The organism is Blochmannia endosymbiont of Camponotus sp. (assembly GCF_023586085.1).
Lineage (GTDB): Bacteria > Pseudomonadota > Gammaproteobacteria > Enterobacterales > Enterobacteriaceae > Blochmanniella.
The window spans coordinates 173,014-230,684 of sequence record NZ_CP097757.1; the positions used below are offsets into that span (position 1 = coordinate 173,014).

Consider the following 57,671-nt stretch of genomic DNA (forward strand, 5'->3'; position numbering starts at 1 on the left):
AATATTTTTATATACGTATTGTACAAAATAAATTGTATTTTTAAATACTAAAAATATGTAACTATTTCTTATTAAAATATAAAAATAGTTAGACATTGTAAAGATTATGCGGAATAATTTTAAAAAAATTTAATACTATTATTAATAGTTTTGGTGATGATTAATAAAAGATTAAAATTAATATTTTATTAATATAAATATATTTGTTTTAATATTTATATGCGCAATGTAACACGGCAATTCCACAAGTCATGTTAAAATATGTAACGTTATTAAATCCTGTTTGTATCATCATATTTTTCAAAGTTTCTTGATCTGGATGCATGCGAATAGATTCTACAAGATAACGATAACTATTAGCGTCTTGAGCTATTAATTCACCCATTTTGGGTAAGACATGAAACGAATATAAATCATATATTGTATTTAATATTTTAAAGATAGGCACTCCAAAGTCTAAAATTAGTAATTGGCCTTTAGGTTTTAGAACTCTATGTATTGAAAATAATGCTTGTTCCTTGTTTGTAAAATTACGTAAACCAAAAGACACAGCGACACAATCAAAAGTATTTTCAGGGAAAGGTAAAGCTTCAGCATCAGCTTGTATATATATTACATTATTTAATATACCTAGATTGCGCAATTTTTTTTGCCCTATATCTATCATAGAATCATTGATATCTACTAATACTACTATTCCTGAATTACCAACTAATCGTGAAAATTTAATACTTAAATCTCCAGTACCTCCGGCTAGATCTAGGACTTTTTGTCCAGTATGCACTGCGCTGTGATAAATCATAAATTGTTTCCATATTCTATGTATGCCGAAAGACATTAAGTCATTCATTAAATCATACTTTGATGCTATAGTATGGAAGATTTTAGATACTAGTAATGTTTTTTTGTTTTTGGGGACTTTTTGAAAGCCAAAATGAGTCGTAATTTTTTTGTGTTTATTATTCATATTTGTTTGTTATTGCAATACCTTTCATTAGATTTTTATTTATTGAAAATTTAATGAAATGAGTATTTGGATTTTACTGATTTACATATTTTAAATGTTGCTTTATTAAGAATTTATTCAAGATTCATGACATGTATTTTGGGTTATATTATCTTCAAAATTGGATGGATCGTAAGAATTACTTTGTTTATCGCATAAAAATATAGAATGAGGGGCAATTTCATTAGTAATAATTGGTTGTTTTATTTGCACCCCAAGTGCTCTAAAACTTTCTGCTTGACTTATAATATTCCCTTTTCCTTCAGAAAATTTATTTTTTGCTGCATTATAAATAACTTCTGCTTTATTTAGATATAGACCAATTTTGTTTAAGTCATCCATAAACAGTCGTAGTTTATCATATAAGCGCCCTGCTTTATCAGCAATTTTTTTCGAGTGACAATTTTGATACTCATAGCGCCATAGATTATTAATAGTACGCAAAGCGATCAACAACGTTGTAGGACTAATCAACATGATATTATATCGCATGGCATCGGTTAATAATGATGCTTCTTTTTCAATAGCTAACATAAAAGCAGATTCAATAGGAACAAACATTAAAATATAATCTAATGTGTTCAATCCAAATAATTTTTGGTAATCTTTTTTACTTAATGATTTTATATGTGCACGCAATGAGTGTACATGGTCAGCAATAGCTAGCTGTCGATCTTCTTCATTATTGCTATTGAAATAACGTTCATAGGCTACTAAAGATATTTTGGAATCAATTACTACATCTTTACCTTGGGGTAAATGGATGATGACATCAGGTTGCGATCTATGCCCATTTGTTTGTTTTATACTAACTTGTATATGAAATTCATGACCTTCGCGCATACCAGAAGCTTCTAATGCACGAGTTAAAATTACTTCTCCCCAGCTCCCTTGAGTTTTATTATTTCCCTTTAACGCTTGTGTTAAATTAATAGTTTCTTGAGTGATTTGTGCGTTTAATTGATGTAAATTACGAATTTCATACGTTAGAGTATGCCTTGCTTGTTCTTCTTTTTCAAAGTTGTTTTGTATTTGATTTTTAAAACTCTCTAATTGTTCCTTCAATGGATATAGTATTCTATCAAGGGTTATTCGATTTTGTTTATCTATCTTGTATCCGTTCTGTTCAAAAATACGATTCGCTAAATTTTCAAATTGCATAGTTAATCGATGTTCACTATCAATAAATAACTTTTGCTTCTCTTCTGTTGCAAGCTTATATTCTTCTAAGCGAATGTTTAATTCTTGCAGTTTTAATTCTTGAGTATGATTTAAATTCAATTGTACATGTAATTCATGATTTAATTGCTCAGATTTTTGGTGATAGTAATCTAATGATTTTAAACGTTCCTCGGTAGTAGATAATTTCCCATGTAGTTCATATATTATTTGTAATTTTTTTTGTAATTTTTGTTCAATGTCATGTCGTAAATCAGATTCATTTTTTAAATTTTGTTTAATTATACACAAGGCATTCTCGTGATCTATACAGTCATTTTTATATCTTTGAATACAACGTTTTTCTATAATTTTACAGAATATTCCAGTGATTAAGGAACCTACTAACATACCAATTATAGTAGATAAGCAAAATGGGACAATTGTCATATATTCTCAATTATAAAATATAACCATAAAAATATTATGGTAGTTACTTGTTACTAGCTATTATATATGATGTTTAAATAATTTCAGGATCAAAATTACCCAGTATTATACTATGTTGTAAAATATATTATTTATAATAATATAAAACATTTTCTCATATGAAAGTACTTTTATTTTAAAATAAATGATATGCTAGTTCTTTTATGCTAAAATAGCATGTTTATTAAAATTTTTAAAATCAATTAAATCAAAAGTTTAAATAATAATGAATGATAGTTAATATTATTAAATAAATTAATTATACGGAGTTATCGTCTTCATTAAGAAGAATATGAGCTCCTTCAATTACAACTTTGATTGCCATATATTCAGCATTGCGCATACAAATAACATTTGGAATTTCTTGTTGTATTCGATTCACAATAATACCAGTTACAACTCCTGCCCGTAGTCCCTGAGTTACACACATGGTCAACAGCGTTGCAGATTCCATCTCGTAGCTCATAACTCCCATACTTTTCCATTCTTCCATAGAACCACGTAATTTTTTAATAATTCGGCCAGAATATGTGTCTTTTCTTTCTTGTCCGGGATAGAATGTATCTGAAGACACAGTTATACCATAATGTGATTTAATGCCAATTTTTTTAGCGGCTTTAATTAACGCCATACTACATGATAAGTCTGCTATTGCTGGAAATGCTAATGGAGCAAAATGTTGGCTGGCTCCATCACAACGGACAGCAGCAGTTACAATTAATACATCACCTATTTTTATATATTCTTGGATAGTACCCGCAGTACCTACGCGTAAGAATGTACGTATACCTAATTGGGACAATTCCTCTATTACAATAGAAGTGGATGGACCACCTATTCCTGTGGAACAAACGATTATTGTATTTTCATTAATTTTTGCAGACCAAGTAGTAAATTCTCGATAGCTAGAAATATATTTTGGATTATTCATAAGCAATGCAATTTTCTTAACTCTGTTAGGATCCCCTGGAAGAATAGCTAAAGTTGCCCCTTGGAGATCACTAATTTTTAAACCTAAATGAAATACGTTAGTTATAGACATAAAATTTATTACTTAACTATGCTTAGTGTGATTACACGTCTGTTTTGTAGTTAAAAATTAATTATTATTTTTTCAGAGTTCATTGATTGTTATGAATATAAATAATATTAATTTAAATTTATTTGACCGATTATTTTTTAAACTAAAATTCACAGATATACTTTATAATAATATCACAGACTAAGTTATTTTATTGTGATGTTTATTGTTCAATCGTTAAAAAATTATTAGTTATAATTCATGAGTACTGTTTACGCAATACTTTTACCGCAGATACCATATTATTTAATGATTGTTTAGTTTCAGGCCATGATCTTGTTTTTAATCCACAATCAGGATTAATCCATAAACGGTTTTTTGGAATATATTTTAATAATTGATTAATTTTTTCGACAAGATCATTCTGAGTTGGTTCATTTGTAGAATGAATATCATATATACCTGGGCCAATTTCATTTAAGTTTATTACTACATTTTGTATGGTCTCTAATATTTTTTCGTCTGACCTAGATGCTTCTATGCTGATTACGTCTGCATCTAATTCTATAATTGCATGAATAATATCACTAAATTCGGAATAGCACATATGAGTATGAATCTGGGTATCATCTTTTACTGATGACGTAGTTATTCTAAATACGTTGATTGCCCATTCTAAATATTGTTTTTGATCAGAATATTTTAAAGGTAATCCTTCCCGTAAAGCTGGTTCATCAATTTGTATTATTCGAATTCCAGATTTTTCTAAATCTATTACTTCATCACGTATTGATAGCGCTAATTGCAACGCTATTGTTTTACGTTGTATATCTTCACGTAGAAATGACCAAGACATGATAGTCACAGGTCCAGTTAATATACCTTTTATTGGTTTATTAGTTAATGATTGAGCATAACTTATCCATTTTGTAGTAATAGGTTTTGAACGATTAATATCTCCAATAATTACCGGAGGTTTCACACAACGAGAACCATAACTTTGCACCCATCCATTTTGAGTAAATATAAATCCATTCAAGTTTTCTCCAAAGTATTCTACCATATCATTTCTTTCTGGCTCTCCGTGAACTAAAACATCTAAATCTAATTTTTCTTGTTCCACAATGATTTTTTTAATATAATTTTTAATGCCAACGTAATAATCCTTTTTCTCAATTTGGTTATTTTTAAAGTTTGCACGAAGTTTACGAATTTCTTCAGTTTGAGGAAATGAACCGATAGTAGTTGTTGGAAATAATGGTAAATTAAGATTTTTATGTTGTAATATAACCCGTGCTGTGTATGGAGAGCATCGAGAGTGTGGAATTTTATTAATATGTTCGAGTCTTTTTTTAACTTGTATATTATGAATAGTAGTGGAGTGAGATCTTAAACTACTGGTAATATAATATTTATTAAGTATATCTTCATATGTTGAGTCATTTTTATTTTTAGAATTTAAAGCAGTGCATAACATTTTTATTTCAGCACATTTTTGTAATGCAAAAGCAAACCATTCTGTGATATGTTTATCTAATTTCTTTTCCATATTTAGATCAATAGGGCTGTGCAATAAAGAACAAGAGGAGCCTATCCATATTTTACGCTCTCCTACTAAAGGGGAGAGTTTTTTGAACCAATTATGCAAATTAGTTTTCCATATATTACGTCCGTTAATTACTCCTGCTGATAATATCCAATTTTTTGGTATTTGTGTGTGAATCAAAGGCACATTATCAGGACTAGAAACTAGATCTACATGTAGACCATCTACTTTAAGTTGTTTGATGATATTTAGATGATGATATATACTGTCGAAATAAGTAGTTAGTAATAATTTAACTTTACCATGAAGTTGTTCATACGTATTCAAATATGCTTCTAACCATTTTGATGGAAGCTCTAACACTAATATGGGCTCGTCAATTTGTACCCAATCAATGTTTTTTTTTGAAAAAATATTCAATATATTTTGATATACTGATAATACAGCAGGTAGCAATGATAATCGATCAAATTTTTTCCCCTTTACTTTTCCTAACCAAAGATAACTAATTGGCCCAAGAAGTATTGGCTTGATTTTATGTTTTAGTGATAAAGCTTCATCTATTTCATCAAATAATTGAGTCCAATTTAATTTGAATTCTTGAGTTTGGATAAATTCAGGTACAATATAATGATAATTTGTATTGAACCATTTTTTCATTTCTGAAGGAGGTATCAGCTTGTTATTTAAAGAATAACCTCGGCTTACTTTAAATAATGTATTCAAAGTAATTTTTTCCTGAAAAACGCGATGTCTATTTGGAACATTATTAAGCATTAAACTGGTAGTTAGAACATGATCATACCATGCAAAATCACCTACTGGGATCCAGTCCATACCAGAATCTTTTTGTTGTTTCCAATGACGCATACGTAGTGTACGGCCTATTTCTAATAATTTATCTTCTTGTATTTTTCCGTTCCAATAATTTTCTAGAGCGTACTTTAGTTCTCTATATAAGCCAATACGAGGAAATCCTAATGTATGACCGACAATTGTCATAATTTACTCCATGATTTATCTTTAGTTATATATAGTGGGTTTTAAGAATGAAAATAAAAAATATTTTAAAAGATTATTATTGATATCAACAGTTAACTCAATGGCTATTAAATTAATTTAAATAAACTAATATTTGATTACATATAGTATTTATAATTAGTTACTAAGTTATTATATCTAATACTAGATAATTTGAATGTTTTATCTACGAGAATAATATCAAATAATTATGTATACAGTCAAGTAACTAAAATTCTATAAATATATGTTTAATAGTTTGTGTTTTTTATAAATACCATTTATAAAAATTAATTAGTTCTGTATTATTAATTTCATTTTCTTCATGGCATTTTTTTCTAATTGACGTACTCGTTCAGCAGAAACACCATATTGATTGGCCAGTTCTTGTAATGTACTTTTATTATTATCTACGTTCAGCCATCGTGCACGAATAATATGTTGACTGCGTTTATCCAGGGTATTTATAGCTATATTTAGTTTGTCACTAACTTGATCAATCCATTCATTTTCCTCGTTAGAAGTAATTATTTTATCTTGTAAATATAGTATAGGTGCAATTACTCCTCGATTATCTTCATCTGAAGATTGTTCAAAAGTCATATCTTGTGCTGCCATACGAGATTCCATTTCGCGCACGTCTTTACTAGTTACGTTTAATGCTTTTGCAACTATTTCTATTTCTCCTGCATTAAACCAACCTAAACGCTGTTTAGTTTTTCTTAAATTAAAAAATAGCTTGCGTTGTGCTTTAGTAGTAGCTATTTTTACAATACGCCAGTTTTTTAGAACATATTCATGGATTTCTGATTTAATCCAGTGTACAGCAAATGATACTAAACGAACGTCTAACTCCGGATTAAATCGACGTACAGCTTTCATCAAGCCGATATTACCTTCTTGTATTAAATCAGCTTGTGGTAATCCATAGCCGGAATAATTGCGAGCTACGTGAATGACGAATCTTAAATGTGACACAATAAGTTTTTTCGCTGATTCTAAATCTCCGTGATAATATAATTGTTCAGCCAGCGCTCGTTCTTCTTCTGAAGTTAGAAGAGTATAGGAATTGGCTGCTCTTACATATGTTTCCAAAGTTCCTTGGGGAACTAAAGTAACACTGTGTTGCGTATTTTTAGGCATTTATTCTCCTAAAATGATCACATATGTGCAGATGATTATACCATGCCTGTATGGGATATACATGAAACTAAGTATAAAATAATTCTGTTATATTAAAAGGAGTATCTATGCAATAAGATAGAACAGCACATTTATAATAGAACCACCATTAATTTTATTGTTAATTTAATGACATTAAATTACCATAAAGTTATTTATTATCAATAAATAATCATCGTTCCTAATGAAATCATATGGTCTACAGCTAGTCGTAGTAAGAAATATAAATCTTTTAAGTTAATGTCGATAATGATGTATATTTTACATTTAGCGTAAAAATTTTATACACACATATTAGCGGATTTATTTATTTAATTATTGTGAGTATGTGATGATTCTTGTAGTTTTAATTTTATTCTTTTATTAATTCCCTAGCGTACGTTAAAACTTTGATTCAAATCAATTGTAACTAGTATTTTATTTTTTAAAAATAGAATAATTTTTAGAAAACATTCACGAAAGTACTACAGATGTAGATAACATTATTTTGCAATAATTATCTGTAAAGAAATTATTGTTATTTAATATAAACATTTTATTTTAAATAAATATTTATGTAAATTGGACACAGTTTTTTATTATTAAGATTATTTTTTAAAAATAGCTTCAACAAAATTATGTGGTTCAAATGGTTGAAAGTCGTCTATATTTGGTCCTATTCCAATATATCGTATTGGAATAGAAAAATGATCAGCAATAGATAAGAGAGTACCTCCTTTAGCACTGCCGTCCAATTTAGTCATAATTATTCCTGTAATTTTAATTGCGTTATTAAACATACGCACTTGATTAATAGAATTTTGCCCGATATTAGCATCAAGAACTAATATAGTTTCATGAGGTGCTTTTATATCAATTTTTTTTATAACTCTAATAATTTTTTTTAATTCTTCCATTGCATGGATCTTATTTTGTAACCTACCCGCAGTGTCAATAATAAGTAGATCAATAAGCTTCATTTTAGCCGTTTTAACGGCATCAAAAATTACTGAAGCAGAATCAGAAGTGGTGTTATTTTTTATTACTGCAACACAACCACTATATTTTCCTATAATTTCCAATTGATCTATTGCTGCTACTCTACTGGTATCTCCTGCCGCTAACATTACAGTTTTATTTTTTAATCGGTAATGATACGCTAATTTTCCAATAGTAGTAGTTTTTCCGACACCATTGACTCCTACCGTTAATATGACAAATGGATTTTTTTCTTGTATAAGTAATGGTTGATCGACAGGTATAAGTATATTTAATATTTCATTGCGCAGTATATCATAAAAAGATTTGTTATTGTAATCAGCATGAAGGTTAATATAATTTCTTAAATTACTAATAATTTTTTGAGTAGTTTGTGTGCTTATATCTGCGACCAATAATTTATGTTCGATATTATTTAGTATATCAATATCAATGTTTTTATTACGAATTAATTTTATTATGTTATCGCCCAATTTTTTTCGAGTATTCAATAAACTCTGTTTTAGTCTATCAAACAAATTATGTTCATAATTCATGTGCACTGACCTCATCACTATTGTCAATGTATTAAATGTTACTTTTTTTATATTTTTTTATGTAATACTTACAATTAATCAATAATCACTTATGTAAGCAATAGAAATATATTTCAGTCTTATAGAACATTTATAGATAATTAATTATTTATGTAGATAGGATATTTTATGTTGTTCTTCATGAGAAGACAATATATTTAACATTATTGATCAATTACAAGTATCAAATACGATTAGCTGATAATATAACAAATTATAAGTTGTGGATATATAAAAACATTAAATCATTATACGTTATAATTATAAATATAATCTATAATATTTTATAACGTGTAGAATGTATGAATCCATGTCTAAATAGTTAGACTTTATTGGAGGAATATAAAAGTTGGTATTGTTTTTGACAGTAGATATTTGTACGTTAAAAGATTAGAATTACTATGAGTTACTTATTTTATCGTGTAAGAGATACAATATGTATAAAAATAAACTACGATGCAGTGCTGTTGGGAAAGTTAGAATTATTGGAGGCAAATGGAAGGGACGTAAAATACCTATTATTCGGTGCGCTAATATACGTCCAACTACTAATCGCATGCGTGAAATTTTATTTAGTTGGCTTAGTCCTATTATTTATGGTGCTATCTGTTTAGATTGCTTTGCTGGAAGCGGTGCATTAGGATTAGAATCATTGTCTAGAGGAGCTAATAAAGTAACTTTTTTAGATAATAGATATATGTGTATCACAGCATTGATGAAAATTATGCAGTCTTTTTTGGTGTACAATAGTGAAATAATATATACTGATTGTCGTTCTTGGTTAAGACGGGCAATTGCTACTTATGATGTGATTTTTCTAGACCCTCCCTTTCAAGATAACGTTATACCTGAGGTCGTTTTTTTATTAGAACGGTATAATCTTTTTAAAAAAGAATCTTGGATTTATATAGAAACTCCAAAAAATAAAAATATTTTTAATATTAAAATAATCCCTAGTTATTGGTTTTTATATCGAAAAAAAATTACTCAAAGTATCATATGTTATCTTTTTGTAAGAAAATAATAAAATTTATAGATAAAACAAAAACCAAATAAAATGCCAGTTAGAGTCAAAAAGTATCTCATTATTTAATAATTATATATAATTTCTGTTATAATTGGTCTGTTTACAAATGTACGAATAGCGAATGAATAGGTGATTTTATAATGAAAGAATTATATTAATTACACCAGGATTTGTAATAATTGATTAAACCATGAGTCGAGCTGTCTTGGTTATTAGGAATAACATTTCCGCATTTTAATTCTGATAAAATGCTATCAGCTAGTTGTTTTCCTAGTTCTACTCCCCATTGATCAAAGGGGTAAATATTAAAGATAACGCCTTGCGTAAATATTTTATGTTCGTATAAAGCAATTAAAGCTCCTAAAGTATAAGGAGTAATTTTTCTAACTAAAATGGAGTTGCTGGGGTTATTTCCTTTACATGTTTTAAACGGAACCAGATGTTGTTTGGATTTATAATCTTTGTTAGATGTTTCAGATTCTTGTAATATTTTTTCATGCGTGTTCCCAAAAGCTAGTGCTTTAGTTTGAGCAAGAAAATTTGATATTAATTTTTCATGATGATCAGATATAGGATTATGACTTATTACTGGTGCTATAAAATCACATGGAACCATTTTAGTGCCTTGATGAAGCAGTTGATAAAACGAATGTTGTCCATTAGTTCCAGGTTCTCCCCATATGATAGGACCAGTTTGATATGTAATAGGGCATCCATTACGATCTATACATTTTCCATTAGATTCCATGTTTACTTGTTGTAAATATTCTGTAAAACGATGCATATATTGATCATAAGCAAAAATTGCTTCGGTTTCTACTTGAAAAAAATTATTATACCAAATACCAATAAGTGCTAAGATTACCGGCAGGTTTTTATCTAGAGGTGTGTGATAAAAATGCATATCCATAGCATGGGCTCCGGTCAGTAACAATTCAAAATTATTAACCCCCAATGATAGCATTATAGATAAGCCAATGGATGACCATAATGAATAACGGCCGCCTACCCAATCCCAAAGCTCAAACATGTTTTCTGATGGATCAATACCGAATTCACAAACTTCAATAGTATTTGTAGATAATGCTATAAAATGTTTAGATATATGTTGTTTATTAGGAGTAGCTTTACAAAACCAACTGCGTGCACTACGTGCATTAGTCATAGTCTCTTGAGTGGTAAAAGTTTTTGATGCTATTATAAATAATGTATTTTCTGGATTTAAATATTTTAGTGTTTCAAAAATATGAGTTCCGTCTATATTAGAAATAAAATGCATATTCAAATGATTTTTATATGGTTTTAATGCTTCAGTTACCATATAAGGCCCAAGATTGGAACCTCCAATTCCTATATTAACAATATCTGTTATTGTTTTATTTGTATATCCAGTCCAACTACCTTGAATAATACGATTACAAAATTGTTTCATTTTTTCTAACACTGCGTTTATTTGTGGCATCACATCCAGTCTATTTACTAAAATGGGCGTATTTTTTCTGTTCCTCAAAGCTATATGTAATACAGCACGATTTTCACTATAATTAATTTTTTCACCGTGAAACATATCTGAGATAGCACCTACAAGATCACATTCTATAGCCAAAGATATTAGTTTAATAATGGTTTTGTTTGTGATTAAGTTTTTTGAATAATCAATTAAAATTTCATTATCAAATGTCTTAGAGAAATGTGTAAATCTGTATTTATCTTGATTAAATAAATCACTGATTGATATATTCTGCATGTCGTAAAAATGTTGTTTTAGGTGCTTCCAGGCTTGTGTATGAGTAGGATTTATATTTTTCATAATTCATTTCGCGTTTTATTGTAAAAATAAGTAAATAGAAATAGAAGTCTAGAATCAACTTTCAATTAAAAATTTATGATTGTTATCATTGTGTTGCGTGCAACACAATGATAACAATCATATCATATTTAATATATATCAACATAATTAAAGTTTATAATTATGGAGATTAAAACATATTAAATAATTATTTATTTTTAAATCAAATTTATATGTATTTATATTTAATTGAATTATCTTTTTTTATCTTCATGAAAATATATTTTGGAAAAATATGTTATTAGTGAAGTTATATGCATCAGGAATGTGTGTATTAATTACGATTTATTAAATTATGATAAACAATCTAAAACTTAGCTTTTGTAAAATAAATAGTTTAAAATAGGAATTATTATTCGTTCATTTATTTTATTCCAATAAAATAAAATATTTTATGACATTTTATATACATAATGATTTAACCAATTGGAGAATAACAAATATGCATGACTTCTCCAATTTATTTTAGGAATTAAATTAGGGTTACTTTTAGGAAAATAATGATCTGGTAACATTGGATTTAGTCCTAATTTTATATCTCTATAATATTCTTGAGATAGAGTAAGCGCATCATATTCTGGATGTCCCGTAACAAATATTAAACGTTTGTCTTGACTAATAAGTAAATATACCCCAGCTTCATCAGATTCTGCTAAGATTTCTAAATCTGTGTTTTGATAAATTAAATTTTTTGGAAAATCTGAATAACGAGAATGAGGTGCTGCAAATATTTCGTCAAATCCTTTTGTTAAAAGTACATGAGAATTTATAGTGTTATGTTGATAGATTCCTACTAATTTTTTTTTTCGGATGAATTTAGGAAGATTGTATAATACTTTCAAAGCCGCCTGTGTGGCCCAACAAATAAATAATGTTGAAGTAATATGTTCTTTTGCCCATAAGAATAATTGCTCGATTTGTGGCCAAAAGGTTATGTCTGTAAAATCAATTAATCCTAAAGGAGCTCCAGTTACAATTAGACCATCAAAATTTTGATGTTGAATATCTGTAAAACTACAATAAAAATTATTTAAATGTTCAACAGGTGTATTTTTAGGAATTCGGTCGTCTATGCGTAGTAATTGGACATCGATTTGTAAAGGAGAATTTGATAATAATCGTAAGAATTGGTTTTCTGTTTCAACTTTTTTTGGCATTAAATTAAGAATTAATATTTTTAAAGAATGGAGTTCTTGAAAAATATCTTGCGATTTTTGCATAATAAAAATATCTTCGTTTTGCAAAAACTTTACCGCAGGCAATTTATCTAATACCCGAACTGGCATAGCGTTATGATCTTTAATATATACGTACAAAATTTATCTAATTTTATATGGTTTATTATCTTGTCTATATAGACAAAACCTAATTTTCATCTTTTGTCATAAGAATAGAACAAGTTTTGATAAAAATTAAATTTTTTCACGCATATGCATAGAATACAGACATTAAGTTATAGTTAAGAACGGTTGATGTTGTGTCAGTAAATATGACTGTGCATATAGCTATATTTAAAAGCGGAATTAGTACTGATAAATGTCTATTATTATATGTAGAGTAAAAACCAATACTATTAATTTTTACCAGATTTATTTATATAGTAAATGAATGTCTCTGTATTTTTAACAAAATAAAAACCTGATAAAGTAACCTATCAACAATGATAGGCCTGAGTGGAATTGAACCACCGTCCTCACCCTTATCAGGGGTGCGCTCTAACCGCCTGAGCTACAAGCCTGTAATATATAGCGTGAAACCATATCATTCTTTATAACTTCAACCACAATAATATAATGCAAATATTAATACTTTGTTATTGAAACCGTTCGTTGTTATTAACATAATGCGTGATCAAGTACACAGACTAACGATTCTTATATAAGATAAACTATTTTACCACAATAACATGATTAGGAATGCTGATTCAAGCATTTCTGTGTATTTACATACCAATCAAAAGAATTATTAAATAATAGTAAATATTCAACTTTTTTATTTTTATGATATGTGTGATACTAATTATCAATGTTGTAATTTTTAATTTTCCGTAACAATATATACCATAATTCAAATAATTATCGTGTAATTACCAAACAGTAATACCGATTCAATTGATGTGAAAATGAATAATTAATCTATTCTTTGTAGTTGAATTTCTTAATCTTTTTTATTACAATTATTGTAATAGTATTATTGAATGAACAAATTAAATATCAGTGTGTAGTAATGTATTTGCTGAAATAAAGGGTTATTACATTATGATGTGTATATTTGTGGCACATATATGGATGCAATTTGTTGTTGTTCCGTCCTTGCATAAGTACTTAGATAGTGAAATATTACTGAAAAATTTTTGTCAATACGAAATCGTTCTTCCAATAAAATAAGTATTATTTGCGCGCTGAGGTTAATGTATGTTTTATTCGACTCATTTTGATGTTATTGTTGTTGGAGGAGGTCATGCTGGAACAGAAGCGGCGTTAGCTGCTGCTAGAATGAAATGTAATACTTTATTAATTACGCATAATATCGATACACTTGGTCAAATGTCTTGTAATCCAGCTATTGGTGGTATAGGCAAAGGACATTTAGTAAAAGAAATTGACTCAATGGGTGGAGCGATGGCATGTGCTATAGATAACGCAGGAATTCAGTTTAGAATACTTAATAGAAGTAAAGGAGCTGCTGTTAGAGGAACACGCGCGCAGGCAGACAAGATATTATATCGTCAAATAATACGTAATACTCTTGAATATCAAGATTTTTTATTAATTATTCAGGCTTCAGTAGAGGATTTAATAATTAATAAAAATAAAATTGTTGGAGTTTTTATTCCAAAGATAGGAATAAAAATTAGTGCTACATCTGTTGTATTGACAACAGGAACATTTCTTAATGGTAAGATCCATATTGGAATGAATAATTTCAGAGGTGGTCGTGCTGGAGACGTAGAATCATCCTCGTTGTTATCTAAACGATTAAAAGAATTTTCTTTGAGAGTCGGTCGTTTGAAAACAGGTACCTCTCCTCGTGTACATAGTAAAGGGATCAACTTTGGTTCTTTACAATCACAATATAGCGATAGTCCTGTTCCTGTGTTTTCATTTATAGGATCTGAAAAACAGCATCCTAAACAAATTCCTTGTTATATTACATATACCAACGATAAAACACATGAAATAATTAGATCAAATTTAAATCAAAGTCCCATGCACGCAGGATTAATAGAAGGGATTTCACCCCGTTATTGCCCATCTATAGAAGATAAGATAACTCGTTTTTCAGATCGTAATGCTCATCAAATTTTCTTAGAACCCGAAGGACTAACAACGCCTGAAATATACCTTAATGGCATTTCTACTAGTTTGCCATTTTATGTACAAATACAAATTATTAAGTCAATTCAAGGATTAGAAAATACTCATATAATTAGACCGGGATATGCAATTGAATACGATTTTTTTGATCCTCGTGATTTAAAGTTAACATTAGAAAGTAAATTTATTTCTGGTTTGTTTTTTTCTGGACAAATTAATGGTACTACAGGCTATGAAGAGGCAGCTGCCCAAGGGTTATTAGCAGGAATAAATGCTGCTAGATTTTCTCAAAATAAAGAAGGATGGTATCCTAGAAGAGATCAAGCATACTTAGGAGTACTTGTAGATGATTTGTGTACGCATGGAACAGAAGAACCTTATCGTATGTTTACGTCACGTGCTGAATATCGTTTGTCTTTACGAGAGGATAACGCTGATTTAAGATTAACTTCAATTGCGCGACAACTAGGTTTAGTAGATGAGTTACGTTGGAAAAATTTTTGTTTAAAAAAAGAAAGTATTGAAAAAGAACGTCAGAGATTACGTAATACTTATATTTTTCCATATAGTACAGATGCCAAGCAGTTAAATAATTTTCTTAAGACACCTTTAATATATGAAGTTAATGGGGAAGAGTTATTAAGAAGACCAGAAATTAATTATACAAATTTATCTAAGTTAAGAGTTTTTAGTTCGTTTATATTGGATCGCCAGGTATTTGAACAAATTGAAATTCAAATAAAATATGAGGGTTATATTCGTCATCAACAAAAGGAAATAGAGAGGTTCATTTGTAATGAGCATATATTATTACCAACTGATATAGATTTTAATGTTGTTTCTGGATTATCTAAAGAAGTAATCGATAAACTTAATGATTATAAGCCTTGTTCAATTGGACAGGCTTCTAGAATTTCTGGTATAACTCCTGCAGCTATCTCTAATTTATTAATTTGGTTGAAAAAAAAAGGTTTGTTAGGTCATAATATGTGTTAGTGATGTTAAATGATGACAACGTATATCAACATAAGTACTACTATTCGTGAATTTTAGATAATTAATATTCCTATCGTATAGCGATTAGGTGAAAATGACGATATATGTTTTTATAAATTATTTTATAGAGAGATGATGCTGGCATATATGGTTTGAGTTAATCTCATTATATTTAGATATTTAAAAAGAAAGGGGATTATACTGGGATTTATTTGATGCGATAGTAGGTTTTTGGTTTTGTATAATCTACAGAAAATAAAAATGTATATTAATATTTGTGAATGGAGGAATTATATTGTTCAGTATTTGTCTTTTTTGATACGTGTATAGTGTATTATTATAAATAGGTAAATTAGTTTAATGTATTGTGTACAACTGATTTCGGTATGTCGACGATCATGGATTTATTCAAGTAAGTTGGTGTTTGTGGTTGTTTGTGGGCATTTAGTTTTGTATAAAAATTGAATCTAGATATTTTATTTTAAATAGTAAACGTTTTATAAGATCATTTTTTAGTATGTTATATATTGTTATAATTGGTTATGTATCACAAGATCCAATTAGTATTAGATAAGAGTATCATAAAACTTTATGATATATGGTAAGTAATGTTTTTGACAGGTGGTTTATGTTAGAAGTAAAAAACACTTCTCAGGAATATATTGGACATCATTTGCATCATCTACAACTTGATTTAAATACTTTTTTATGGATGGATGCAGAAAAGATTTCCTCTTTTTGGGTGTTAAATGTAGATTCTATATTTTTCTCAACGCTATTAGCCGTTTTGTTTTTATTAATCTTTGGGCGCGTTGCTAAAATGGCAACTTGTGGTGTTCCCACAAAAATACAAACGTTTATGGAACTGATAATATTATTTGTTGATAGTAATGTAAAAGATATTTTTCATGGTAAAAACAAATTAATCGCGCCGTTGTCTATGACTATTTTTGTTTGGGTTTGCTTAATGAATACTATGGATTTGTTTCCTGTAGATTTATTACCTTATATGGCAAAACTTACATTTGGATTACCTTTTTTGCGTGTTGTGCCGTCTGCTGATATAAACATCACTTCTTCAATAGCTTTGAATGTGTTTATACTTATTGTATATTATAACATTTATACTAATGGTATGCGTGGATTTATTAAAGGATTAACATACCATCCATTTAATTATCCATTATGTATTCCTGTTAATTTAATTCTTGAAATTATTAGTTTATTATCTAAACCAGTATCACTTAGTCTTAGATTATTCGGCAATATGTATTCTGGGGAGTTGATTTTTATTTTGATATCTGGGTTGTTACCATGGTGGGGCCAATGGGTATTAAGTTTGCCTTGGGCTGTTTTTCACATTTTAATTATTATATTACAAGCTTTTATTTTTATGGTATTGACAGTAATTTATTTGTCTACAGCTCATGATCCGTGTTGAAATAGATGCTAATAACAATTATTATAACACAAAAGATTGTAGATAGGAGGTTTTATGGAACATTTAAGTTTTGATATGTTGTATATAGCTGCGGCAATAATGATGGGATTAGCATCAATTGGAGCGGCCATTGGTATTGGTATTTTGGGTTGTAAATTTTTAGAAGGTGCTGCGCGTCAGCCAGATCTTATTCCTATTCTTCGTGCTCAATTTTTTATTGTTATGGGATTAGTTGATGCAATACCTATGATTACCGTAGGCCTTGGTTTGTATGTAATGTTTTCTGCGGTTTAACAATTAAAATCTATGGATGTATTATTTGTTATTGATTATTAGATGTTGGGATTGGTACTGTGAATATTAATGCAACAATATTGGGTCAATCTATTTCGTTTGTTTTATTTGTTTGGTTTTGTATGAAATATGTATGGTATCCATTTATGTCTACTATTGAAAAACGTCAAAAAGAAATTTCTGATAATTTAACTTCTGCCAATCATACTAAAATTGAATCTGAACGCGCTCATGCTAAAGCCTTGCTTTGTTTAGCACAGGCTCGGGTTAAAGCTCAAGACATTATACAACAAGCGAATAAATGCAAAATACAAATTATTGATGAAGCCAAACATGAGGCAGAAAAAGAGCAAAATAGAATGTTATCTCAAGCACGAAAACAGATCCTTTATGAAAGAAAATCTGTTGCTGATGAATTAAGAAAGCAAATGAGTAAGATTGCGGTTGAAGGGGCAGAAAAGATTATAGAACATTCTATCAATGAACTAGTTGATATAAATATTATAAATAAGATCATTAACACATTATCATATGAGGATTAAATGTCTAGTGAGGTTGTTATTGCCCATACATATGCAGTGGCTATATTTAATGTAGCTGTAGCATATAAAAATATAATAAAATGGGAATCAATTCTTAATTTATTTTCTAAGATAAGTCAGCATAGTTTAGTAAAATCTTTATTTTTTAGATATTTAGAATCAAAAAAATTATCAAATATATTTATTGCTATTTGTGAAGATTATCAAAAAAAGAAAATTGATAATTTTAGTAAAAATATAATTTACATTATGGCAGAAAATAATCGATTACCGTTATTACCAATTGTTTTTAAAGAGTTTGTAAACATATGTGCTATACACATGGGTACTATAGAAATAGAAATTATCTCTGTTTCTCCTTTAGACTGTAGACAGTTAAATAAAATTTCTGATGTAATGACCAGGCGTTTATCTAAAAAAGTAAATTTAGTGCATAAAATTGATAAAGGCATGCTAGCTGGTGTGGTGATTCGTGTTGGAGATACTATTATTGACGGAAGCATACGTGGACGTATTTTACGTTTAAATCATATACTACAATCTTAATATTTTTTAATTTTATTCCTTTAGGTGCAAATAAAATCATGCAATTAAATTCAAATGAAATTAGTGAATTAATTAGGCGGCGTATTGCTCAATTTGATATAACGTATGAGACTCGCAATGAGGGTACTATTACTGCTGTAGGAGATGGGGTAATTCATATACATGGTTTAACAAATATCATGCAAGGTGAAATGATTGCTCTTCCATCAAATCAGTTCGCTGTAGCATTAAATTTAGAACGTAATTCTGTTGGCGCTGTAGTTATGGGTTCATACTTAAATTTATCCGAAGGAATGGTGGCAAAGTGTACAGGAAATATATTACAAGTGCCTGTTGGAACGGAATTATTAGGAAGAGTAGTAAATACATTGGGTATGCCTGTGGATAATAAAGGAGCAGTACAATGTTCGTGTTATCTTCCGGTAGAAGCTAACGCACCCAGTGTAATAGATCGAAAATCAATAGATGAACCAATTCAAACCGGGTATAAATCTGTTGATTCTATGGTTCCTATTGGGCGTGGTCAACGTGAATTAATTATAGGGGACCGACAAACTGGAAAATCTGCATTAGCAATTGATACTATTATTAATCAACGTTATAGTGGAGTTAAGTGTATTTATGTTGCTATTGGTCAAAAAGCAACGACCGTGGCTAGTGTTGTAAAAAAATTAGAGCAGCATCATGCTTTAGCTAATACTATTGTGGTTCTTGCATCTGCCTCTGAGTCTGCTGTATTACAATATTTGGCTCCTTATGCTGGATGCGCTATGGGAGAGTATTTTAGAGATCGTGGAGAAGATGTCTTAATTATATATGACGATCTTTCTAAACAAGCAATAGCTTATCGTCAAATTTCTTTATTGTTACGACGTCCTCCTGGACGAGAGGCGTATCCAGGAGATGTATTTTATTTACATTCTCGTTTATTAGAACGAGCATCGAGAGTCAGTTCTGATTATGTTGAGCAATGTACTCATGGGAAAGTAACAGGAAAAACTGGTTCGTTGACTGCAATACCTATTATTGAAACTCAAGCTGGAGATGTTTCTTCGTTTATCCCAACTAATGTAATTTCTATTACTGATGGTCAGATTTTCTTGGAATCTCATTTATTTAATTCAGGAATTCGTCCTGCAGTAAATCCAGGAATTTCAGTATCTCGAGTTGGAGGATCTGCTCAAACTAAAATTATGAAGGTGTTATCTGGTGGAATTCGTACCGCTTTAGCTCAATATCGCGAACTAGCTGCTTTTTCTCAGTTTGCTTCAGAATTAGATGAAGTTACACAAAAACAATTAAAACATGGTCAAAGAGTTACTGAATTATTAAAACAAAAACAATATGCACCTATGCCTCTTTCATGTCAATCTATTGTTTTATTTGCAGTGATACATGGTTATTTAGAAGATGTTGAAGTATCAAAAATAAGTGATTTTGAATCTGCATTAATATTATATATGACTTATGAAGAAAAGGAACTTATGAAAATAATCGACCATGATGGTATATATGATATAAATATTGAAAATAAATTCAAAAATATTCTTAAAACCTTTAAATCACATCAATCCTGGTAAATTCAACCGCATTATTATTGTGGAATGAGAAAACATGTCTAGCACAAAAGAGATACGTGGGAAGATAGACAGTGTTCGAAACATACAAAAGATTGCTAAAGCTATGGAGATGATTTCTGCTTCTAAAATTCATAAAACTCAAAAACGTATGTTAGTAAGTCAACCGTATGCAGAAACTATACGTAAAGTTATTAATCACATTGCTTTAGGAACATTAGAATATAAACACTCTTATTTTGAAGAACGAAATATTCAATCTGTTGGTTATTGGGTGATTTCAACGGATAGAGGATTAACAGGAGGATTAAATATTAATTTATTTAGAAGGTTATTACGTGATTTCAGTAAGTGGAATAATGCGGGAACATCTATTAAATTAGCAGTTATTGGGTCTAAAGCTGCTTCTTTTTTGAATTATATAAAACAGACAAAGATAGTTAGCTGCATTTGTGGAATTGGAGATATCCCTCAAATGTCAGATTTAATCGGTTCAGTCAGAGTGATGTTGCAATTATATAATGAAAATAAAGTAGATAGATTGTATTTAGCATATAATAAATTTGTTAATACTTTATCTCAAGTTCCTCAAATTTTACAGATTTTACCAATTGCTCCTGATGATAAAGTTGTATTAAAAAATCAACATTGGGATTATTTATATGAACCAGATTCTAGAATATTATTGAATAATTTATTACAGCGATATATTGAATCACAAATCTATCAAGGAGTATTGGAAAATTTAGCTAGTGAACAATCTGCTAGAATGGTGGCAATGAAGACTGCTTCAGATAATGGAGAGGTTATTATTAATGATCTAAAGTTATTTTACAATAAAGTTAGACAAACTAAAATTACAGAGGAGTTAATAGAAGTTGTTTCAGGATTTTCTGTAATGTAAATGATAAGATAGTTAGGGGTGTGATTAATATGAATTCTGGGAAAATAATCCGGGTTATTGGAGCGGTGGTTGATGTTGTGTTTAAGCAAAATGCAGTACCTACTGTATATCATGCACTTGAAGTATGTACTGATGATACATTTAATAAAAAATTGATATTAGAAGTAGCTCAACAATTAGGTGGAGGTATAGTACGTTGTATAGCTATGGGAAATACAGATGGATTACGTCGTGGATTAGTAGCAATTGATTTAAAACGTTCTATTGAAGTTCCAGTAGGAAAAGGGACTTTAGGTCGTATAGTAAATGTGTTAGGTGAACCAATTGATATGAAAGGGCCGATTAAAGAGAAAGAAAAACGGTCTATTCATAGATCTGCTCCGCTTTATTCTGAATTATCTACTAGCCAAGAGCTTTTAGTAACTGGTATTAAAGTAATTGATTTAATGTGTCCATTTGCTAAAGGAGGTAAAATTGGTCTTTTTGGAGGAGCAGGAGTTGGAAAGACTGTTAATATGATGGAGCTTATTCGTAATATTGCTGTAGAATATTCCGGTTATTCAGTATTCGTTGGTGTTGGAGAACGCACTCGTGAAGGTCATGATTTTTATCACGAAATGGTAAATTCTCATGTTATAAATAAAGTTGCTTTGGTGTATGGTCAAATGAATGAGCCACCCGGAAACAGATTACGCGTGGCTTTAACTGGTCTTACTATGGCGGAAAAATTTAGAGATGAAGGATATGACGTATTGTTGTTTATAGATAATATATATCGTTATACTCTTGCTGGGACTGAAGTATCTGCGTTGTTAGGCCGTATTCCATCAGCAGTAGGATATCAATCGACATTATCAGAAGAAATGGGTATGTTACAAGAACGCATTACTTCCACAAATTTAGGTTCAATTACTTCTGTACAAGCAGTGTACGTCCCTGCAGATGATCTTACAGATCCATCTCCTGCTACCACTTTTTCTCATTTAGATGCAACTATAGTTTTAAGTCGTCAAATTGCCGCTCTTGGTATTTATCCTGCGGTAGATCCATTAGATTCTAATAGCCAACAATTAAATCCACTTATTGTAGGACAAGAACATTATGATGTTGCTAGAGATGTTAAATCAATCTTACAACGTTATCAAGAGCTTAAAGATATTATTGCTATTTTAGGTATGGATGAATTATCAGAAGAAGATAAATTGATAGTTCTACGTTCGCGGAAAATACAACGGTTTTTATCACAACCTTTTTTTGTTGCTGAAGTATTTACAGGATTTTCCGGTACATATGTTTCTTTAAAAGACACCATCCAAGGATTTAAAGAGATTATAGAAGGAAAATATGATCATATTCCGGAACAAGCATTTTATATGGTAGGAACTATTGAAGAAGTTATAGAAAAAAATAAAACTCTTTAAAATTTAACATGTATAAGGTATGCATATGTCTGTAAATACTTATCATTTGACTGTTGTTTCTATTGAAAGTCAGATATTTTCTGGTGTAGTTCAGAAAATTCAAGTAGTAGGTATTGAAGGTGAAATGGGCATTTTTCCAGGTCATGCTCCGTTGCTTACGTCGATCAAGCCAGGAGTGTTGCGTATAGTAAAGTTATGTGATGATGAAGAATATGTATATATATCCGGGGGTATCCTTGAAGTTCAAAAAAATATAGTAACAATATTGGCAGATACAGCTATTCGTGCTGAAGAATTAGATGAAAAAAAAGCTGAAGAAGCGAAACATGAGGCTGAAAAACAAATTAAAAACTTACGTCATAATGATGATGTAGATTACATTAAAATTGCTTCAGAAATATCCAAAGCTATTGCAAAACTTAGATTGATTGAATTAACTAAAAAAAATAAGCATATATAATATATAATTATAATATAATGTTATATTAAAAAATTTTATGTATATAAATGTAATCGTATATTGTGATTGCGTAAAGAAATTTATTTCATAAATAAAAAATAAAAGAGATATATAAATTATGTCATATCTTAGTTTTAGTGCAATTATTCTTGCTGCTGGTAGAGGTAATAGGATGCTATCTGATATACCAAAATCGCTACATCAAATTGGTGGAAAGTGTATATTACAACATTTAATTGATTCTGTAGTGCAGGCAGGGGTTCAGTGCGTATATGTAGTATATGGCTATAAAGGTGAAACAATAATGGAAAAAATTAATACAGATCAATATAAAGTTCCTGTACATTGGATATTGCAACATGAGCTTGTTGGAACTGGAAATGCTGCGCAGAGAGCATTATCTATCATCAGTGATAGAGAAGAAATCCTTTGTTTGTATGGCGATGTCCCTTTTATTTCCTATAAGACATTACAACGACTGCATACTATTAAATCGCAGTGTGATATAAGTATGTTAACAGCTACATTATCTAATCCACATGGGTATGGACGTATTGTACGAAACCAAAAAGGTGGTGTTATTAATGTAATAGAACATGATGATATAAATAATGATGATCATAAAAAAATAAAAGAAGTGAATACTGGTATTTTTATTGCTATTTCTGGAAATTTAAAGCGTTGGTTAAACTTATTAACAATTCATAGATCAAAGAATGAATTTTATTTAACAGATATAATTCAGATAGCTCATCAATCAGGTTATATTATACGCACTATTCATCCTTATGATACGTTTGAAATCATGGGAGTAAATAGTAAATCAGATTTAGTGTCTTTAGAGAGACAATATCAACAGAGACAAGCACAAGGTTTGTTATCATCAGGAGTAGTAATATCCGATCCAAATAGATTTGATTTAAGAGGAACATTAGTGTGTGGAAAAGATGTATATATTGATGTAAATGTGATTATTGAAGGAGATGTTTCTTTAGGGAATAGAGTTAGAATAGGAGCAAATTGTATATTGAAAGATACAGAGATTGAAGACGATGTAGTGATATATCCGTTTTCAATTATTGAAAGCGCAAAAATAAGTATTCAGAGTAATATCGGACCATTTGTTCGATTAAGACCAGGAACTGAATTAAAAGAAAACAGTCATGTAGGAAATTTTGTTGAGATAAAAAATACTCAATTGGGTAAACAATCAAAAGTTAGACATCTTAGTTATTTAGGTGATGCAGAAATTGGCGCACAGGTAAATATTGGAGCTGGAACAATTATTTGTAATTATGATGGCATTAAGAAACATCATACTGTTATTGGAGATGGTGTTTTTATTGGAGCTGATAGTCAGTTGGTAGCTCCAATAATTGTTGGAAAAAATGCAACTATTGGTGCTGGAACTACAGTAACTCAAGATGTGCCGGCTGGTGAAACTATTATCAGTAGAATACGCCAGTTTTCTATTTTGAATTGGAAGCGATCAAAAAATAAAAAATAGACCCTATTGTTTTGTTTTGTTTATTTAAGGGTCGTGTATCATACAAAATATTTTATTATAATTTTGTATTTTGACATTAATCTCATCGTATATTTATGTTTTAAAGTATGTGTATTTGAATATATAACAATTACGTATATACTGGTTTTCAAGTTATTATGTACTGAAAAAGTAATAGTGTTAAGTTTATATTTATAAAAAAATTATACAATTTTTTATAAAATTTATGAAGTGATTATTTTCCAACGCAAAATGTGGAAAAAATTTTATCTAATAAATCTTCAGAAGTAAATTTTCCAAAAATTTTACTTAGTTCGTTGTGTGCTAATCTAAGATCTTCAGCAAAAAGTTCATTGATAGTCATAATAGATAATAATTGATTTTGAGCAGATAAAAGATATTTAGAAGTCTTTTCAAGGGAATTTAGGTGGCGCCTACGAGCAATAAAATTTCCTTGGTTTTCAGTCAAGTTATAAGAATATTTTTTTTGTTGTTTATATTTTATATGAGTATTTAAGTGTTTTCGTAATAAATCTGTTCCATCATCAAATAAAGCCGACAAGGTGATACATGTATAATTATTTACTTTGCTAATTCCAATTTGTTCCTTGGTTAAATCAGATTTATTACGTATAATTGTAATGGGGATTTTTTTATTTTTAACAAATAATATTTCTTCTACATATTTTAATGTAATGTTATATTTTCTATTCGAATCATCATTAGAATCAATTACCCATAAAATATGATCTGCGTTATTTAATTCGTTCCATGCGCGTTTTATTCCAATTTGTTCGATTTCATTATTACTATTTTTTTGTAATCCAGCAGTATCGGTAATATGGCACGTTACTCCATCTAATTGAATAGATTCATGTAATGTATCTCGTGTCGTTCCCGATATCGTGCTTACAATGGCTCTATTAATGCCAATTAATGCATTAAATAAACTAGATTTTCCTGCATTTGGGTTGCCAGCAATTACTATTTTTGTTCCTTCACGCAACAACACACCGTGACAGGTTGATTCGTATACTTGTTGCATGTCATTTATAATATTTTTTAATTTTTTTTTAATTTTATTAAATGGTAATACATTAGTTACTTCTTCTGAAAAGTCAATAGATGCTTCTATGTGTGTACGTAAATTAGTAAGTTTCTTTAAAATTATATGTATTTTACGAGAAAAGGTTCCTTGTAGGGTATTCGATGCCGATTTTGCAGCCTGATGTGAAGAAGCATCAATAATATCGGCGATCGCTTCTGCTTGTATGAGATCTATTTTATTATTTAAGAATGCTCGTTTGGTAAATTCTCCTGGATGTGCTATTCGAATATCAGAAGATGTTTTTAAAATACGTTCTAACAATACATCTAAAATCATTTGACCACCGTGTCCATGGATTTCTAGTATGTTTTCTCCTGTAAAAGAATTTGGTTCAGGAAAAAATAAGGCTATTACTTTGTCTAATACGAATCCGTCTGTATCCAAAAATGGTAAATATTCTGCTTTTCTAGGTTCGAGTATTTTTCCTAATAATTTAGGAACAATTTCAGGAACTGAATTTCCAGATATTCGTATAACCCCAATACCCCCATGTCCTGGAGGTGTAGAAATAGCTACAATTGTATCCGTTATGTAATGCATAAATTTTTAGTCATTTTGACAACACAAATATTAAAATAGAAAAATATCTCATGTTAAAAATCATGTTCTTATTAATTTTTAAGAATCTTTTTGATTGTGTAATCCTCTTTTTTCTAACCCTTGATAAATTATTTGTTGTTGAATAATGGTAATTACATTACTTACTATATAATATAATACTAAACCAGATGGGAACCATAAAAAAAATATAGTAAAAATTATTAACATAACAGTCATCATTTTTTTTTGCATCGTGTCAGTAATAGTGGTAGGTGACGTTTTTTGTATAAAAAACATAGTGATTCCCATTATTATTGGCAATATATAACAAGGATCTTGAGCAGATAAATCATGGATCCAGAAGCCAAATTTAGCATGTCTTAATTCTACGGACCCTGATAACATATAATACAAGGCTAAGAATATAGGCATTTGAATTAGTAGAGGTAAACACCCTCCTAATGGGTTTACTTTTTCTTCTTTATATAATGCTATAGTTTTTTGATGATATTGATATTTGTCATGTTTGTATTCTTCTTGTATTGCAAATAATTTAGGTTGCAGCAAACGTATTTTTGCCATAGAAGTGTATTGTGCTTTAGTTAATGGATACATGGTTAGGCGTATAATTAATGTTATGATGATAATAGATATACCCCAATTTTCTATATAGTTGTGAATAAAACTCAATAATTTAAATAATGGTTGAGAAATAAACCACAACCATCCATAGTCGATCATTAAGTCTAAATTTGGAGCTATTGTTTTCATTTTTTCTTGACTTTTTGGTCCCATCCATAATATAGACTTTAATTCGCCTTGCTCTCCTACAGGAATAAATATTGAATCAGATCGAAAACCTATAGAAACACTATCGTTTTTATGATAAGTAGTATAAAAAGTATTACTTCCCTGAGTAAGAGGGATCCAAGCTGTCGCAAAATATTTTTGAGACATTGCTATCCACCCGTTAGAAGTGTGAATATTTAAATTCATATTTTTTATATCTTTGAAGCTATATTTTTGGTATTTTTGTTTATCAGTAGAATATGCCGGTCCTCGATAGGAATATAGAGGAAAATTGTCTCCATTATTGTTATCATCATATGATTTAGGATAATGTATAGATTGCACTAAATTTCCAAACAATTTAACTGTTAATGGATGATCACTCATATTTTTTATGGTATAATATACATGTATAGAATAATCATTCCTGTTAAAAATATAATTCTTAGCGTAAGTGATACCATTGGTAGCATGATGAATTAAAGTGAGTTGTAGTTTATTTTTATTTTTTGGTAGAATAAATAAATTCTGATCTTGTTCAGTAGTGTATAGTAGTTTATTATCGTGAAATGGGGGGTTCGGTATATTTTTAATTATTATCCCACTATTAGTTTGGTATATAAAATCTTGTGAAGTATTTAATAGGGGAAAAGGTTCCTTAGAGTTTATGTTTTTTAAATAATTTGTTAGATATGCCTCTTCGATATCTCCTCCATAAGTGTTTATCTTAAGTAGAAGCACATCTGTTTTTACTGTAATTACATGACTTTTATCGTGCATATATTGTATGTTGTTATTACTTTCTGAGTGAATGAGTGGATATGTGTTGTCATGTATATCAGTTTTTTGAAAATTAGTTCTTTGATGATATTCCGTTTGCCATGTTTGCCACAGTATAAACGACATAATTAAAAAAGCTATCACAAAGAAATTACGTTGCGAGTCCATGTTTATTATGCCCTGAATATGTGAATATGAAGAAGACATAAAATCTTCATTGTTATTTAAAATTAAAGGATGGCATTGTAATATGCGAATACATGTCATCCAACTACCTTGTAGCACTCCAAATTTACGTATTGATTCGATCCCGTATTGAGAACATGTTATTTGAAAACGACAATGATGGCCTAGTATGGGACTGACACTGATTTGGTATCCATGTATCAACCATATTATTATTTTTTCTATTAATACAAATGGTGATACCATAACTTTTCAAGCTCTTTTATCAATGCGTTATTTTTAAAACGAATAATTTCTTTTGAGTTAATAGTTAGCACAAAGTCTTTAGATAATAAATTATGCTGGTTGATACGAAAAGTTTCACGCATGTGTCTTTTAATTCTATTTCGTTCGTAAGCGTGTTTAACATATTTCTTGGACACAGCTAGCCCAATACGGGGATATCCTAGTTGGTTGGGCCTACTAAACAAAGTGATTCCGGTTGTTTTAATACGTTCTGGGTTTTTAAATACAAAAACAAATTCATTTACAGTCAACAGTCGTGCCCGTTTAGGTAAAAATTTTCTATTCATTTAGTTACATTAACAGTTCTATTCAATATCTAAACAGATACAACCAATCGAACACGTCCCTTAGACCTACGTCTTGATAATACTCGACGGCCTTGTCTCGTTGACATTCTTATCCGAAATCCGTGTGTTCTATTGCGTTTTAATATGGAAGGCTGAAAGGTGCGTTTCATATTTAAATTCTTGTATGTTACTTAATAATAAAATATAATTTCTTGATCATTGATTTAGTCATCTTATGCGGAATCAGTCTTTTATGTTATAGGATACTATATAAAAAGTCAAAAACATTTAAAAAATTTATATTGTTATTTTTATAGGTAATGGATTTTGTTAGAATAATGTTAGTAGAAGATAATTAGTTATTTTAACATATGACATATGTCTTAATATCATTATTAATGAGTTTATATTTGTAATTTAATATACTATTATATAGTGTATAATGAACTGTGGTTTCAATGTAAATGATTATTATGTAATTAATTAAAATGTTGTCCAATAAATCTACTATAAATTTTACAATAAGCAGGACGTCTTTGTATCAACCTTTGCAAAAGGTTGTAAGTATTATTAGCGGGCGGCCAAGGATGCCCGTTTTAACTCATGTGTTATTAGAAATTAATGATGATTGTTTATATATTACTGCCACAGATTTAGAAATAGAAATAACAGTTAAAGTGATGTTAGGAGATAAATATCCTGTCGGATCTATTACGGCACCAGGGCGTAAGCTTTTTGAAATTTGTCGTAGTTTACCTGGATTATCAAAAATTTCTATCATGTTAAAAGGTAATAAATTAATTATTTGTTCTGGATATAGCACATTTTCTTTGTCTACTTTTCCTGCATCAGATTTTCCTAAATTAGAAGAATGGGATAATAGAATAAAGTTAATTATATCGCAATCTACTTTGAAAGAAATGATTGAATTAACTCAATTTTCTATGGGTCAGCAAGATGCGCGTTATTACCTAAATGGTATATTTTTTGAAACCAAGGAACATACTTTACGTATTATAGCGACGGATGGACATCGTTTAGCAAGTTGTAAAACCATTGTAGACTCATTGTTACCGTATCAGGCAATTATTATACCTCGTAAAGGAATTGTTGAAATTCTACGTTTATTAAATATTGGAAAAAAATTAGTAAATATTCAAACAAATAATAATAGTATTCGTGTGCAGATGGATAATTATATTTTTACTTCTAAATTGATTGATGCTGTATTTCCAAATTGTCATGATGTTTTTTTAAAACAACCAAAAAACATGTTAGAGGTATCATGTGATATCATGAAACATGCTTTAAAACGTGCAGCAATTCTCTCTAATGAAAAACTTCGTACTGTTCAGTTTGAATTAATCACTAATCAATTAAAAATAACTACACATAATTTTGAATATGAGGCGTCAGAAGAAATTTTAGATGTTTTATATTCAGGCGAAGATATCAAAATATCTTTTAATGTAGATTATTTGATTGATGTGCTTAATGTAATGGTAGGTATACAAATTTTACGGTTTTTTTTTACAAACGAGATATCCAGCGTGCAGATTGAAGGCACGGAGAAACGTTATGACGCAACTTATATTGTTATGCCTGTTCGAGTATAAAACGATTTACAGATTATAAGCTAACATGTATTTTAATATTGAGATGTGTGTTAAATTTTGAGTGTATAGTTAATGGTACAATCACAATAAATAATCTGCATATATAATTATATATTTAAATTTAAAAAATTGCTTAATGTAAATTTGTGTTCATTATTATGTAAATAGGGTACCGGGAGATATGAAAATAGTTATTTATACATTAGATACGCCGCAATTTGTAAAAATAACAATAATTCGATGATGACTATCTTTGATATGTATATTTATGACTATTAATTTATATTATATGTGCATTATGCAGGAATAAGGTCATGTTGAGCGCTTATGATTCTTCAAGTATTAAGATATTAAAGGGATTAGATGCGGTACGAAAACGTCCTGGGATGTATATCGGAGATACTGATGATGGAACAGGATTGCACCACATGGTGTTTGAAGTAGTGGATAATGCTATTGATGAAGCTATTTCGGGTTATTGTCAAAAAATAGTTGTTACAATTCACCAAGATAATTCAGTGTCAGTTCAGGACGATGGACGTGGTATTCCTACAGGTATACATGAGGAAGAAGGAGTATCTGCAGCTGAAGTGATTATGACTGTATTACATGCCGGAGGGAAATTTGATAATAGTAATTATAAAGTGTCAGGAGGATTGCATGGTGTTGGAGTATCGGTGGTAAATGCATTGTCAGAACGGTTAGAATTAGTAATAAAAAGAGATTTTAAAATCTACAAGCAAATGTATCATGAAGGAAAACCACGATCACCTTTAGAAATTATAGGAAATAGCGAACAAAGCGGTACTACAGTACGTTTTTGGCCAAGTCTTAAAATATTTACAAATAAAACTGAATTTCAATATGATATTTTAGCGAGACGTTTTCAAGAATTATCATTTTTGAATTCTGGAATTTCAATTATTTTAAATGATTGCCGTAATAATAAAAAAGAAAATTTCTGTTGCGCAGGTGGAATAGAAGCTTTTGTACAATATTTGAGTATTAATAAAATACCAATTCATCCCAATATATTTCATTGCTTGGGAAACAAAGGAGAAATTAGTATAGAAGTTGCGTTACAATGGAACGATAACTTTCAAGAAAAAATATATTCTTTTACTAATAATATTCCACAGAAGGATGGTGGAACTCATTTAGCAGGGTTAAAAGCTGCCATTACAAGGACGATGCATTTCTATATGGATAAAGAGGGATATAATAGAAAAGTCAAGGTTGTTACTATAGGAGATGACGCTAGAGAAGGATTAGTTGCTATATTATCTATTAAAATACCAGACCCAAAATTTTCTTCTCAAACTAAAGATAAATTAGTTTCATCAGAAGTGAAAACTGCCGTTGAGTCATTAATTTATGAAAAATTGATTGAATTTTTTTTAGAGAATCCGGTAGATTCTAAGAATATAATAAATAAAGTCATAGGAGCAGCTCGTGCTCGAGAAGCAGCACGAAAAATTAGGGATTTGACACGTCGTAAAGGATTATCAGATTTTTCAACACTGCCAGGAAAATTAGCTGATTGTCAAGAAAAAAATCCAGCTTATTCTGAATTATATTTAGTAGAAGGAGATTCTGCTGGTGGTTCTGCAAAGCAAGGTAGAAATCGTAAAAACCAAGCAATTTTACCGCTTAAAGGTAAAATATTGAATGTTGAAAAAGCACGTTTTGATAAAATGTTGACCTCTCAAGAGGTAGTAACATTAATTACCGCACTTGGATGTGGAATTGGTCCAAACGAATATAATCCGGATAAATTACGATATCATAATATTATAGTTATGACGGATGCAGATGTTGATGGAGCTCATATTCGTACTTTGTTATTGACTTTTTTTTATCGTCAGATGCCAGAAATTATTGAAAGAGGACATATATTTATTGCACAACCTCCTTTATATAAAGTACAGCAAGGACATAAGGAACAATACTTTAAAGACGAAGAATCGATGAATAAATATCAAATATCAATGGCAGTAGTTAATGCTCGGTTTTATGTTAATTCTGATGCACCTCCTTTAATAGGAAAAATATTAGAGCAATTGATTTTTGAATATTATTTGATGCGAAAAATAGTTATTCGTATGGAGCGTCAATTCCCAAAGATATTACTTAATAGATTGATTTATCATACAGTTTTATCCGAAGAGCAATGGTATACTTATGAAAGCGTTGAAACATGGATGGAATCCTTAGTTAAATCGTTGCGTCATTTCGAAGAATATGGCAGTAGTTATGATTTTATTATTTTGAAAAATCATGAGCGTGAATATTTCGAGCCGATATTACGTATACGAACATATGGGGTAAATATAGATTATGTATTAAGTATGGATTTTATTAAAAGTCATGAATATAGAAAACTAGTATCTTTTGGAACAAAAATGAATGAATTATGTCTTTCAGATGATGCATATATAGAATATAGGCTGTACCGTAAAAAAGTTTGTTCTTTTGATCAAGCAGTAGAGTGGCTTATGCAAGAATCTAAAAAAGGGTTAATAGTGCAACGTTATAAAGGACTAGGTGAAATGAATCCAGATCAGTTGTGGGAAACAACCATGAACCCTAAAAATAGATGTATGTTGCGTGTCACAATAAAAGATGCGATAAAAGCTGATCATTTATTTACCACACTTATGGGTGATTTAGTTGAACCAAGACGTGCATTTATTGAAGAAAATGCGTTGAAAGCAACAAATATAGATTATTAATGTATATGAGATAAATCTATGCTACACTGTATAACAATATACCATGTTTTTATATTGTTTGTTAACATAAGTTTATTATTGTGTAATTTATATAATTGATATCATAAGAATACATAGTGTTGTGATGTAGATGGTGATGTCAGTATGGCAGATATAAATCATTAAATATTAATATATTTATATTTATAAAATTTAGCAATCATTTTATTAGGAGTATTATAAATGCGAAATTTTGATTTTTCGCCATTATACGGTTCTGTCATTGGATTTGACAGATTGGTTAATTTTTTAGAAATTGGACAGAGTAATGGAAATTATCCACCTTATAATGTTGAATTGGTTAGTGAGCACAAATATTGTATTTCTATTGTAGCAGCTGGTTTTACAAATAGTGAATTGGATATCACGATGCATGATAATATGTTAGTAATAAAAGGAATACATGTTGATTCTCATCAAGATTCTAAAAATTATTTGTATCAAGGTATTACTGAGCATGATTTTGAAAGAAAATTTCAATTATCTGAGCATATCCAAATAACAGGGGCAAATTTGGAATATGGGATTCTTTATATACATTTGGAACGAATATTACCAGATACACTAAAACCAAGACGTATAGAAATTAAATAGTAAAGTAATTATATTTTTTGTTGTATCATTGTATATGAAAAGACCAAAATCAGGTTTTGTGTAGAATTAATGAATTAAAACCTGATTTTGGTTGTCGTTTTCGTTTTGATGCTTGTTAATTATCTAGAATGTATTTTTAGACTTACATATTAAATTAGCTTTTTTAAGCGTAGTTCGATTTTTAAATAAGCATAAAAAATAGGAGCTGCTATTAAACCTTCTAGACCGAATATTGCTTCTAGAAAAAGCATAGAAAGTATCAATTCCCAAGGGTTAGCATTAATTCTGTTTCCAATAATTTCAGCATTCAGAAAATATTCTAATTTATGAATTAGTATCAAATAAACAAACATTATTATCCCAATGCTTAATGAAATAGATAAAGCAGAAATAGTGATCATAATGTTGGAAATAAGATTTCCTATAATTGGTAACATACCTAAAATAAAAGTGATAATAATTAAAGTTTTGCCTAATGGCAAAGATTTTTCAATTAATGGTAACAAAATAAAAATCATAATAGATGTTAATAACGTATTTACTAAAGAAATTTTAATTTGAGCAAAAACAATATTACGAAATGCTTGAGAAAGGTTGTATATACGTTCTGATAGTTGGATAGTAAAATATGTATTATTGGTATGGTTTTGTGTAGATTTAGTACAAGACACCAGGATACCAATTACTAGTCCTATTAGTAAAGTGATAAACCCGTGAAGAAAAGTATGCCCCATATTGCGGATAAGAATTAGGTTCGATTCAATCCAATTAAATATTTGATCTTTTAGTTCTTCAGTAGTATTCGGTAAGAAAGAGGGTAAGAAATCGGGGAGTCTTTTTTTTAAATCAGAAAAAATCCGATTAATCTCAATAGAAATGCTAATCTTATTAATATCTTCTGTAAAAAAATTAGTACAATTAATAATTCCTATAGTTATGATAACAGCAATACTTATTGTGATCAGTATCACAGCAGCCCAACGAGCACGATTGATTCCGACAAAACGTTCAAAGTAAGATGCGGAAGATACTATAATTTCATAAGTTAAAAATCCGGAAAAAAAGCAAGGAAATAAACCTAATGGTATAATAATCATTATACCTGTAAACATTATTATATAAGAAATTATTATGATCGATGTGTCTTGTGAAATCATTTTTTATTTCCTAATAATATATATAAGTATTGGAAACATACAGTTTCTTATCAAGATTTAAAGTAACTTAAAGGTTTTATAATTTTATGTATATTAATTTTTGGATTGTCATATAGCATATTTTCAAAGTTAATTGTAAAATTAACATATTTTAAACAATTTATTGATATTCTTTTAATAAATATTGGATGTGTACACAACAAAAGAAAAGCATATAAATCTTAATAAATATTAAAATATAGATGTTGATATATTTTCATTTCTTATGTGTATAAAAATATGCTTGTTTTTAGTTTAAAAGATTTTTAGTAACATAGTGACAATTATTGTCAGTAAGTATGAATTGTGTTTTCACTGTATAATTGTATCATAAATAATGTTGAAATAATTGATATTATTATAGATATGAAATGTAGAAATTTTTTGAATAGATAAGATAAAATGCACTATAATAACAGCTCAAACACTTTTCAAGGATTAATACAAGCATTAGAAAGTTATTGGAGATGTTGTGGTTGTATCATAGCTCAACCATTAGATATAGAAGTTGGAGCAGCAACTTCACATCCTATTACTTTTTTTAATGCTATTGGCCCAGAACCTGCTGCAGTTGCTTATGTTCAAGTATCTCGTCGTCCTATGGATAGTCGGTATGGCCAAAATCCAAATAGATTGCAGCAATATTATCAGTTTCAAGTGGTTATGAAACCTTCTCCCAAAAATATGCTGCGATTATATTTAGATTCTTTAAAAACACTTGGAATAAATTATATAAAAAATGATGTTTGTTTTATTGAAGATAATTGGGAGAATCCCACTCTTGGAGCGTGGGGTTTGGGTTGGGAAATTTGGTTAAATGGTATGGAAGTAACTCAATTTACTTATTTTCAGCAAATAGGTGGATTGGAATGTAGGCCTGTTACAGGAGAAATAACTTATGGACTAGAGCGGTTAGCTTTGTTCCTACAGGGTGTAAATAATATTTATGATTTAGTTTGGGGGCATAGTGCACTAAGAGCAGTTACATATGGAGATTTGTTTCGTCAAAATGAATTAGAACAATCAGCTTATAATTGCGAACATACGGATATTGAATTTTTGTTTAGAATTTTTAGTCAATATGAAAATGAAGTAGAAAATTTAATTACTATGGCGCAACCATTGGTTATCCCAGCATATGAACGAATTTTAAAAGCGATACATATTTTTAATTTATTAGATGCTAGAAAATTGATTTCTATTACAGAAAGAAAAAATTATATTCTACGTATTCGTAAGTTAGCGAAAATGATAGCAGAAACTTATTACATCTCTCGTAAAAAATTAGGATTCCCTATGTGTATAAAGAAATCATAATGTAACACAAGGATAATAATTTATTATGAAAAAGTATACTTTTTTAGTAGAGGTTGGTACTGAATCGTTGCCATCGAAACTTTTAAAAAAATTGGGAAAAAACTTTTTTTATCAGATTATTAGTGGTTTAAAAAAGAATAATTTTGCTTGTGATCAGGCTAATTGGTTTGCATCTGCATGTCGTTTAGCGGTTAAGGCTAGTATAAGAATGAAAGGAAATCGTTACGATAATACTATATCAATCAATCGAACAGATAATGATAATATATGTAATAAATATGTTAAAAATATATATAATCAAGAAAATTTTATAAAAAATAAAATGAATATTCAGGATAGTACGCAAACTGATAACTTTCAAGAAATATTAAAATATGATGATAATGTAGTAGTATATAAAAATTATGAATATTTGTTCTGTGAAATAATTAGTGCTGCTTTAGAAAAATTAAGTAATTACACAATGATGCGTTGGGGAGATATAGATATTCCATTTGTTAGACCTGTACGAACTATAACTATATTGTTAGATACATATCTTATTAAAGGTTGTTTTTTTGGTATACGAACAAATCGAGTGCTATGTGGCAATAGATTTATGCAAGATGATAAAATTATTCTTGAGCATGCAGATGATTATCCAGATATTTTGACTAAAAACGGTTGGGTAATAGCGGATTATGTTGTACGTAAAAATTTTATACAGTCTGCAGTAGAAAAAGAAGCAAAAAAACTTGGAGGCGTTGTAGATATTCAGAATGATAATTTGTTGGAAGAGGTTACTTCTTTAGTAGAATGGCCTGTAATTCTTTCTGGTAGATTTAATAAGAAATTTTTAGAATTGCCGTATGAAGTAATACTTCATATTATGAGATATGATCAAAGATACTTTTCAGTATATAATGTTATTAATGGTAAGTTGTTGCCATATTTTATTTTTGTAGCAAATACTATTTCAAACAATTATGAACAAATTATTATTGGTCATGAGAATGTAATAACTCCACGTTTAATGGATGCAGAATTTTTCTTAAAAAACGATAATAAATGTCGTTTAGAGGATTATATCCCTAAGTTAAATTCTATTCTATTTCATAGAAAACTTGGTACTTTACGCGATAAAAGTCGGCGTATAGAAGAATTGTCTGGTTGGATAGCTAATCAAATAAATGCAGATATCCAAGAAGCAAAACGCGCTGGATATTTATGTAAGTGCGATCTTATGAGTAATATGGTATTTGAGTTTCCTTCAACTCAGGGTACTATTGGAATGTATTATGCTCGCCGTGACGGAGAATCAGAAAAAATAGCAATAGCACAACAAGAACATTATCAACCACGATTTTCTGAAGATAAATTACCTACAACTTATGTTTCTTGTGCTGTATCTATTGCAGATAAAATAGATACTATATCAGGTATATTTGGGATTAAAGAATTTCCAAAAGGTAATAGAGATCCATTTGCTTTAAAAAGATCTGCTATTGGAGTATTACGTATTCTTATATATAAAAAATTACCGTTAAATTTGTTATCTTTAATACAAAAATCAGTGGAATTATATGGTGAAAAATTGACTAATGCGGTAGTTATTAACGATATTCATAATTTTATGCATAATCGTTTGTTTTCGTGGTATTCCACAAGAGGTTATAGATCAGATATAGTAAGGGCAGTGTTAAGCGTTGAGACTTCTAGTATAGTAGAAGTTAATGCTCGAATAGAAGCGATAACTGATTTTTGTAAATTAAAAAAGGAGGAAAATGTTAAATTAAATTTAGTTTATAAAAGAATATCGAACATTGTGTCAAAAAAAAAAATATCATACAGTGATGATGTCAAATTTTATTTGTTTAAAATGCCAGAAGAAATTAATTTAGCTATGCAGGTAATTTCAGTGGAAAAGAAATTGCAGGAATTATGTACTCAGAATCGTTACTACGATGCATTAGTTGTTATGATAACGATATGTAGCTCAGTAAATAGGTTTTTTGATAATGTTATGATTATGGATAAGAATGAGAATGTACAAATTAATCGGTTAAATTTATTAAATAAAGTAAAAAATTTATTTTTAAAGGTAGCAGATATTTCGTTACTACATCTTTAAGCTTATGTTATATATGTTTGTTATTTTTTGTTGTTTATGTGAAGGTAAGTGCAGATCGAAAATTTCGTATTCAAGCATTTAAACTTATAAACAAAATTTTTAGTATAAGAGCAAATGCTTGAATATATTATAATATTTGATATATTAATGAATGAACAATATTTATACCTGGTTAAATTGTGCAGATACTTCATCCCAGTTAACTACATGCCAAAAAGATTTAACATAATCTAACCGACGATTTTGGTATTTTAAATAGTAAGCGTGTTCCCAGATATCTAATCCAAGAAGTGGGTATCCATTTGTTCCAGAGACATCTGTTCCCATTAACGGGTTATCTTGATTAGCAGTAGATACTATAGATAAAGTATTATATTGTTTTGTTAACCATACCCAACCAGATCCAAAATGACTGATAGCGGTTTTTTCGAAACGATCTTTGAAAGAAGATATGCTTGAAAAATTGTGTTCTATTGCATCTTTTAATGATCCTTGAAGCGTAGTATTTTTTTTAAGTAATTTCCAAAAAAAGCTATGATTGATATGGCCTCCAGCATTGTTACGTAATATAGTTTTTTTTTGATTAGGTAAATTATTTAATTTTTGTATTAATTCTATAATAGATAAATTAGAAAATTCAGGTAAATCGATTAGTGCTGCATTAGCATTATCAATATATGCTTGATGATGTTTTGTATGATGAATTTTCATAGTTTGTTCATCAAAAAATGGTTCTAAAGCATTATATGGATAAGTTAAAGAAGGTAATGTAAAACTCATAATAAAATTTCTCCATGATTACGTAAATATTAGAACAATAATTTAAAAATCAGTAATACTAAAATATATAACAAACAACAATATTGTTTTAGATAATTTATTGATAAGTATAACTTATACAACATTTTTATGTCACTCAGCAATAGAAATATATAATATATTTTTATATATTATTATTAAAAGAGTGCGTTAATGTGATTTTATGATTTAGATGATGCTATTTGTGTTTTTGTTTATAGTTTAAATATTTGATCGATGATGTTATTATTAATTTAGGTTATATTAATAATGTTTTAATTTTCATCTGTTGTGTTTATAGTTGGTAAAAGTAATAAATATTCTATATTATAGAACGGTGAGTGGCGTAGTTTGGTAGCGCAATACGTTCGGGACGTATAGGTCGGAGGTTCAAATCCTTCCTCACCGAGAGGATATAAGTAATAACATATTTTTATTTAATATTTTTGTATCTTTAATAGAATAATTGTGAATGATATTTTTTATTAAAATTATTTAACAGGTAACGATTATTTATCGTATCGGATATATGAAGTCATATATATTTTGATATAGTGCAAAATTTATAAAATTGGGAAACATAGTTATAAGTTCAGGTTTATTGTATGCACAACGATTCATTATTTCATTCTTTTGTATTGCCTCTATTTTCTTCCATTGATCCAAAATATATAAAAGAATCGATACAACAGGTTTTGACTAATTGCTATAACACGGTAGATCAAGTTGTATCAAAAGAAAATATAACTTGGGATACGTTATACTATCCATTAATGATCGCAGAAAATGAATTGCAACGTACTTGGTCTCCGATAGCACATTTAAATTCTGTAAAACATAACTTAGAATTACGCAAAGTTTACGAAGAAAGCTTATTACTTATATCTGAATATAAAAATTGGGTCGATCAGCATTATGGTTTATATAAATCTTATCAGTTATTGCAAAATGGGGACTCGTATCAGCAATTAAGTATAATACAAAAAAAAGTTATAAATAATATTTTATGTAATTTTAGATTATCGGGAGTTGATTTATCTCTGAATCAAAAAAAGAAATGTATCCGCATAACTTCTAGGCTGTCACGGTTGAGTTTAAGTTATGCTAATAATGTATTTGATGCAACATTAGGTTGGAGTAAGTTAATTACTGAAAAGAAGGTACTATCTGGCATACCAGAAGGTAGATTAGAGAATGCTCGTTTAGAAGCACAAGCTCATGGAGAAAAAGGATGGTTATTTACGTTACAATATCCTAGTTATTCTTCAGTTATTTTATATTGTGATACCCAAGTGCTTAGAGAAGAATTATATTGGGCTTTTAATACTCGTGCTTCTGATCAAGGACCTAATAGCGGAAGGTGGGATAATACTATAATAATGGATGAGATTTTGGCATTACGTCATGAATTAGCGCAAATATTAGGATTTAATAATTATCTTGAAAAATCTTTAATGAAAAGAATGATACAAAATCCAGAACAAGCGTTTAATTTTCTTACAAGTTTATCTACTCAAATATGTCATAACGAATATAAGGAATTTTTAGAAATTAAAAATTTTGCTAAAACACAATATTCCTGTGTATCTTTAAATCCGTGGGATCTTGCATATTATAGAGAGAAACGAAAACAATATCTTTTTTCTATTATTCCTGAAGAGTTACGTTATTATTTTCCTGAAAAAAAAGTGCTTCATGGCATGTTTTTAGTAGTGAATCGTATTTATGGAATTTTTATTAAAGAACGTTGTAATGTGGAAACATGGCATCCTGATGTACGGTTTTTTGATATTTTTGATGATGAAAATAAATGGATGGGAGGATTTTATTTAGATCTCTATCTTAGAAAAGATAAACGTGAAGGCGCTTGGATGGACGAATTAGTAGGTATGATGTATCGAAAAGACGCCATTAGTCAAAAACCTATTGCATACTTAACTTGTAATTTTAGCCGTTTAGACGATAAAAAATCGTCATGTTTGTTGACACATAACGATGTAATTACTTTATTTCATGAATTTGGACATGTATTGCATCATGTTATGACACGCATCGATGTTCCGGAAATATCTGGAATTAATGGAGTACCTTGGGATGCAGTAGAATTACCTAGTCAATTCATGGAAAAATTTTGTTGGGAACCTGATGTGTTACGATTAATTTCTTCGCATTATCAAACAAAAGAACCATTACCTGATTGTGTAATAAATAATTTATTAAAAATAAAAACATATCAATCATCGTCTTACCTTTTACGTCAGGTGATATACGGATTGTTTGATTTACGAGTACACTATGAATATGTTCCAGGAGAACGAGGAAATGCATTAAAAGTATTTAATGAAGTAGTAAAAAAAATATCGACACATAATTTTCCAAAAAATTGGGAGCGGTTTCCTCACTCTTTTATTCATATTTTTTCTGACGATTATGGGGCAGGGTATTATAGTTATTTATGGGCAGATATGCTAGCATCCAATATTTGGTATCGTTTTAAAAAATCAGGTATTCTTAGTCCAGAAATAGGAAAAATATTTCTTAATAATATTATTGCATTAGGAGGAGTTATTGATTTGAAACAATGTCTTATTGAATTCTGTGAAAGTGCAGTGACAATTGAATCTATGTTACGATACTATAAGGTTTCTGTATCTGCAGATAATAATAATTTGTTGATGCAACTATAATTTATTACTCATACAATATGGTTTTAATATATTGATATACTTTAAATTAAGTATAATAAATTGTTTTGTGTAAGTTTTTGTTATTGTTAATATGCAAAAATTTTTGTTTTTAAGGTGATGTGTTATTAATTTTAAATTATTTATCATAAAAGTCATCAGGGTATAGATTTATAAATGTATTGTATTTACTTTAGTTGTATACAAAGTTTGTATGGTTATGCCTAGATGATTAGGTTAAGGTGTCACATAGTTTAATAAAACATATTAATTAAATTTAAAATAATAGTATGACTCACAACAATCATCAAAAATTTTATCATATTTGTTTAGTTTATATTTGAATGTATTTATGTAACAACTTTAATGTAACCCAATAAAAACTCCCACTTAATATGATAGAAACAGGTAGGGTCAACGACCAAGTTATTAATATATTGTTTATTGTTTTTCTTTGTACCCCCCAGCCACGCATTAGCATGCTTCCCGTGATAGATGAAGATAATACATGAGTGGTAGACACTGGCATGCCAGCATAACTTGCTGTGCCTATAGATATAGCCGTTGTCAGTTGTGCTGATAGGCCTTGTGCGTAAGTCATTTCCTTTTTTCCTATTTTTTCACCAATAGTGATAGCAACTCGTTTCCAGCCAATTATTGTACCTAAAGATAATGACAGTGCAACAGCTAAAATAATCCAAGTCGGGGCGTATTCAATTGTATTCAGTAAATGTTCTTTTAAATGATTAAGAAAATTTTTGTTATTATAAGAAGTTTCTGGAAGTGCTACTATTTGATCTAAAATATCTACTATATAGATCAGTAGTTGCCTCATTTGAGAACGTTGTTCTACATTTAGTTGCGCATAATTATCTAAATTTTCAAGCAGTAATGAAGCGTTATGAATAATAGTAAGGGTTAACGATAGATCATGGAAAATTTTTTTTACTTGTATTTCTGTGTCTGTAGCAGATAAACATTGATTAAAATATGTTGTGTTATTGTTTTTTATAAAAATTTGTATAGAATCTGTGATGGAAGGTACAACAATTTTTAATTGATTTAGTGCTATTGATATAGGTATAGATGTTATTTCTGATGGAATGATAGTTTTAAAATTATTGCAGTGTTGAGTGTAATATTCATAGAAATTATTGACTGCATTTCGCGTACGATAGATATCATGACTACTAGCATTCATATTAAGCAAAAAACTTTCTGGAACTACTCCTATCAGTAGTAACATAATTAGGCCAATCCCCTTTTGTCCATCGTTTGCTCCGTGAGAAAAACTAACTCCAGCTGCGGATAAAATTAGTACAACACGAGTCCATAATGATGGCTGAGATCTTCCATATTCTTGTGTTTGTTGAGTTGGGGTTATATGAATATTTTTATGTTTTTTGCCATCATTCCAATATCGACACAATATCAACATCATTATTCTAGCTAATGTTACACCTATTATTGGTGATATTATTAATGATAAAAAAATATTAATTAATTGTGGGATATTCAATCCTTGCATCATTGGACAATGTGTAATTATTGAATGAACTAATCCGATTCCAATTAGTGTGCCGATTAGAGTGTGAGAACTGGAAGTAGGTAATCTGAAGTACCATGTTCCTAAATTCCATAGTATGGCTGCAAATAGCATGGAAAAAATCATAGCCAGAATATGATTAGGATTGGTATTTGTAAAGAAATATATAGGAAGTAAATGAATAATTGTATATGCAACACTTAAACCACTTAGTATGACTCCTAAAAAATTAAATATTCCTGACATTAATACTGCGCTATGAGAACGTAGTGCGCAAGTATAAATTACGGTCACCACAGAATTAGCAGTATCATGAAAACCATTAATAGCTTCATAAATGAATACGAGAATTAATGCAAGAATCAACATAATTCTAATATGTATTTCTAAGTTAAAGAGAAAATGTGACATAAGAAAATACGCCATTATTAAAATGATAAAATTCGTATTATCTATGAGAATCTATGTAGAAAAAATTATATTTTTTATAGTGATCATATATAAAATGATATATTGTGTTGTCGAATGATCATTCTTTTATAAAAAAGTTTCATATTAGTTTCCTATTGTATGTAACATGATATTTATTGGTGTAATAAATTTGCAAACGGATACATATAGTAGTATGTATAATTACTCATTAAATATAAGCGAAATGAACGGTTTTCATATCATTACGCATGCTATTATAAAGATATTAGTGCTTGATAGTGTTATGAATATAGAATAATAATTATATTATTTACCAATTTTATGTCAAATAGGCTATTTTTTATTAAAAAGTGTTACAATTTAGCACAGTTGATGCGTATTAATCAACCTATTGGATTTTTTCTATTGCTTTGGCCTACTTTATGGGGGTTATGGTTATCGAATAGGGGTATGCCTGACTATATTATTTTGATAGTATTCGTTACTGGTGTATTATGTATGCGTTCTGCAGGTTGTATAATCAATGATTATGTTGATTGTGATATCGATAGCCGTGTTCAGCGCACTAAAGAACGTCCTTTGTCATCTGGGGTGATCACAAAAAAAGAAGCATTAACAGTTTTATTAATATTGCTCATTGTTGCATTAGCACTGGTTTTAATTTTTAATTTTATTACTATATTTTTATCTTTAGTAGCGCTTATATTATCTGGAATATATCCTTATCTTAAGAGATATATTTATCTCCCCCAATTAATGTTAGGAATATTATTTAGTTGGCCTATTTTAATGACTTTTACTGTAATTAATCATCCTGTAAGTAGTACTGCGTGGTTGTTATTTACGATGAATACCATATGGACAATAGTGTATGATACACAATATGCTATGATAGATAGAGAAGATGATAAATATATTGGTATAAAATCGTCTGCTGTATTATTTGGGAACATGGATAAATTTATCATAGGAATATTTCAGTTCATTATTGTATTTATATTGGGAATTATCGGGTGGAAGGAACGATTTACTGTATTATTTTATTTTTTTTCATTATTTGGGGTCACCATAATATTTGTATGGCAACAATTTTTGATTAATGAAAGAAAACGAACTAAATGTTTTAAAGCTTTTTTAAGTAATAATTATATAGGTGCATTAATATTTATAGGGATTTCTGCAAATTTTTGCTTCTTTGGAGAAGAATGAGTGATTACACTTGATAATATATGGAATATGTTTGTATGTAAAGTGTAAATAATATGTGCTATAAAAATAAAATTTTTTATCACATTATTCATTGATCTTTAGTTAACTTTTATAGTCGCATCTGTGATTGCGACTATAAAAGTTAACTAAAGATCAACATTTGTTATTATTTACAATTCTTATGTATTTATGTAATATTTATTATATTAATTGTATATCAACAATTAGGATCTAAAATATGAATGTAATTGAATATTAATACACTTTGTACATAGTCCGTGTGCTTCAATAACGTTATTAAACATAGTAAATCCTGTAATTTTAGCCATGTTTTGCAAAATTTCTTCAATACCCTTTGTTGTTTGTTCGGTAACTTGTTTGCAGCTATTACAGATAAAAAAAGCAAAATTATGTGACAGCTCAAAAAAATAATGACATAACATAAAACTGTTAGTAGATTCAATACGATGAATAAATCCTTGTTCTAACAAAAAGTTTAAAGCTCGATAAATAGTAGACGGTTTTGCATGGGGGAGTGAAGATTGTCGAAGCAAATGTAGTAAATTATAAGCACTGATAGCTCCATTGTATTGAGATATTAATCGTAATACTGCTAATCGTTGCGGTGTTAAACGCACACATCGTTGTTCGCATAATTTTTTAATTTGAGTTAATATTTTTTGGACATTAGTATTCATACTGTTCCTTGGTTTATTAATTATATGGGCGCATGTTGCTATTAGCTACAGGAGGTACAAAATCAAGATATATCTTAAAAAATAAAATGATTACTCTACAGTAATTATATAGCATATTAAATTGAGGTTTATATAATTAATTAGATTATTACATGGTAATTATGTTACAACATTTAATAAATGAATATTAAAAATAATTTAATAAATAATCATATATAAATAATGTAATTTATTCTACATAATAGAATGTTATATATTTTTGACATCAGTAATTGATTACTAAAATTGTGCAGTATTCGATAGTTATGTTAGTGAAAGTACTAAAATGAATTAATACAAGGTGTATTTTTATAATTTTATTTGCAATAGTTTAAAAAACTGATGTATATATTATGATATCTTCATGTATGATGTTATTGTGGTTTCAATTAATATAATTACTGTACTCAGTTTAAGTAATATTTTAGTAAAAGTATAGTTTTTGATATTTAAGTATTTAGAATATTTATTCTTGAGGAAGATAGAAAGTTTATACGGGAAAAAATATTAATACGATGCATATTGCTCATGATCAACAAGTTAATAATATAAAAATACCACCATACTCATTAGAAGCTGAACAATCAGTATTAGGTGGTTTAATGTTAGACAATACTCAATGGGAATATATATCAATACAAGTAGATTCTGATGATTTTTTTAATTATGCTCATCGAATTATTTTTAACGAAATGAAACGTTTGTTAGAAACAAATAAACCTATTGACTTAATAACGCTAGCAGAATCTTTAGAAATTCAAGGAAAATTGGAATCAGTAGGAGGATTTGCATATTTAGCCGAATTATCAAAAAATGTTCCTAGCACTTCTAATGTAGTTGCATATGCCGATATAGTGCGTGAGCGTTCGGTAATACGAGCAATGATTGCTATAGCAAATAAAATTGCTGATGCTGGGTATAATCCTCAAGGACGAAGTAGTGATGAATTATTAGATTTAGCTGAGTCTCTTGTTTTTCAAATTTCACGCAGTAAAAGTAATCATAATCTTAATCCAAAAGGAATAGATCATATTTTAGAAAACACAGTTGCTCACATTGAGCAGGTATGTAATAGGCCAAAATATGGCGTTACAGGCATATCCAGTGGATATAAGGATCTTGATAAAAAAACTGATGGTTTACAAAAATCTGATCTCATTATTATAGCCGCTCGTCCTTCTATGGGAAAGACTGCTTTTGCTATGAATTTATGCGAACATGCAGCAATGACTGAAACAAAGCCAGTATTAATTTTTAGTTTAGAAATGCCTGGTGATCAAATTATGATACGTATGTTAGCTTCATTATCTAGAGTTGATCAGGTACGTATTCGTACTGGACGGCTTAATCATGAAGATCGAGAAAGAATTACTAGTGCTATGAAGCTACTCTTGGAAAAGCGTAATATATATATTGATGATTCTTCATACCTAACACCTGCTGAGGTGCGTGGTCGTGCTCGTAGGTTATGTCGCGAACATGATGGTTTAAGTTTAATTATGATTGATTATTTACAATTAATGAGAGTTCCATCTTTATCTAATAATCGAACATTAGAGATTTCAGAAATTTCTCGATCACTGAAAGCTTTGGCTAAAGAATTAAAAGTGCCAGTTATAGCAATATCTCAATTAAATAGAGGTTTAGAACAACGTGTTGACAAGCATCCTATTAATTCAGATCTGCGTGAATCTGGAGCGATTGAACAGGATGCTGATCTTATTTTATTCATTTATCGTGATGAAGTATATCATGAAAATAGTGATATGAAAGGTATTGCTGAAATTATTCTGGGGAAACAACGCAACGGGCCTATTGGTACCATACGATTGATTTTTAATGGACAATGGTCTAGGTTTGATAACTATATTGATCCTGCTCGTTATTGATAAGCTGTTAGTTATGTTGGTTGTGTTATAGATATTATTTTTTATAATAGTTACATATGTATAATATTATTTTGGTATTTATTTTTGTTGAAGATTAAGTATGATGTACATGTGTTGTTTTTAAAAGTGTTTTATATTGCCAGAAAATAATAAAATTGAAATAAATTATTGTTTCAGAATTCATCATTCTATGTATAAATATACATGTAGTGTAAATTGTGTATTAAATATATTAAATAAATTTAAAAAAATATTTTTTAACATATTATTTCTTTTATATAAATAAAATTTTTATTATATTAGAATAACGTATTAGGTATATTAGATTTTAAGAAAATATTAGTTAATAATATTAATTTTATGGTTAAGTAACTATATTAATTGATGAAACTATGTATTATATAGTTAACTACCCGATAAGATGTTTAAGTTTTTAAATAATGCTAAAATTACCATATGATGTTATTATCATGGTAATTTTGGGAGGAATTGTGGTTAACAGAGGGATTAATAAAGTTATTTTGATTGGTTATCTTGGTCAAGATCCGGAAACTCGTTATATGTCTAATGGTAATATAGTGACTAATATTTCTATAGCCACTACTGAATCTTGGAAAAATAAACAAACCAATGAATTTAAAGAAAAAACTGAGTGGCATCGTGTAGTGTTATTTGGAAAATTAGCAGAAATTGCGTCCGAATATCTTCATAAAGGTTCTCAGGTATATGTCGAAGGATCATTAAAAACTAGAAAATGGCAAAATCAAAATGGACAAGATCGATATATTACTGAAATTATTGTGAATATTGGAGGCACAATGCAGATGTTGGGTCCTCGTCATGCAACAGAGAACGCATCGTTGGATAATCAAGATCTAATAGATAATGATAGCGCTGATGCATCATCATCTAATTCTGACGAATCTAATGTTAACTTCGATGAAGAAGATATTCCTTTTTAGAAAAATTTAAATATAAATTAAGATTCATTTTTCATCATTTTATATGATGGATGGCATATATTTAATTTTTAATTATTACTGAATAATACTATAATTTTGTAAATACAATATATATATAAATTATGTTGTGTTTATTTTTACATACTAATCATAATTCACGTCTTTACTATATCATTTAAATTGTAAAAATTAATGTGATACATATCATTTTCAGTTAATTAATTTGGTTTAAATTAAGTATTATTCAGTATCATAAAGGTTATTGAAGCAATGTGTATTCAAACAATAAAGCATGAAAATATATATTTGTTAAGATAAATATAAAAATATGTCGTTGTTAATAAATAGCGTATAATTAAAAGCCAGTTATATACATATCATTTGCTTATTTTATAAATTATAAGTTTGTCATGTCCATACAGAATATGAAATAAATGTAAAAGATAATCTAATGTCTATAGGTATAATATTTATTTTTAGATACAGTTGAGATTCAAAACATGGAGATTTTTTTTACGATTCTTATTCTTACTTTAGCTGTCTCCATTTCAGGGGTGATAACACGGATTTTGCCATTTCAAATACCATTGCCCTTAATGCAAATTGTATTAGGAGCTTTATTAGCTTGGCCTAAATTTGGCTTACATGTAGATTTTAATCCTGAATTGTTTTTATTACTTTTTATTCCTCCATTATTATTTTCAGACGGGTGGAAAACGCCCATGCGTGAATTTTTACGGCATGGGGGAGAAATTGTTTTGTTAGCATTAATATTGGTTATTATTACTGTAGTTGGTATCGGATATTTGATTCATTGGATGATACCAGAAATGCCACTGGTAGCAGCGTTAGCATTGGCGGCAGTTTTATCTCCAACTGATGCAGTGGCACTTTCAGGTATTGTAGGAGAAGGACGTATTCCCAAAAAACTTATGGATATTCTTCAAGGAGAAGCTTTGATGAATGATGCATCAGGTTTAGTCTCCCTTAAATTTGCTATTTCAGTAGCTATGGGTACTATGGTTTTTAGTGTGAGCGGAGCTTCTATAGAATTCATTAAAGTATCTATGGGTGGTTTATTAGCAGGTATGACTATTACTTGGGGATACAGCAAATCATTAAGATTTATCACCCGTTGGAGTGGCGGTGATCCTGCTACTCAAACGATATTTCTTTTATTGTTACCTTTTGCTGTATATTTGGTTGCTGAACATATTGGAGTATCTGGAATATTATCGTCAGTTGCTTCGGGAATGACTATTGGTCAATCTGGAATTATTCGGAATGCACCATTAGCTATGCGTTTACGAGGAAATAGTGTTTGGACAATGTTAGAGTTTGTATTTAATGGAATGGTGTTTATTATGCTTGGATTGCAATTACCAGATATTTTATCTACTTCCATTTCACAAGCAGCATTGGATCCGACCATTAAGACATGGATGTTATTTGTATACGTAATTTTTATTTATGCTGCATTAATGATACTTAGATTTGGGTGGTTATGGTTAATGAAACATATTAGTTTATATTGCATGATTAAGCGTCCAATGGTATTTAGTGAATATAGTATACGAGAAATTTTAATTGCTTCTTTTGCTGGAGTACGCGGTGCTATTACGTTAGCAGGAGTACTTTCGATCCCGTTGTTCTTAAGAGATGGCGCAGTTTTTCCACTGCGTTATCAATTGGTTTTCATTGCTACTGGTGTTATTTTATTTTCTTTGTTATGTGGTGTAATTGTTTTGCCGTGGTTATTACGAGGAATTATAGTATCTGACAAATTATTACAACGAAAAGAAGAGCGTATGGCACGGGCGATAGCAGCAGAAGTGGCTATTGAAAGTTTATATAAATTGGAAGAGCGGTTAATAAATAGTCAAGAAGAAAATATTGATAGCCAAATGATTAATGAAGTAAGCGCACGTGTTATAGGTAATTTACGTCGTCGTATAGATGACAACAATGATGCACATGCTATGTTAATTGAAGACTTAGAAAGGCGAATGAGATTAAATGCATTACGCGCTGAACGAGGAGAATATTATCATTTACGTGCACAACAAAAAATTAGCAACGAAACATTAACGAAATTATTACGTGATTTAGATTTTTTAGAAGCTTTATTAGCGGAACATGAATAATATTGTGTTGTTATAAATTTTTGTAGATTTTAAATATCGATTTATTTTGTATAGAGTTTAATTCATAAGTTTTGTATAAAAATTATATATAATAGACATTGAAAAATTTTTAAAAAATCTAGAAAACATAAATGTATAATAATTTACGTTGCACAACACATAATATATATTTTAAAATAGATATTATGTGTTTAATTTATGCCTATATTATGAATTTTTACATTATAAATATAAAAGTATACTGTGCGCTAGTGTATGGTGTAAGTTTTTTAATGTAAATAAGTCTAATCTCAATGATATTTAATTATGTAGTTGTTGACTTAAGTAATAGATGATATTATCCTGTAAGGAAATTTATGATTATTAATTATTTCTTGTGTTTTATGACATTAAAAAGTGTTAATATTTCTAATTACACTATGGTGTGTGGTTGTCTATATTAGTAAATAAGTTAATATTTAATTTTAGGTGTTAAGTTTATATAATTACTCAATGCACATAAAAATATGTTGCGTTGAGTTTTATTTTTTAATGGTAATATGTTCGCATGAATGATGTATGTGTATGTGTTCTTTGAATAAAAAGATTCAGAAATTTTAATATATAAAGTAATTTATGAGTGTTATTAAAAAAAATTTTTGGTGTATATTTACGGTTTTAACAAGTATTTTTAAATCATTTCTGTCCAAATTAATTTAGTGCAATTGTTTTTGAATTAATTGGATGAATCATAACAAAATAACTCATTTTAATTAAGGGGTAACTATGATGATAAAAAAATTTAAAATTACCCTTGCTTGGCAAATTTTTTTTGCTTTAAACTTGGGTATTATTTTAGGCATCGTATTACATAATCAAATAGAATTAAAAGATTGGATGATTACCACATTCCTTTCTCCAGCTGGAGAAATTTTTATTCGTATGATAAAAATGATTGTAGTTCCCATTGTAATGGCTACATTAGTAGTTGGAATAGCTGGGATTGGCGATGCTAGAAAACTTGGAAGTATTGGGTTAAAGACTATTATTTATTTTGAGGTTATTACAACTGTTGCTATAGTACTTGGCGTAGCTTTGGCTAATTTGCTTCATCCTGGTTATGGAATTGATATGTCTGTGTTGTCTAAAACAGATATTTCTATGTATGAGCAAACCACATCTGAAATACAGTCAAATTTAGTAAATACTATGTTATCGTTAATTCCTTCAAACATTATTTATTCCATGGCTAGAGGCGATATGTTGCCAGTTATTTTTTTCTCGGTAATTTTCGGGCTTGGATTAGCTACATTACCAGATAAAACTAAGAATCCATTGTTGGATATTTTTAATTCTATAGCGGATACTATGTTTGAAGTAACTCATATCGTTATGCGTTATGCTCCTATTGGAGTTTTTGCTTTGATTTCAGTCACAGTTGCAACTTTTGGCTTTAGTTCTTTATTACCTCTTACTAAACTTGTATTATTGGTTTATGGCGCTATTATTTTTTTTGCACTAGTAGTATTGGGTATAGTGGCGCGTATATGTAATCTCAGAATTTGGAAATTAATTTGTATTTTAAAAGAAGAGCTTATCTTATCTTTTTCCACTGCTAGTTCAGAAACTGTATTACCGCGTATTATAGAAAAAATGGAGGCTTATGGGGCTCCATCAACTATTACTGGATTTGTAATACCTACTGGTTATTCTTTTAATTTAGACGGATCAACTTTATATCAAAGTATTGCTGCTATTTTTATTGCACAGCTTTATGGTATTGAATTATCTTTAAGTCAGGAAATTATTTTAGTATTGACTTTAATGATAACTTCTAAGGGTATTGCTGGTGTTCCTGGGGTTTCTTTTGTAGTATTATTAGCTACGTTAGGTAGCGTAGGTATTCCGTTAGAAGGATTAGCATTTATAGCAGGAGTGGATCGAGTGTTAGACATGGGTCGCACAGCATTGAATGTGATTGGTAATGCTTTAGCAGTGTTAGTAATTGCAAAATGGGAAAATCAGTATGATACAGAACAGGCACATCTGTACGAATCAGAGATGTTACATAATAAATAATATACCTCTATTATATTATATTTGTTATGTTTTATTTATCGAAGATTTCTCTATAAAAAGATGTGGGGTTGCTTTAAAAAATTAGTACAGGGTTCGTAACGGTTTATGTATAAGAACAAAGCAAATACCTAGAAAATATGGAGGTGTTTTCAATTAGAAAAAGTTTATGTAAAATGTAAAATTTTATTTATTTTTATATTGTGTGTTTTATTTTTTTGTAAATTAATGGTTTTTATAAAAAATTATGCATCGCTATAGCTTCAATTGCTATTTTGGCATCTTTTGGTAATTTAGATACCTCTACACAGGTGCGTGCTGGTAAAGTTATCTTTTCATAAAAAGAGTATGTGTTAAAAAAATTTTTATAACTAGTATTTATTTTGGGTAAATCATTGAGATCAATGATAAATAATGTGGTTTTAACAATATTGTTTATTTTTAGTCCGGTGGTTTCAATAATATTTTTTATATTTAGTAAAGCTTGATGGGTTTGATCATAAATATTATCAGACATAGTGTTTGTGTCCGGACATATGGGAATTTGGCCGGACACAAACACTATGTCGTTTTTGCTGCCTACCCCTATAGCTTGGGTATAAGGACCAAAAGGAGCAGGAGCATTTTTGGTATTAATCATAATATGTTGCTGCATATCATCCATCCTATATAGTAGCCTTTGAAAAGTAAAATATTAAATTTTAATACTTATATACCTATACCAGTATAAACTTTCATTTATATCACGAATTATTGTAATGGATTGGATCAAAACAACAAGTATCAGGAAGTAATGTTGCTAAAATAAGAGCTTTAACAGCATGTAAACGATTTTCAGCTTGATTAAATACTATGCTATATGAAGATTCAAATATATCATTTGTTACTTCTAGCCCATTTCTTAGATTATATTTTTTTGCTATTTTTTTACCAATGGTGGTTTCGTTATCATGTAATGCTGGTAAGCAGTGTAAAAATTTTATATTTGGATTGTTGGTATTTTGAATCATACGATGGTTTACTTGATATGGAGCTAGTAAAGAAATACGTTTTTCCCACATTTTTTCATTTTCTCCCATAGATACCCATACATCGGTATATAAAAAATCTACATCTTTTACCCCATTAGAAATATCTTCAGTAAGTATAATATTTCCATTATTACGTTGCGCAAGATTTTGGCAATTTTGAAATAATTCTTGTGTAGGCCAAAATATTTTAGGTGATACTAATCTTAAATTAAACCCCATTATTGCTGCAGCTTCTAATAAGGAATTACCGATATTATTTTTTGCATCTCCTACGTAAGCTAGCTTCATTTGACGAAACGTTTTATGTGGTAATTGTTCTTGCATGGTCATAAGATCAGCAAGTAATTGTGTTGGATGAAATTTCATGGTTAGGCCATTCCATACCGGTACTCCAGAATATTGTGCGAGCGTAGTCACTACATCTTGACTATAACCACGATATTGAATTCCATGGTACATGCGTCCCAAAATTTTAGCAGTATCTTTAATGGATTCTTTATGTCCAATTTGGCTAATATTTGGAGTTAGGCAAGTTACCCGTGCGCCCTGATCAAATGCTGCTACTTCAAAGGCACATCTTGTTCTAGTTGAATGATTTTCAAAAATGAGTACAATGTTCTTTCTGTTTAATTTTTGGATTTCAGTTTGTGTATTTTTTTGATGTTTTAAATGACTTGATAATTGCAGTAGAAATTTAATTTCATTTTCGGTAAAATTCATTAACTGCAAAAAAGATCGTTGATATAATTGATTCATATGATATGTACCTATAATACTGATCTATATAATATACGTCAGTGAAAAATAATATGTTATCTAAAAAATAAATTTTTTGTTTTAATGTAAAAATTTTTTAAAAATTTTAAAACTAGTATTAACTAAAATAAGGTATGAAAGTTATTCATAATTAATCAAAATAGTGAAAATAAATCTCCCATTGAATTTTTCAAATTCAACACACGGATAAAGAAACTTTATTTTTAAGTTATTTTTGATATGCATGTTGTTGTGTACTGTAACTACAGTTTTGCAATTGTAGCATGTTGATCAAGCAATTTATGTTTAATTTGTATATAATAATTTAATAATTCTTGTTTATTTTTTATGGTAGATGTTGGTGCATGATTTATGAAATCATTGTTATTTAGTAGTTCTTGTATTATTTTAATTTTATGTTTTATTGATTCCAATTCTTTGTTTATTTGATTGATTTTAATATCTTTATTAAATTCTTCTGGCATACGTATTAATAATTCTGTTGAATCTAAAGATACAGTAATAGATCGTGAATATATTTCATCTGTTGAAATGAAATCGATGTTTTTTAAGTAAGCAATATTGCATAGAATATTATAATTATTTAAAATACGTTTTTTAGCATTTGGTGAAGTATGCCTAAATACTACATTTAGTGGTGTATTATATAGGATATTCATATTTGCACGAATGTTACGTATTACTGTAACAGTATGTTTAATCCATTCAAAATCCATAATTGATTCAGGATCAATTATGGATGCATCATATTTTGGAAATGGTTGCAACATAATAGTTTCATCGTGGTTTCCAGTAATTATTTTAACTTCTTGCCAAATTTTTTCTGTAATGAAAGGAATAATTGGATGCGCTAATCGTAGTAATGATTCTAGTAATGTAATTAATGTATAACGTGTTCCCCGTAGTTCCAGAGTGTTTCCGTGATAAAGTGTTGATTTAGTAAATTCTATGTACCAATCACAAAATTGATGCCAAATAAACTCATGTAAAATATTTGCTATTTTATCGAAACGATAAATTTCTAAATTTTTATGGAAATTCTGAATTGTTTGATGAAATTTTGTAATGATCCAACGATCTGCTAATGAAAATAACTTTTCTGTAGCAGAAGATATGCTGCAATCTTGATTTTTAGTGTGTATTAGAACAAAGCGACTAGCATGCCATAATTTATTACAAAAATTACGATAACCTGTTAGCCGTTTCATATCCCAATGTATATCTCGTCCAGATGATGCTAGTGCTACTAAAGTAAATCTTAAAGCATCGGTTCCATGGGATTTAATTCCGTTAGGAAATTGTTTTTTAGTACATTTTATGATTTCATCAGCTAATTGTGGTTGTAGCATGTCTTTTGTACGTTTTTTTAATAAATTTTCTATAGAAATTCCATCTATTATATCTATTGGATCAATGATATTACCTTTGGATTTTGACATTTTTTGCCCAGACTCGTCACGTATAAGACCAGTAATGTATGCAGTTTTAAATGGAATTTGAGATACTCCATTATTATCTTTTATAAAATGCATGGTTAACATAATCATTCGTGCAATCCAAAAAAAAATGATATCAAATCCACTTATTACAATACTAGTAGGATGAAAAATACTTAATAAACTAGTATCCCTAGGCCAACCTAAACTGGAAAATGTCCACAGACTTGAAGAAAACCATGTATCTAGTACATCATTATCTTTGCGTAATATTATATCACTATCTAATTTATTTTGTATTCTGATATCTTTTTCGCAATGTCCTACATATATTTTATTATTAGTATCATCATACCAAGCAGGGATTCCATGTCCCCACCATATTTGCCGAGAAATACACCAATCTTGTATGTTATTCATCCAACTAAAATACATATTTTTATATTGTTTTGGCACAAAATCAATCATGTCCAATTTTACTGCATTTACTGCTTGTTGGGCTAAAATTTTAGTACGTATATACCATTGATTAGTTAACATGGGTTCAATTATAGTTCCAGTACGATCGCTGTATGGAATTATTGAATTATAGGGTTTTATATCATGTAATAAGTTAAGTTTGGTGCATTCAGAAATTATTTTTTTTCGTGCATGATAACTGTCAAGATTATGAAATATTTGTGGGATATTATAGAATAATTGATCGTTAGGCTGCCCATAATTATCAAATATTTCTGGGTGTTTAAGAATTCTTCCATTCAGTGAAAAAATGTTTATCATTGGTAGTTTATGTCGTTTCCCTATTATATAGTCGTTGAAATCATGAGCAGGGGTTATTTTAACGCAACCAGTTCCTTTAAACATATCTACACGTTCATCAAAAATGATAGGAATACGTTTGTTAGTTATTGGTGTAATTACGTATTTTCCAACTAAATTTTTATAACGAGAATCTTCTGGATGTATTGCGACAGCGGTATCTCCTAATATAGTTTCTGGACGTGTTGTTGCGACAATTAAATAGTTCGGATCGAAGGCAGAATGATCTGTAGCAATAGTAGAGTTATCTAATTTATAGTATAGATACCACATGGATCCTTTTGTTGGTTTATTGATAACTTCTAAATCAGAAATTGCACTTTGTAATGTGAAATCCCAATTTACTAATCTTTTTCCTCTATAAATTAAATTATCTTGATATAAACGAATAAAAGCTTCTTTTACTGCATAAGACATTTCTGTATCCATGGTGAAACATTCTCGTTTCCAATTGACAGAATTTCCTAATCGTTTCATTTGGTAAGTAATAAGTCTTTCAGATTGTTTTTTCCATTTCCAAATTTTTTTTATTAAATCATCGCGTGTATAATTATGTCTAGTTTTGCCTGTATCATGATAAATTTTGTTTTCTATCAGAATTTGTGTAGCAATACCAGCATGATCTGTGCCCGTTTGCCATAAAGTATTCCTTCCCTGCATTCTTTGATAACGTACTAAAACGTCCATAATGGTTTGTTGAAATGCGTGACCGAGATG

At 29.1% G+C, this 57,671-nt stretch carries 41 protein-coding genes and 2 tRNA genes (1 of these 43 running past the window's edge); 23 read left to right on the plus strand and 20 right to left on the minus strand.

Annotated elements, in window-relative coordinates; translation table 11 throughout:
• Positions 1–208 precede the first annotated feature (208 nt).
• The 6 genes from ubiE to ftsY all read right to left on the minus strand — a co-directional run bounded on the left by ubiE (position 209) and on the right by ftsY (position 8,936).
• Positions 209–967 (minus strand): bifunctional demethylmenaquinone methyltransferase/2-methoxy-6-polyprenyl-1,4-benzoquinol methylase UbiE, encoded by a 759-nt coding sequence (gene ubiE, locus M9400_RS00715; RefSeq protein WP_250232527.1) that lies wholly within the window; start codon positions 965–967, stop codon positions 209–211.
• 117 nt (positions 968–1,084) lie between these two features.
• Positions 1,085–2,614 (minus strand): DNA recombination protein RmuC, encoded by a 1,530-nt coding sequence (rmuC, locus tag M9400_RS00720; RefSeq protein ID WP_250232528.1) that lies wholly within the window; start codon positions 2,612–2,614, stop codon positions 1,085–1,087.
• A gap of 298 nt (positions 2,615–2,912) precedes the next feature.
• A complete protein-coding gene (gene udp / locus M9400_RS00725; RefSeq protein WP_250232529.1) occupies positions 2,913–3,695 on the minus strand; it encodes a uridine phosphorylase in 783 nt (260 codons plus the stop codon).
• A 238-nt stretch (positions 3,696–3,933) separates the two neighbouring features.
• Entirely contained in the window at positions 3,934–6,222 is a 2,289-nt protein-coding gene (gene metE / locus M9400_RS00730) for a 5-methyltetrahydropteroyltriglutamate--homocysteine S-methyltransferase (RefSeq protein ID WP_250232530.1), read from the minus strand.
• A 312-nt stretch (positions 6,223–6,534) separates the two neighbouring features.
• A complete protein-coding gene (rpoH, locus tag M9400_RS00735) occupies positions 6,535–7,383 on the minus strand; it encodes an RNA polymerase sigma factor RpoH (protein ID WP_250232531.1) in 849 nt (282 codons plus the stop codon).
• 626 nt (positions 7,384–8,009) lie between these two features.
• Positions 8,010–8,936, minus strand: coding sequence for a signal recognition particle-docking protein FtsY (ftsY, locus tag M9400_RS00740; RefSeq protein ID WP_250232532.1), 927 nt, complete (start codon positions 8,934–8,936; stop codon positions 8,010–8,012).
• A gap of 475 nt (positions 8,937–9,411) precedes the next feature.
• Here ftsY and rsmD point away from each other — a divergent pair, with 475 nt between their 5' ends.
• Entirely contained in the window at positions 9,412–9,999 is a 588-nt protein-coding gene (gene rsmD, locus M9400_RS00745) for a 16S rRNA (guanine(966)-N(2))-methyltransferase RsmD (RefSeq protein WP_250232533.1), read from the plus strand.
• Between the two features lie 157 nt (positions 10,000–10,156).
• On the opposite strand, the gene pgi is transcribed toward rsmD, so the two are convergent.
• From pgi to M9400_RS00760, 3 genes are all read right to left on the minus strand, one after another.
• On the minus strand, positions 10,157–11,812 hold the full coding sequence (gene pgi / locus M9400_RS00750) for a glucose-6-phosphate isomerase (protein WP_250232534.1): 1,656 nt from the start codon (positions 11,810–11,812) through the stop codon (positions 10,157–10,159).
• 431 nt (positions 11,813–12,243) lie between these two features.
• On the minus strand, positions 12,244–13,137 hold the full coding sequence (locus M9400_RS00755) for a homoserine O-succinyltransferase (protein ID WP_250232535.1): 894 nt from the start codon (positions 13,135–13,137) through the stop codon (positions 12,244–12,246).
• Between the two features lie 378 nt (positions 13,138–13,515).
• A tRNA-Ile gene (locus M9400_RS00760) sits at positions 13,516–13,589 on the minus strand.
• Between the two features lie 676 nt (positions 13,590–14,265).
• On the opposite strand from M9400_RS00760, the gene mnmG reads away from it, so the two are divergent.
• The 10 genes from mnmG (at position 14,266) to glmU (ending at position 24,856) form a co-directional block, all read left to right on the plus strand.
• On the plus strand, positions 14,266–16,164 hold the full coding sequence (gene mnmG / locus M9400_RS00765; RefSeq protein WP_250232536.1) for a tRNA uridine-5-carboxymethylaminomethyl(34) synthesis enzyme MnmG: 1,899 nt from the start codon (positions 14,266–14,268) through the stop codon (positions 16,162–16,164).
• 628 nt (positions 16,165–16,792) lie between these two features.
• A complete protein-coding gene (gene atpB, locus M9400_RS00770) occupies positions 16,793–17,605 on the plus strand; it encodes a F0F1 ATP synthase subunit A (protein ID WP_250232678.1) in 813 nt (270 codons plus the stop codon).
• Between the two features lie 54 nt (positions 17,606–17,659).
• Positions 17,660–17,899: a F0F1 ATP synthase subunit C gene (gene atpE, locus M9400_RS00775; protein ID WP_250232537.1), complete on the plus strand. Its 240-nt coding sequence runs from the start codon at positions 17,660–17,662 to the stop codon at positions 17,897–17,899.
• Positions 17,900–17,958: 59 nt separating this feature from the next.
• Positions 17,959–18,441, plus strand: coding sequence for a F0F1 ATP synthase subunit B (atpF, locus tag M9400_RS00780; RefSeq protein ID WP_250232538.1), 483 nt, complete (start codon positions 17,959–17,961; stop codon positions 18,439–18,441).
• Complete coding sequence (locus M9400_RS00785) at positions 18,442–18,987, plus strand: F0F1 ATP synthase subunit delta (RefSeq protein ID WP_250232539.1); 546 nt, start codon at positions 18,442–18,444, stop codon at positions 18,985–18,987. It begins immediately after the preceding gene.
• Between the two features lie 38 nt (positions 18,988–19,025).
• The gene (atpA, locus tag M9400_RS00790) at positions 19,026–20,567 is read left to right on the plus strand and encodes a F0F1 ATP synthase subunit alpha (protein WP_250232540.1); all 1,542 of its coding nucleotides are present in this window, start codon (positions 19,026–19,028) and stop codon (positions 20,565–20,567) included.
• Positions 20,568–20,601: 34 nt separating this feature from the next.
• Entirely contained in the window at positions 20,602–21,468 is an 867-nt protein-coding gene (gene atpG / locus M9400_RS00795; protein ID WP_250232541.1) for a F0F1 ATP synthase subunit gamma, read from the plus strand.
• Positions 21,469–21,497: 29 nt separating this feature from the next.
• Positions 21,498–22,889 (plus strand): F0F1 ATP synthase subunit beta, encoded by a 1,392-nt coding sequence (gene atpD / locus M9400_RS00800; protein WP_250232542.1) that lies wholly within the window; start codon positions 21,498–21,500, stop codon positions 22,887–22,889.
• 25 nt (positions 22,890–22,914) lie between these two features.
• Positions 22,915–23,349 carry a F0F1 ATP synthase subunit epsilon gene (locus tag M9400_RS00805; protein WP_250232543.1) on the plus strand — a complete coding sequence of 145 codons (435 nt, stop codon included), beginning with the start codon at positions 22,915–22,917 and terminating at the stop codon, positions 23,347–23,349.
• Positions 23,350–23,467: 118 nt separating this feature from the next.
• Positions 23,468–24,856, plus strand: coding sequence for a bifunctional UDP-N-acetylglucosamine diphosphorylase/glucosamine-1-phosphate N-acetyltransferase GlmU (gene glmU / locus M9400_RS00810; protein ID WP_250232544.1), 1,389 nt, complete (start codon positions 23,468–23,470; stop codon positions 24,854–24,856).
• 235 nt (positions 24,857–25,091) lie between these two features.
• On the opposite strand, the gene mnmE is transcribed toward glmU, so the two are convergent.
• From mnmE to rpmH, 4 genes are all read right to left on the minus strand, one after another.
• On the minus strand, positions 25,092–26,504 hold the full coding sequence (gene mnmE / locus M9400_RS00815) for a tRNA uridine-5-carboxymethylaminomethyl(34) synthesis GTPase MnmE (protein WP_250232545.1): 1,413 nt from the start codon (positions 26,502–26,504) through the stop codon (positions 25,092–25,094).
• A gap of 78 nt (positions 26,505–26,582) precedes the next feature.
• A complete protein-coding gene (gene yidC, locus M9400_RS00820) occupies positions 26,583–28,505 on the minus strand; it encodes a membrane protein insertase YidC (RefSeq protein WP_250232546.1) in 1,923 nt (640 codons plus the stop codon).
• Positions 28,484–28,831: a ribonuclease P protein component gene (rnpA, locus tag M9400_RS00825; RefSeq protein ID WP_250232547.1), complete on the minus strand. Its 348-nt coding sequence runs from the start codon at positions 28,829–28,831 to the stop codon at positions 28,484–28,486. The genes yidC and rnpA overlap by 22 nt, the downstream gene beginning before the upstream one ends.
• Positions 28,832–28,860: 29 nt before the next feature.
• Positions 28,861–29,001, minus strand: a complete 141-nt coding sequence (gene rpmH, locus M9400_RS00830; RefSeq protein ID WP_250232548.1) for a 50S ribosomal protein L34 — start codon at positions 28,999–29,001, stop codon at positions 28,861–28,863.
• Between the two features lie 318 nt (positions 29,002–29,319).
• On the opposite strand from rpmH, the gene dnaN reads away from it, so the two are divergent.
• The 3 genes from dnaN to M9400_RS00845 all read left to right on the plus strand — a co-directional run bounded on the left by dnaN (position 29,320) and on the right by M9400_RS00845 (position 33,812).
• Complete coding sequence (dnaN, locus tag M9400_RS00835) at positions 29,320–30,447, plus strand: DNA polymerase III subunit beta (RefSeq protein WP_250232549.1); 1,128 nt, start codon at positions 29,320–29,322, stop codon at positions 30,445–30,447.
• A gap of 314 nt (positions 30,448–30,761) precedes the next feature.
• Entirely contained in the window at positions 30,762–33,179 is a 2,418-nt protein-coding gene (gyrB, locus tag M9400_RS00840) for a DNA topoisomerase (ATP-hydrolyzing) subunit B (protein ID WP_250232550.1), read from the plus strand.
• A 222-nt stretch (positions 33,180–33,401) separates the two neighbouring features.
• Entirely contained in the window at positions 33,402–33,812 is a 411-nt protein-coding gene (locus tag M9400_RS00845) for an Hsp20 family protein (RefSeq protein ID WP_250232551.1), read from the plus strand.
• A 149-nt stretch (positions 33,813–33,961) separates the two neighbouring features.
• On the opposite strand, the gene M9400_RS00850 is transcribed toward M9400_RS00845, so the two are convergent.
• Positions 33,962–34,969 (minus strand): AI-2E family transporter, encoded by a 1,008-nt coding sequence (locus tag M9400_RS00850; RefSeq protein WP_250232552.1) that lies wholly within the window; start codon positions 34,967–34,969, stop codon positions 33,962–33,964.
• A 441-nt stretch (positions 34,970–35,410) separates the two neighbouring features.
• Between M9400_RS00850 and glyQ the strand changes: the two genes are divergently transcribed.
• Complete coding sequence (glyQ, locus tag M9400_RS00855; RefSeq protein WP_250232553.1) at positions 35,411–36,325, plus strand: glycine--tRNA ligase subunit alpha; 915 nt, start codon at positions 35,411–35,413, stop codon at positions 36,323–36,325.
• 25 nt (positions 36,326–36,350) lie between these two features.
• Positions 36,351–38,435, plus strand: coding sequence for a glycine--tRNA ligase subunit beta (gene glyS / locus M9400_RS00860; protein WP_250232554.1), 2,085 nt, complete (start codon positions 36,351–36,353; stop codon positions 38,433–38,435).
• A 162-nt stretch (positions 38,436–38,597) separates the two neighbouring features.
• Here glyS and M9400_RS00865 read toward each other — a convergent pair whose 3' ends face one another.
• Complete coding sequence (locus M9400_RS00865) at positions 38,598–39,215, minus strand: Fe-Mn family superoxide dismutase (protein WP_250232555.1); 618 nt, start codon at positions 39,213–39,215, stop codon at positions 38,598–38,600.
• A 353-nt stretch (positions 39,216–39,568) separates the two neighbouring features.
• Here M9400_RS00865 and M9400_RS00870 point away from each other — a divergent pair.
• Together M9400_RS00870 and M9400_RS00875 are read left to right on the plus strand one after the other, a co-directional pair.
• Positions 39,569–39,642: transfer RNA gene (locus M9400_RS00870), tRNA-Pro, on the plus strand.
• 196 nt (positions 39,643–39,838) lie between these two features.
• Entirely contained in the window at positions 39,839–41,920 is a 2,082-nt protein-coding gene (locus tag M9400_RS00875; protein WP_250232556.1) for a M3 family metallopeptidase, read from the plus strand.
• A 331-nt stretch (positions 41,921–42,251) separates the two neighbouring features.
• Here the strand turns inward: M9400_RS00875 and M9400_RS00880 are convergent, their stop codons facing one another.
• Positions 42,252–43,874 (minus strand): inorganic phosphate transporter, encoded by a 1,623-nt coding sequence (locus M9400_RS00880; RefSeq protein WP_250232557.1) that lies wholly within the window; start codon positions 43,872–43,874, stop codon positions 42,252–42,254.
• A gap of 342 nt (positions 43,875–44,216) precedes the next feature.
• On the opposite strand from M9400_RS00880, the gene ubiA reads away from it, so the two are divergent.
• Positions 44,217–45,104, plus strand: a complete 888-nt coding sequence (gene ubiA / locus M9400_RS00885) for a 4-hydroxybenzoate octaprenyltransferase (protein WP_250232558.1) — start codon at positions 44,217–44,219, stop codon at positions 45,102–45,104.
• A 224-nt stretch (positions 45,105–45,328) separates the two neighbouring features.
• On the opposite strand, the gene zur is transcribed toward ubiA, so the two are convergent.
• Positions 45,329–45,802, minus strand: coding sequence for a zinc uptake transcriptional repressor Zur (gene zur / locus M9400_RS00890; RefSeq protein ID WP_250232559.1), 474 nt, complete (start codon positions 45,800–45,802; stop codon positions 45,329–45,331).
• Positions 45,803–46,356: 554 nt separating this feature from the next.
• Between zur and dnaB the strand changes: the two genes are divergently transcribed.
• The 4 genes from dnaB (at position 46,357) to gltP (ending at position 52,894) form a co-directional block, all read left to right on the plus strand.
• A complete protein-coding gene (gene dnaB, locus M9400_RS00895) occupies positions 46,357–47,730 on the plus strand; it encodes a replicative DNA helicase (protein WP_250232560.1) in 1,374 nt (457 codons plus the stop codon).
• Between the two features lie 491 nt (positions 47,731–48,221).
• Positions 48,222–48,692, plus strand: coding sequence for a single-stranded DNA-binding protein (gene ssb / locus M9400_RS00900; protein WP_250232679.1), 471 nt, complete (start codon positions 48,222–48,224; stop codon positions 48,690–48,692).
• A 500-nt stretch (positions 48,693–49,192) separates the two neighbouring features.
• Positions 49,193–50,836, plus strand: a complete 1,644-nt coding sequence (locus M9400_RS00905; protein ID WP_250232561.1) for a Na+/H+ antiporter — start codon at positions 49,193–49,195, stop codon at positions 50,834–50,836.
• Positions 50,837–51,607: 771 nt separating this feature from the next.
• Positions 51,608–52,894, plus strand: a complete 1,287-nt coding sequence (gene gltP / locus M9400_RS00910) for a glutamate/aspartate:proton symporter GltP (protein ID WP_250232680.1) — start codon at positions 51,608–51,610, stop codon at positions 52,892–52,894.
• Between the two features lie 232 nt (positions 52,895–53,126).
• On the opposite strand, the gene M9400_RS00915 is transcribed toward gltP, so the two are convergent.
• The 3 genes from M9400_RS00915 to M9400_RS00925 all read right to left on the minus strand — a co-directional run.
• On the minus strand, positions 53,127–53,546 hold the full coding sequence (locus M9400_RS00915; RefSeq protein ID WP_250232562.1) for a Rid family detoxifying hydrolase: 420 nt from the start codon (positions 53,544–53,546) through the stop codon (positions 53,127–53,129).
• A gap of 88 nt (positions 53,547–53,634) precedes the next feature.
• Positions 53,635–54,678, minus strand: a complete 1,044-nt coding sequence (gene argF / locus M9400_RS00920) for an ornithine carbamoyltransferase (RefSeq protein ID WP_250232563.1) — start codon at positions 54,676–54,678, stop codon at positions 53,635–53,637.
• Between the two features lie 263 nt (positions 54,679–54,941).
• Positions 54,942–57,671 carry the 3' portion of a valine--tRNA ligase gene (locus M9400_RS00925; RefSeq protein WP_250232681.1) on the minus strand. Its footprint extends 144 nt past the window's final position, so the window shows 2,730 of its 2,874 coding nt (coding positions 145–2,874); its start codon lies off the right edge, out of view — the gene reads right to left on this strand; its stop codon occupies positions 54,942–54,944.

What these genes read in the sequence shown, in the direction of transcription:
- atpD (WP_250232542.1), top strand. Translation starts at nt 21,498, where the DNA reads ATGAATTCTGGGAAAATAATCCGGGTTATTGGAGCGGTGGTTGATGTT.
- M9400_RS00805 (WP_250232543.1), top strand. Translation starts at nt 22,915, where the DNA reads ATGTCTGTAAATACTTATCATTTGACTGTTGTTTCTATTGAAAGTCAG.
- metE (WP_250232530.1), bottom strand. Translation starts at nt 6,222, where the DNA reads ATGACAATTGTCGGTCATACATTAGGATTTCCTCGTATTGGCTTATAT.
- glmU (WP_250232544.1), top strand. Translation starts at nt 23,468, where the DNA reads ATGTCATATCTTAGTTTTAGTGCAATTATTCTTGCTGCTGGTAGAGGT.
- rpmH (WP_250232548.1), bottom strand. Translation starts at nt 29,001, where the DNA reads ATGAAACGCACCTTTCAGCCTTCCATATTAAAACGCAATAGAACACAC.
- zur (WP_250232559.1), bottom strand. Translation starts at nt 45,802, where the DNA reads ATGAATACTAATGTCCAAAAAATATTAACTCAAATTAAAAAATTATGC.
- mnmE (WP_250232545.1), bottom strand. Translation starts at nt 26,504, where the DNA reads ATGCATTACATAACGGATACAATTGTAGCTATTTCTACACCTCCAGGA.
- glyQ (WP_250232553.1), top strand. Translation starts at nt 35,411, where the DNA reads ATGCACTATAATAACAGCTCAAACACTTTTCAAGGATTAATACAAGCA.
- atpG (WP_250232541.1), top strand. Translation starts at nt 20,602, where the DNA reads ATGTCTAGCACAAAAGAGATACGTGGGAAGATAGACAGTGTTCGAAAC.
- rsmD (WP_250232533.1), top strand. Translation starts at nt 9,412, where the DNA reads ATGTATAAAAATAAACTACGATGCAGTGCTGTTGGGAAAGTTAGAATT.
- M9400_RS00880 (WP_250232557.1), bottom strand. Translation starts at nt 43,874, where the DNA reads ATGTCACATTTTCTCTTTAACTTAGAAATACATATTAGAATTATGTTG.
- atpA (WP_250232540.1), top strand. Translation starts at nt 19,026, where the DNA reads ATGCAATTAAATTCAAATGAAATTAGTGAATTAATTAGGCGGCGTATT.
- M9400_RS00845 (WP_250232551.1), top strand. Translation starts at nt 33,402, where the DNA reads ATGCGAAATTTTGATTTTTCGCCATTATACGGTTCTGTCATTGGATTT.
- M9400_RS00865 (WP_250232555.1), bottom strand. Translation starts at nt 39,215, where the DNA reads ATGAGTTTTACATTACCTTCTTTAACTTATCCATATAATGCTTTAGAA.
- dnaN (WP_250232549.1), top strand. Translation starts at nt 29,320, where the DNA reads ATGTTGTCCAATAAATCTACTATAAATTTTACAATAAGCAGGACGTCT.
- udp (WP_250232529.1), bottom strand. Translation starts at nt 3,695, where the DNA reads ATGTCTATAACTAACGTATTTCATTTAGGTTTAAAAATTAGTGATCTC.
- M9400_RS00755 (WP_250232535.1), bottom strand. Translation starts at nt 13,137, where the DNA reads ATGCCAGTTCGGGTATTAGATAAATTGCCTGCGGTAAAGTTTTTGCAA.
- ubiE (WP_250232527.1), bottom strand. Translation starts at nt 967, where the DNA reads ATGAATAATAAACACAAAAAAATTACGACTCATTTTGGCTTTCAAAAA.
- M9400_RS00785 (WP_250232539.1), top strand. Translation starts at nt 18,442, where the DNA reads ATGTCTAGTGAGGTTGTTATTGCCCATACATATGCAGTGGCTATATTT.
- rpoH (WP_250232531.1), bottom strand. Translation starts at nt 7,383, where the DNA reads ATGCCTAAAAATACGCAACACAGTGTTACTTTAGTTCCCCAAGGAACT.
- atpE (WP_250232537.1), top strand. Translation starts at nt 17,660, where the DNA reads ATGGAACATTTAAGTTTTGATATGTTGTATATAGCTGCGGCAATAATG.
- M9400_RS00850 (WP_250232552.1), bottom strand. Translation starts at nt 34,969, where the DNA reads ATGATTTCACAAGACACATCGATCATAATAATTTCTTATATAATAATG.
- yidC (WP_250232546.1), bottom strand. Translation starts at nt 28,505, where the DNA reads ATGGTATCACCATTTGTATTAATAGAAAAAATAATAATATGGTTGATA.
- dnaB (WP_250232560.1), top strand. Translation starts at nt 46,357, where the DNA reads ATGCATATTGCTCATGATCAACAAGTTAATAATATAAAAATACCACCA.
- rmuC (WP_250232528.1), bottom strand. Translation starts at nt 2,614, where the DNA reads ATGACAATTGTCCCATTTTGCTTATCTACTATAATTGGTATGTTAGTA.
- pgi (WP_250232534.1), bottom strand. Translation starts at nt 11,812, where the DNA reads ATGAAAAATATAAATCCTACTCATACACAAGCCTGGAAGCACCTAAAA.
- ftsY (WP_250232532.1), bottom strand. Translation starts at nt 8,936, where the DNA reads ATGAATTATGAACATAATTTGTTTGATAGACTAAAACAGAGTTTATTG.
- gyrB (WP_250232550.1), top strand. Translation starts at nt 30,762, where the DNA reads ATGTTGAGCGCTTATGATTCTTCAAGTATTAAGATATTAAAGGGATTA.
- rnpA (WP_250232547.1), bottom strand. Translation starts at nt 28,831, where the DNA reads ATGAATAGAAAATTTTTACCTAAACGGGCACGACTGTTGACTGTAAAT.
- M9400_RS00915 (WP_250232562.1), bottom strand. Translation starts at nt 53,546, where the DNA reads ATGCAGCAACATATTATGATTAATACCAAAAATGCTCCTGCTCCTTTT.
- atpB (WP_250232678.1), top strand. Translation starts at nt 16,793, where the DNA reads ATGTTAGAAGTAAAAAACACTTCTCAGGAATATATTGGACATCATTTG.
- mnmG (WP_250232536.1), top strand. Translation starts at nt 14,266, where the DNA reads ATGTTTTATTCGACTCATTTTGATGTTATTGTTGTTGGAGGAGGTCAT.
- ubiA (WP_250232558.1), top strand. Translation starts at nt 44,217, where the DNA reads ATGTCAAATAGGCTATTTTTTATTAAAAAGTGTTACAATTTAGCACAG.
- glyS (WP_250232554.1), top strand. Translation starts at nt 36,351, where the DNA reads ATGAAAAAGTATACTTTTTTAGTAGAGGTTGGTACTGAATCGTTGCCA.
- M9400_RS00905 (WP_250232561.1), top strand. Translation starts at nt 49,193, where the DNA reads ATGGAGATTTTTTTTACGATTCTTATTCTTACTTTAGCTGTCTCCATT.
- M9400_RS00875 (WP_250232556.1), top strand. Translation starts at nt 39,839, where the DNA reads ATGCACAACGATTCATTATTTCATTCTTTTGTATTGCCTCTATTTTCT.
- argF (WP_250232563.1), bottom strand. Translation starts at nt 54,678, where the DNA reads ATGAATCAATTATATCAACGATCTTTTTTGCAGTTAATGAATTTTACC.